Source organism: Acrocarpospora phusangensis (assembly GCF_016862995.1).
Taxonomy (GTDB): Bacteria; Actinomycetota; Actinomycetes; order Streptosporangiales; family Streptosporangiaceae; genus Acrocarpospora; species Acrocarpospora phusangensis.
Genome location: NZ_BOOA01000009.1, coordinates 112,067 through 167,573, shown reverse-complemented (window position 1 = coordinate 167,573; position 55,507 = coordinate 112,067). Strand labels below are relative to the sequence as shown.

56 protein-coding genes (2 of these 56 cut by a window edge) are annotated in these 55,507 nt (G+C 69.8%); 29 read left to right on the top strand and 27 right to left on the bottom strand.

The genetic code is table 11. From position 1 onward, the window contains the following. The 4 genes from Aph01nite_RS08230 to pknB all read left to right on the top strand — a co-directional run. Positions 1-622, top strand: partial view of an FtsW/RodA/SpoVE family cell cycle protein gene (locus tag Aph01nite_RS08230; RefSeq protein WP_204040157.1) — the end only. 728 nt of this gene lie to the left of the window's left edge; the window shows 622 of its 1,350 coding nt (coding positions 729-1,350); its start codon lies beyond the left edge, outside the window; it ends in the stop codon at positions 620-622. Beyond that, a complete protein-coding gene (locus Aph01nite_RS08225; RefSeq protein ID WP_204040156.1) occupies positions 619-2,079 on the top strand; it encodes a peptidoglycan D,D-transpeptidase FtsI family protein in 1,461 nt (486 codons plus the stop codon). The genes Aph01nite_RS08230 and Aph01nite_RS08225 overlap by 4 nt, the downstream gene beginning before the upstream one ends. Beyond that, a complete protein-coding gene (locus tag Aph01nite_RS08220) occupies positions 2,076-3,449 on the top strand; it encodes a serine/threonine-protein kinase (RefSeq protein WP_204040155.1) in 1,374 nt (457 codons plus the stop codon). Before Aph01nite_RS08225 ends, Aph01nite_RS08220 begins: the two co-directional genes overlap by 4 nt. A gap of 64 nt (positions 3,450-3,513) precedes the next feature. Further along, positions 3,514-5,355, top strand: coding sequence for a Stk1 family PASTA domain-containing Ser/Thr kinase (gene pknB, locus Aph01nite_RS08215; protein WP_204040154.1), 1,842 nt, complete (start codon positions 3,514-3,516; stop codon positions 5,353-5,355). Between the two features lie 128 nt (positions 5,356-5,483). On the opposite strand, the gene Aph01nite_RS08210 is transcribed toward pknB, so the two are convergent. From Aph01nite_RS08210 to Aph01nite_RS08200, 3 genes are read right to left on the bottom strand one after another with little or no spacing between them, the layout of a single operon-like run. After that, complete coding sequence (locus Aph01nite_RS08210; RefSeq protein ID WP_204040153.1) at positions 5,484-6,053, bottom strand: anthranilate synthase component II; 570 nt, start codon at positions 6,051-6,053, stop codon at positions 5,484-5,486. Positions 6,054-6,074: 21 nt separating this feature from the next. After that, positions 6,075-6,233, bottom strand: coding sequence for a hypothetical protein (locus tag Aph01nite_RS08205; RefSeq protein WP_204040152.1), 159 nt, complete (start codon positions 6,231-6,233; stop codon positions 6,075-6,077). Positions 6,234-6,245: 12 nt separating this feature from the next. Next, entirely contained in the window at positions 6,246-6,875 is a 630-nt protein-coding gene (locus Aph01nite_RS08200; protein ID WP_239161486.1) for a class E sortase, read from the bottom strand. A gap of 251 nt (positions 6,876-7,126) precedes the next feature. Between Aph01nite_RS08200 and Aph01nite_RS08195 the strand changes: the two genes are divergently transcribed. After that, positions 7,127-7,375: a cell division protein CrgA gene (locus Aph01nite_RS08195; protein ID WP_204040150.1), complete on the top strand. Its 249-nt coding sequence runs from the start codon at positions 7,127-7,129 to the stop codon at positions 7,373-7,375. Positions 7,376-7,445: 70 nt separating this feature from the next. Here the strand turns inward: Aph01nite_RS08195 and Aph01nite_RS08190 are convergent, their stop codons facing one another. Next, positions 7,446-8,327 carry a rhomboid family intramembrane serine protease gene (locus tag Aph01nite_RS08190; protein ID WP_204040149.1) on the bottom strand — a complete coding sequence of 294 codons (882 nt, stop codon included), beginning with the start codon at positions 8,325-8,327 and terminating at the stop codon, positions 7,446-7,448. Between the two features lie 101 nt (positions 8,328-8,428). Next, on the bottom strand, positions 8,429-8,959 hold the full coding sequence (locus Aph01nite_RS08185; RefSeq protein ID WP_204040148.1) for a peptidylprolyl isomerase: 531 nt from the start codon (positions 8,957-8,959) through the stop codon (positions 8,429-8,431). Positions 8,960-9,114: 155 nt separating this feature from the next. Between Aph01nite_RS08185 and Aph01nite_RS08180 the strand changes: the two genes are divergently transcribed. Further along, positions 9,115-9,600: a hypothetical protein gene (locus Aph01nite_RS08180; RefSeq protein ID WP_204040147.1), complete on the top strand. Its 486-nt coding sequence runs from the start codon at positions 9,115-9,117 to the stop codon at positions 9,598-9,600. A gap of 52 nt (positions 9,601-9,652) precedes the next feature. Here the strand turns inward: Aph01nite_RS08180 and Aph01nite_RS08175 are convergent, their stop codons facing one another. Continuing rightward, positions 9,653-10,081 (bottom strand): hypothetical protein, encoded by a 429-nt coding sequence (locus tag Aph01nite_RS08175; RefSeq protein ID WP_204040146.1) that lies wholly within the window; start codon positions 10,079-10,081, stop codon positions 9,653-9,655. A 116-nt stretch (positions 10,082-10,197) separates the two neighbouring features. Between Aph01nite_RS08175 and Aph01nite_RS08170 the strand changes: the two genes are divergently transcribed. From Aph01nite_RS08170 to Aph01nite_RS08155, 4 genes are all read left to right on the top strand, one after another. Then, a complete protein-coding gene (locus tag Aph01nite_RS08170) occupies positions 10,198-10,872 on the top strand; it encodes a response regulator transcription factor (protein WP_204040145.1) in 675 nt (224 codons plus the stop codon). Further along, positions 10,869-12,146, top strand: coding sequence for a sensor histidine kinase (locus Aph01nite_RS08165; RefSeq protein ID WP_239161485.1), 1,278 nt, complete (start codon positions 10,869-10,871; stop codon positions 12,144-12,146). The genes Aph01nite_RS08170 and Aph01nite_RS08165 overlap by 4 nt, the downstream gene beginning before the upstream one ends. An 84-nt stretch (positions 12,147-12,230) precedes the next feature. Next, a complete protein-coding gene (locus Aph01nite_RS08160) occupies positions 12,231-12,650 on the top strand; it encodes a Rieske (2Fe-2S) protein (RefSeq protein WP_204040144.1) in 420 nt (139 codons plus the stop codon). A 54-nt stretch (positions 12,651-12,704) separates the two neighbouring features. Further along, positions 12,705-13,061 (top strand): cupin domain-containing protein, encoded by a 357-nt coding sequence (locus tag Aph01nite_RS08155; protein ID WP_204040143.1) that lies wholly within the window; start codon positions 12,705-12,707, stop codon positions 13,059-13,061. On the opposite strand, the gene Aph01nite_RS08150 is transcribed toward Aph01nite_RS08155, so the two are convergent. The 10 genes from Aph01nite_RS08150 to Aph01nite_RS08105 all read right to left on the bottom strand — a co-directional run bounded on the left by Aph01nite_RS08150 (position 13,058) and on the right by Aph01nite_RS08105 (position 23,814). After that, positions 13,058-13,843 carry a dioxygenase family protein gene (locus Aph01nite_RS08150; protein ID WP_204040142.1) on the bottom strand — a complete coding sequence of 262 codons (786 nt, stop codon included), beginning with the start codon at positions 13,841-13,843 and terminating at the stop codon, positions 13,058-13,060. The two genes, Aph01nite_RS08155 and Aph01nite_RS08150, sit on opposite strands and share 4 nt — an antisense overlap. A gap of 77 nt (positions 13,844-13,920) precedes the next feature. Then, complete coding sequence (locus Aph01nite_RS08145; RefSeq protein WP_204040141.1) at positions 13,921-15,327, bottom strand: sensor histidine kinase; 1,407 nt, start codon at positions 15,325-15,327, stop codon at positions 13,921-13,923. 206 nt (positions 15,328-15,533) lie between these two features. Further along, positions 15,534-17,276 (bottom strand): allophanate hydrolase, encoded by a 1,743-nt coding sequence (atzF, locus tag Aph01nite_RS08140; protein ID WP_204040140.1) that lies wholly within the window; start codon positions 17,274-17,276, stop codon positions 15,534-15,536. A gap of 2 nt (positions 17,277-17,278) precedes the next feature. Continuing rightward, positions 17,279-17,977, bottom strand: coding sequence for a biuret amidohydrolase (biuH, locus tag Aph01nite_RS08135; protein ID WP_204040139.1), 699 nt, complete (start codon positions 17,975-17,977; stop codon positions 17,279-17,281). Then, the gene (locus tag Aph01nite_RS08130; protein ID WP_204040138.1) at positions 17,974-18,492 is read right to left on the bottom strand and encodes a cysteine hydrolase family protein; all 519 of its coding nucleotides are present in this window, start codon (positions 18,490-18,492) and stop codon (positions 17,974-17,976) included. Before Aph01nite_RS08130 ends, biuH begins: the two co-directional genes overlap by 4 nt. Next, positions 18,489-19,622 (bottom strand): BMP family ABC transporter substrate-binding protein, encoded by a 1,134-nt coding sequence (locus Aph01nite_RS08125; RefSeq protein ID WP_204040137.1) that lies wholly within the window; start codon positions 19,620-19,622, stop codon positions 18,489-18,491. Before Aph01nite_RS08125 ends, Aph01nite_RS08130 begins: the two co-directional genes overlap by 4 nt. 8 nt (positions 19,623-19,630) lie before the next feature. Continuing rightward, positions 19,631-20,536 carry an ABC transporter permease gene (locus tag Aph01nite_RS08120; RefSeq protein ID WP_204040136.1) on the bottom strand — a complete coding sequence of 302 codons (906 nt, stop codon included), beginning with the start codon at positions 20,534-20,536 and terminating at the stop codon, positions 19,631-19,633. Next, the gene (locus tag Aph01nite_RS08115) at positions 20,533-21,585 is read right to left on the bottom strand and encodes an ABC transporter permease (RefSeq protein ID WP_204040135.1); all 1,053 of its coding nucleotides are present in this window, start codon (positions 21,583-21,585) and stop codon (positions 20,533-20,535) included. The genes Aph01nite_RS08120 and Aph01nite_RS08115 overlap by 4 nt, the downstream gene beginning before the upstream one ends. After that, positions 21,582-23,099, bottom strand: coding sequence for an ABC transporter ATP-binding protein (locus Aph01nite_RS08110; protein WP_204040134.1), 1,518 nt, complete (start codon positions 23,097-23,099; stop codon positions 21,582-21,584). Before Aph01nite_RS08110 ends, Aph01nite_RS08115 begins: the two co-directional genes overlap by 4 nt. Further along, positions 23,062-23,814: a GntR family transcriptional regulator gene (locus Aph01nite_RS08105; protein ID WP_204040133.1), complete on the bottom strand. Its 753-nt coding sequence runs from the start codon at positions 23,812-23,814 to the stop codon at positions 23,062-23,064. Before Aph01nite_RS08105 ends, Aph01nite_RS08110 begins: the two co-directional genes overlap by 38 nt. A 135-nt stretch (positions 23,815-23,949) precedes the next feature. Between Aph01nite_RS08105 and Aph01nite_RS08100 the strand changes: the two genes are divergently transcribed. From Aph01nite_RS08100 to Aph01nite_RS08080, 5 genes are all read left to right on the top strand, one after another. Beyond that, on the top strand, positions 23,950-24,801 hold the full coding sequence (locus Aph01nite_RS08100; RefSeq protein ID WP_239161484.1) for a DUF72 domain-containing protein: 852 nt from the start codon (positions 23,950-23,952) through the stop codon (positions 24,799-24,801). Between the two features lie 92 nt (positions 24,802-24,893). Next, positions 24,894-25,550: a hypothetical protein gene (locus Aph01nite_RS08095; RefSeq protein WP_204040132.1), complete on the top strand. Its 657-nt coding sequence runs from the start codon at positions 24,894-24,896 to the stop codon at positions 25,548-25,550. Between the two features lie 62 nt (positions 25,551-25,612). Further along, positions 25,613-27,616 (top strand): sensor histidine kinase, encoded by a 2,004-nt coding sequence (locus tag Aph01nite_RS08090; protein ID WP_204040131.1) that lies wholly within the window; start codon positions 25,613-25,615, stop codon positions 27,614-27,616. Then, entirely contained in the window at positions 27,607-28,266 is a 660-nt protein-coding gene (locus Aph01nite_RS08085; protein ID WP_204040130.1) for a response regulator transcription factor, read from the top strand. Before Aph01nite_RS08090 ends, Aph01nite_RS08085 begins: the two co-directional genes overlap by 10 nt. Positions 28,267-28,457: 191 nt before the next feature. Then, complete coding sequence (locus tag Aph01nite_RS08080; RefSeq protein ID WP_204040129.1) at positions 28,458-28,940, top strand: GNAT family N-acetyltransferase; 483 nt, start codon at positions 28,458-28,460, stop codon at positions 28,938-28,940. Between the two features lie 598 nt (positions 28,941-29,538). Here Aph01nite_RS08080 and Aph01nite_RS08075 read toward each other — a convergent pair. Next, a complete protein-coding gene (locus Aph01nite_RS08075; protein ID WP_204040128.1) occupies positions 29,539-29,736 on the bottom strand; it encodes a hypothetical protein in 198 nt (65 codons plus the stop codon). Positions 29,737-29,949: 213 nt separating this feature from the next. On the opposite strand from Aph01nite_RS08075, the gene Aph01nite_RS08070 reads away from it, so the two are divergent. Next, positions 29,950-30,897: a DUF2218 domain-containing protein gene (locus Aph01nite_RS08070; RefSeq protein WP_239161483.1), complete on the top strand. Its 948-nt coding sequence runs from the start codon at positions 29,950-29,952 to the stop codon at positions 30,895-30,897. Between the two features lie 12 nt (positions 30,898-30,909). Here Aph01nite_RS08070 and Aph01nite_RS08065 read toward each other — a convergent pair whose 3' ends face one another. The 5 genes from Aph01nite_RS08065 to Aph01nite_RS08045 form a co-directional block, all read right to left on the bottom strand. Beyond that, a complete protein-coding gene (locus tag Aph01nite_RS08065) occupies positions 30,910-31,314 on the bottom strand; it encodes a hypothetical protein (RefSeq protein WP_204040127.1) in 405 nt (134 codons plus the stop codon). Between the two features lie 217 nt (positions 31,315-31,531). Beyond that, a complete protein-coding gene (locus tag Aph01nite_RS08060) occupies positions 31,532-31,807 on the bottom strand; it encodes a hypothetical protein (protein WP_204040126.1) in 276 nt (91 codons plus the stop codon). A 39-nt stretch (positions 31,808-31,846) separates the two neighbouring features. Next, positions 31,847-33,352: a tripartite tricarboxylate transporter permease gene (locus Aph01nite_RS08055; protein ID WP_204040125.1), complete on the bottom strand. Its 1,506-nt coding sequence runs from the start codon at positions 33,350-33,352 to the stop codon at positions 31,847-31,849. A gap of 1 nt (position 33,353) precedes the next feature. Beyond that, positions 33,354-33,815 carry a tripartite tricarboxylate transporter TctB family protein gene (locus tag Aph01nite_RS08050; RefSeq protein ID WP_204040124.1) on the bottom strand — a complete coding sequence of 154 codons (462 nt, stop codon included), beginning with the start codon at positions 33,813-33,815 and terminating at the stop codon, positions 33,354-33,356. A 1-nt stretch (position 33,816) separates the two neighbouring features. After that, complete coding sequence (locus tag Aph01nite_RS08045) at positions 33,817-34,845, bottom strand: tripartite tricarboxylate transporter substrate-binding protein (protein ID WP_204040123.1); 1,029 nt, start codon at positions 34,843-34,845, stop codon at positions 33,817-33,819. 176 nt (positions 34,846-35,021) lie between these two features. Here Aph01nite_RS08045 and Aph01nite_RS08040 point away from each other — a divergent pair, with 176 nt between their 5' ends. Together Aph01nite_RS08040 and Aph01nite_RS08035 are read left to right on the top strand one after the other, a co-directional pair. Continuing rightward, entirely contained in the window at positions 35,022-35,705 is a 684-nt protein-coding gene (locus tag Aph01nite_RS08040; RefSeq protein ID WP_204040122.1) for a response regulator transcription factor, read from the top strand. A 6-nt stretch (positions 35,706-35,711) separates the two neighbouring features. Beyond that, on the top strand, positions 35,712-37,121 hold the full coding sequence (locus Aph01nite_RS08035) for a sensor histidine kinase (protein ID WP_204040121.1): 1,410 nt from the start codon (positions 35,712-35,714) through the stop codon (positions 37,119-37,121). On the opposite strand, the gene Aph01nite_RS08030 is transcribed toward Aph01nite_RS08035, so the two are convergent. Together Aph01nite_RS08030 and Aph01nite_RS42060 are read right to left on the bottom strand one after the other, a co-directional pair. After that, positions 37,118-38,086: a TAXI family TRAP transporter solute-binding subunit gene (locus Aph01nite_RS08030; protein ID WP_239161482.1), complete on the bottom strand. Its 969-nt coding sequence runs from the start codon at positions 38,084-38,086 to the stop codon at positions 37,118-37,120. The two genes, Aph01nite_RS08035 and Aph01nite_RS08030, sit on opposite strands and share 4 nt — an antisense overlap. An 85-nt stretch (positions 38,087-38,171) precedes the next feature. After that, a complete protein-coding gene (locus Aph01nite_RS42060; RefSeq protein ID WP_275418800.1) occupies positions 38,172-39,926 on the bottom strand; it encodes a cellulase family glycosylhydrolase in 1,755 nt (584 codons plus the stop codon). Between the two features lie 172 nt (positions 39,927-40,098). Between Aph01nite_RS42060 and mdcA the strand changes: the two genes are divergently transcribed. The 9 genes from mdcA (at position 40,099) to xynC (ending at position 49,202) form a co-directional block, all read left to right on the top strand. Then, a complete protein-coding gene (gene mdcA / locus Aph01nite_RS08010; protein WP_204040120.1) occupies positions 40,099-41,751 on the top strand; it encodes a malonate decarboxylase subunit alpha in 1,653 nt (550 codons plus the stop codon). Between the two features lie 229 nt (positions 41,752-41,980). Continuing rightward, positions 41,981-42,859 carry a triphosphoribosyl-dephospho-CoA synthase gene (locus Aph01nite_RS08005; protein WP_204040119.1) on the top strand — a complete coding sequence of 293 codons (879 nt, stop codon included), beginning with the start codon at positions 41,981-41,983 and terminating at the stop codon, positions 42,857-42,859. After that, the gene (locus tag Aph01nite_RS08000; protein WP_204040118.1) at positions 42,847-43,137 is read left to right on the top strand and encodes a malonate decarboxylase subunit delta; all 291 of its coding nucleotides are present in this window, start codon (positions 42,847-42,849) and stop codon (positions 43,135-43,137) included. Before Aph01nite_RS08005 ends, Aph01nite_RS08000 begins: the two co-directional genes overlap by 13 nt. After that, the gene (locus Aph01nite_RS07995) at positions 43,134-44,012 is read left to right on the top strand and encodes a biotin-independent malonate decarboxylase subunit beta (protein ID WP_204040117.1); all 879 of its coding nucleotides are present in this window, start codon (positions 43,134-43,136) and stop codon (positions 44,010-44,012) included. Before Aph01nite_RS08000 ends, Aph01nite_RS07995 begins: the two co-directional genes overlap by 4 nt. Then, positions 44,009-44,815, top strand: coding sequence for a biotin-independent malonate decarboxylase subunit gamma (gene mdcE / locus Aph01nite_RS07990; protein WP_204040116.1), 807 nt, complete (start codon positions 44,009-44,011; stop codon positions 44,813-44,815). Before Aph01nite_RS07995 ends, mdcE begins: the two co-directional genes overlap by 4 nt. After that, positions 44,806-45,432 carry a malonate decarboxylase holo-ACP synthase gene (locus Aph01nite_RS07985; RefSeq protein ID WP_307836768.1) on the top strand — a complete coding sequence of 209 codons (627 nt, stop codon included), beginning with the start codon at positions 44,806-44,808 and terminating at the stop codon, positions 45,430-45,432. Before mdcE ends, Aph01nite_RS07985 begins: the two co-directional genes overlap by 10 nt. A 7-nt stretch (positions 45,433-45,439) precedes the next feature. Next, a complete protein-coding gene (mdcH, locus tag Aph01nite_RS07980; protein ID WP_204040114.1) occupies positions 45,440-46,375 on the top strand; it encodes a malonate decarboxylase subunit epsilon in 936 nt (311 codons plus the stop codon). Between the two features lie 114 nt (positions 46,376-46,489). Next, positions 46,490-46,921, top strand: a complete 432-nt coding sequence (locus Aph01nite_RS07975) for an iron chaperone (protein WP_239161480.1) — start codon at positions 46,490-46,492, stop codon at positions 46,919-46,921. A 583-nt stretch (positions 46,922-47,504) separates the two neighbouring features. After that, positions 47,505-49,202, top strand: coding sequence for a glucuronoarabinoxylan endo-1,4-beta-xylanase XynC (gene xynC / locus Aph01nite_RS07970; RefSeq protein ID WP_275418795.1), 1,698 nt, complete (start codon positions 47,505-47,507; stop codon positions 49,200-49,202). Between the two features lie 422 nt (positions 49,203-49,624). On the opposite strand, the gene Aph01nite_RS07960 is transcribed toward xynC, so the two are convergent. Genes Aph01nite_RS07960 through Aph01nite_RS07950 form a run of 3 tightly spaced genes read right to left on the bottom strand, consistent with a single transcriptional unit; the run spans position 49,625 to position 51,965 of the window. Further along, entirely contained in the window at positions 49,625-50,398 is a 774-nt protein-coding gene (locus Aph01nite_RS07960) for an ABC transporter permease (protein WP_204040113.1), read from the bottom strand. Beyond that, positions 50,395-51,333, bottom strand: coding sequence for an ATP-binding cassette domain-containing protein (locus Aph01nite_RS07955; RefSeq protein WP_204040112.1), 939 nt, complete (start codon positions 51,331-51,333; stop codon positions 50,395-50,397). Before Aph01nite_RS07955 ends, Aph01nite_RS07960 begins: the two co-directional genes overlap by 4 nt. A 23-nt stretch (positions 51,334-51,356) precedes the next feature. Next, positions 51,357-51,965 carry a DUF4097 family beta strand repeat-containing protein gene (locus Aph01nite_RS07950; protein ID WP_204040111.1) on the bottom strand — a complete coding sequence of 203 codons (609 nt, stop codon included), beginning with the start codon at positions 51,963-51,965 and terminating at the stop codon, positions 51,357-51,359. 230 nt (positions 51,966-52,195) lie between these two features. Here Aph01nite_RS07950 and Aph01nite_RS07945 point away from each other — a divergent pair, with 230 nt between their 5' ends. Together Aph01nite_RS07945 and Aph01nite_RS07940 are read left to right on the top strand one after the other, a co-directional pair. Further along, the gene (locus Aph01nite_RS07945) at positions 52,196-52,930 is read left to right on the top strand and encodes a GbsR/MarR family transcriptional regulator (RefSeq protein ID WP_204040110.1); all 735 of its coding nucleotides are present in this window, start codon (positions 52,196-52,198) and stop codon (positions 52,928-52,930) included. A gap of 97 nt (positions 52,931-53,027) precedes the next feature. Beyond that, on the top strand, positions 53,028-55,507 hold the 5' portion of the coding sequence (locus Aph01nite_RS07940) for a DUF4132 domain-containing protein (protein WP_204040109.1). Its footprint extends 808 nt past the window's final position; only the first 2,480 of its 3,288 coding nucleotides appear in the window; its start codon is at positions 53,028-53,030; the stop codon falls past the right edge of the window.

The window sequence follows — 55,507 nt, the reverse complement described above, 5'->3', positions numbered from 1 at the left end:
CGCCACCCAGCGGACCTCCTGGGTGCTGATCGGCATCCTGCTCTTCCTCGGCGGCGCGATCGTGGCCGGGCAGATCTTCGACCACGTCACGGCCCGCTTCGAGGTCTGGCTGGACCCGGCCTCGCCGGAGTTCTACGACCGCGAGCTGGGCGGCAGCTTCCAGCTCATGCAGGGCCTGTTCGGCCTGGGTTCCGGCGGCATCCTGGGCACCGGCCTCGGCGAGGGCCATCCCGAGCTGATCCCGCTCTCGTTCTCCGACTTCATCTTCGCCGCCACCGGCGAGGAGCTGGGCCTGACCGGCCTGATGGCCCTGCTGATGGTGTACGCGCTGATCGTCCAGCGCGGCCTGCGCACCGCGATCGCGGCCAGGGACCCGTTCTCCAAACTCCTCGGGGGCGGCCTGTCCTTCATCCTGGCCTGGCAGGTGTTCATCATCGTGGGCGGGGTGACCCGGCTGATCCCGCTGACCGGACTGGTCACACCGTTCATGTCCGCGGGCGGTTCCGCGCTGCTGGCTAACTGGATTCTTATCGCCCTGCTGGTACGCATGTCAGACGCGGCCCGAAGGCCGCCGCCCCAGGCGATCCAGGACGAGGGAATGACGCAGGTGTTCCAGCGATGAACGGCACCCTGAAGCGCGCCGCCGTGGCCTGTCTGCTCATGTTCGGCCTGCTGATGGTCAACGTGACCTACCTGGGCGCGGTCAAGGCGGAGGACTACCGCGGCGACTCGCGCAACCAGCGCTCCTTCTTCGCCCGCTACAGCGTGGACCGGGGCTGGATCACGGCCGACGACGGCAACACGACGCTGGCCAAGACGGTGGACACCGGCGGCGACTACCGCTTCGAGCGGCAGTACCCGGACGGCAAGATGTACGCCCACGTTCTGGGCTTCTTCGCGCCGGAGAGCTCCCGCGGCGTCGAGCTGTCGGCCGGCAAGTACCTCGACGGCAGTCACCCGGATCTGCTGGTCCGCCGGGCGATCGAGTTCATCAGCAACGAGCCCCCGAAGGGCGCCAGCGTCGATCTGACGATCGTCCCCCGGGCGCAGAAGGTCGCGTACGACGCGCTGCGGGCCAGCGGCAAGCGCGGCGCGGTGGTGGCGATGAACCCGAAGACGGGCGCCGTCCAGGTGATGGTGTCGGTGCCGACGTACGACCCGAACGTGCTGGTGGAGCCGAACAAGGCCAAGGTCGCGACGGCGTTCAACAAGATGGTCGCCGACGAGCAGGATCCGCTGCTGAACCGGGCGGTGGACAAGACCTACCCGCCGGGTTCGACGTTCAAGGTGGTGACGGCGGCGGCGTTCCTGGAGGACGACCCGAGCCGGACCCCGGAGACGCAGGTGGACGCGCCGCAGGTGCTGGACCTGCCGCAGACCACGGTGGGCCTGCCCAACTACGGCGGCGCCGCCTGCGGCGGCGGCCAGGTCTCGCTGCGGTACGCGCTGGAGCGCTCGTGCAACACCCCCTTCGCCAAGTTCGGCATGGAGCTGGGCTGGGACAAGATGCGTGAGCAGGCCGCCAAGTTCGGCGCCGGCGAGCCCTTGCCGTTCACTCTCCCGGTGGCCAAGAGCGACATCGGCCCGGAGGAGGAGCTGGCGGCCCTCGCCCAGCTCTCCATCGGCCAGCGCAACAACCAGATGACGCCGCTGCAGATGCTCCTGGTCGCGGCCGGCATCGCCAACGGCGGCGAGGTCATGACGCCCTACCTGGTGCACAAGATCGTCGACCCGGACGACGGCGTCATGGACGAGACGCAGCCGAAGCCGATGTCGGAGGCGGTCAGCGCGGAGACGGCCGCCAAGCTGAAGGACATGATGGTGTCGGTCGTGCAGGCCGGCACCGGCACCGGCGCGCAGATCCCGAACGTGAGCGTGGCCGGCAAGACCGGCACCGCGGAGGCGGGTGACGCGCCCGCGCCGCACGCCTGGTTCATCGGCTTCGCCCCGGCCGACGACCCCGAGGTCGCGATCTGCGTGTTCATCGAGGCCGGCAGCGCCGGCACCGGCGCCACCGGCGGCGGCACGGCCGCTCCGCTGGCGCGGGACGTGATGCAGGCGGTGCTGCAGGCGAAATGAGCCATCCCCTGCTCGGTAATCGTTACCGGCTCACCGCCCGTATCGCCGCCGGGGGGATGGGCGAGGTGTGGCGTGCCACCGACGAGCTGCTCCACCGCGAGGTCGCGGTGAAGCTGCTGCGGGCGCACGTGGCCGCCGACCCCGCGTTCCGGGAGCGGTTCCGGAGCGAGGCCAGGTTCACGGCCGGGCTCACCGACGCGGCGATCGCCCAGGTCTTCGACTACGGCGAGGAGGACGACACCGCGTACCTGGTGATGGAGCTGGTGCACGGGGAGCCGCTGTCGGCGATCCTGGCCAGGAACGGGCGGCTGAGCGCGGAGGTCACGCTGGACGTGATCGCGCAGGCCGCGCGCGGGCTGAACGTGGCGCACCGGGCGGGCATCATCCACCGGGACATCAAGCCGGGCAACCTGCTGATCACCGACTCCGGCATGGTGAAGATCACCGACTTCGGCATCGCCAGGGCGCTGGAGGCGGCCCCGGTGACGCAGACCGGCACGGTGCTCGGCACCGCCCAGTACGTGAGCCCCGAGCAGGCCTCCGGCACCACGCTCACCCCGGCCACGGACATCTACTCGCTGGGCGTGGTGGCGTACGAGTGCCTGGCCGGGCGGCCGCCGTTCACGGCCGAGACGCAGGTGGCCATCGCGCTGCACCATCTGAACGACCCGCCGCCGCCGTTGCCGGAGAACGTGCCGCCGCCGCTGCGCGCCCTGGTGGCGGCCATGCTCGCGAAGGATCCGGCGATGCGGCCGGCCAGCGCCCGGGAGCTCGGCGACCGGGCGCTCGTGCTGCGTGACTCGCTCGCGGGAGGAGTCCCCAGCGGAGCGTTGAGCACGCTCACCGACCCGTCGGGCTTCCCGGTGACGGGTGGCATCACCCGGGTGGGGGCGCCTCCGTCCGGCGGTCCGGGCACGCGTACGTCGGTGGCATTGCCCACGCCGCCCGCTCCGCCCCTCCCGTCCCCCGCGCCACGCCGATCGCCGTTGCTCGCTCTGGTCATCGCCGGCGTCGCGGCGACCCTGGCTCTGGGCACGTTCGTCATCATGGAATTGCGCGATTCCGGCGTACCAACAAATGAGGGCAAACCTACGCAGGTCATACCGGTTTCGCAGGTGCCGACGCCGAAGAAATCGCCCTCTCCAAAGCCGTCGAAGCCAACGCCATCGGTGCCGTCGGCCCGTCCGACACCGTCCCCGTCGGCTACCGTTAGCACGACGGCGACTCCATCGCCAAGTCCGTCGCCGTCTCCGTCCCCGACTCCCACCCCGACCCCGACGCCGAGCGAGACTCTGACGCCAAGTGAGACTCCACCAACCCCCTCAATTACCCCAAGCGCCTCAACCATCTCCGAAGAGGAGACGTCATGACGTACGGGGTCGATGATGGACATCGGCGGCACCCCAAGATGAACGGCAAGGGACAGTGCAGGAAATGACTCAGCCACGGCTACTCGGCGGTCGATACGAACTCGACGGCGTCGTCGGGCGTGGCGGCATGGCCGAGGTCTATCGAGCCCGGGACATCCGGCTGGACCGCATCGTCGCGATCAAGACGCTCCGCTCGGATCTGGCCAGGGACCACACGTTCCAGGCCCGCTTCCGGCGCGAGGCTCAGTCGGCCGCGTCCCTGAACCACCCGGCGGTCGTCGCGGTGTACGACACCGGCGAGGACATGACGGACGGGACGCCCGTGCCGTACATCGTGATGGAGTATGTCGACGGGCGGACGCTGCGCGACCTGCTGCGCGCCGACCGGCGGCTGATGCCGGAGCGGGCGGCGGAGCTGGTGGACGGCATCCTGCGGGCGCTGGACTACAGCCACCGCGGCGGGATCGTGCACCGGGACATCAAACCGGCGAACATCATGGTGACCCGCAACGGCGAGGTCAAGGTGATGGACTTCGGCATCGCCCGGGCCATGGCCGACTCGGCCGCCACCATGACCCAGACCGCGCAGGTGATCGGCACCGCGCAGTACCTGTCGCCCGAGCAGGCGCGCGGCGAGCGGGTGGACGCGCGCAGCGACATCTACTCGACCGGCTGCGTGCTGTACGAGCTGCTGACCGGCCAGCCCCCCTTCACCGGGGACTCGCCGGTGGCGATCGCCTACCAGCACGTGCGGGAGGACCCGATCCCGCCGTCCCGGATCGATCAGGACATCCCCCGCTGGTGCGACGCGATCGTGCTGAAGGCGATGGCCAAGGACCCGGTGCAGCGCTACCAGAGCGCCGCCGAGATGCGGGCCGACCTGCAGCGCGCCGTCCAGGGCATGCCGATGGACCCGCAGACCATGGCGCTGGCCAACAACTACGGCCAGTACGCGGGCGCCGACCGCACCCGGGCCATGACGACCACGTCGGGCCCGCCCACCCAGGGCACCCGCCACATCCAGCCGTACGAGTACGGGCCGGAGGAGCGCGGCAGCCGCAGCGACCGGCACCGGCAGCAGAGCGGCAACACGGCGCTCAAGACGGCGGCCTGGATCCTCATCCCGCTGCTGATCATCGCCGCGTTCATCGGCGTGGGCTACATGTTCCTCAGCTCGCCCAACCAGCCGCCCGCGGCCGACCAGGTCGAGATCCCGATCGTGGAGGGCCAGAGCCAGGCGGAGGCGGAGGCGGCGCTCACCAGCGCGGGCTTCAAGGTCACCCCCGAGCAGGTGTTCAGCAGCGACGTCAAGAAGGGCCGCGCGATCACCACCGACCCCGTGCCGGGCACCAAGCTGGCCAAGGGCGAGACGGTGGTCCTGAAGGTCTCCAAGGGCGTCGAGACGGTGCTGGTGCCGGACGTGACCGGGAAGACGCAGGAGGAGGCCACGGCCACGCTCCAGGAGGCCGGCTTCTCGGTGACGATCGGGTACAAGAACGCCCCCTCGGCCGAACAGGGCAAGGTCATCGAGACCAAGCCGGCCGCGGGCGCGGAGGCGCCCAAGGAGAGCAAGATCCGGATCATCCTGCCGGTCGAGATGGTGGACCTGCCGAGCGTGGTGGGCCTGACCGTGGAGGACGCCAGGGCGACGCTGGAGGGCGCGCAGTTCAAGGTGAAGGTCGTGGAGCAGCCGAGCGACGCGGTGGTGGCCGGTCAGGTCATCGACCAGACGCCGGCGGCGGGGAGCAAGCACCCGCCGGGCCGCACGATCACGCTGATCGTGTCCAGCGGGCCGTCCCAGGAGTTCCCGAGCGACACCCCGACCGACGACCCGACCGACGACTTCCCGCCGACCGACATCCCGGGCGACGGCGAGGTCGACATCGGCGACAACCCGAACGGCTGATCGAAGGGCTCTCCCTCCGGGGAGGGCCCTTCCTCATGCCGGGGACAGGCACAAAAAGAGAGGGCTTCCGCCACTCGGGGGCAATGGCGGAAACCCTCATCCAGATGTCGTCTCCCGGTCGTGTCGTGTTACACGATTTGAGCGAGCCAGTTTCCGAATAGTTGATGGCCGTGTTCGGACAGCACCGACTCGGGATGGAACTGCACGCCTTCGATGGGGGCGGTCCGGTGGCGCAGACCCATGATGACCCCGTCCGCCGTGGTCGCGGTCACGTCCAGCTCGATCGGGACGGTGCCGGGCTCGACGGCCAGCGAGTGGTAGCGCGTCATCGTGACCGGCGTGGGCACGCCCGCGAACACCCCGCGCCCGTCGTGCCTGATCCTGCTGGTACGCCCATGCATCAGCTCCGGCGCCCGGCCCACCTTGGCCCCGTACGCGATGGCGATGGCCTGGTGCCCGAGGCAGACACCCAGCAGCGGCAGACGGCGCGCGGCGCAGTGGCGCACGAGCGGCACACTGACCCCGGCGTCCTCGGGCGCACCGGGGCCGGGCGAGATGAGCACGCCGTCGAACCCGTCCGCGTCGCCGACGGCGACCTGGTCGCGGGGGCGCACGTCGCAGTCGGCCCCCAGCTCGCGCAGGTACTGCACGATCGTGTGCACGAAGCTGTCGTGGTTGTCCACGACGAGAACGCGCATCACACGACTCCTTACGGCGCCTTATGGTCCTACGGTCACCCGGTCCAGCGGGACGAGGGGTTCCGCCCAGGGGAACACGACATACCAGAGTAGGGCGGTCAGGACACCGAGCAGGACCAGGGTGGCGCCCAGCTTGAGGGCGACGCCGCCGGGGAGCCTGCGCCAGATGAAGCCGTACATGTGGGTCTCCGGTCAGGTGCGGCGTTCGTGGGTGCGGTCGAGCACGCCGTACACGATGAGGCGTTGCCGGGCGGAGTATTCGGGGTGGCAGGTGGAGAGGGTGAGGAGGGCGTGCCTGGCGCGTTTGCCGGGCTGTTCCGGCACGGGTTCGATCACGTCCAGCTGGGTCGGGTAGACGATCTTGCTGCTGGTGACGCGGTAGGTGTAGCGGGCCTGCCGCGCGTCGATGATCACTTCGTCGCCGGGCCGGAGCTCGCCGATGCGGTTGAAGGGCGCGGAGTACGTGGTCCGGTGGCCGGACACCACGAAGTTCCCGATCTCGCCGGGCAGGGCGGTGCCGGGATAGTGGCCGGGCCCCTGGCGCAGGTGTTCCGCGTCGACGCCCTCGACGATGGCGTACTTGTAGTCCACTCCCAGCTTGGGGATGCGGATCATGGCCAGTGCTCGGCCGAGTTCGATGCTGTCCAGTTTGCCGTCCCCGCGCACGGGGCTGGTGGCCTCCTGCGCGAGCTGCTGTTGCAGCAGCACCTGGTGCCGTTCGGTGTAGGCGCCCGTGCCCCACAGCAGGTACGCACAGAACAGCAGCATGATCGAGCCGAGGGTGATGCTGAGCTCACCGAAGGTCCGGAGCACCGCCCGCACCGCACACCCCCTCATGTGACGATGCCCCAAGGTAAGCCGCGGCACGGCCGCGAACCGGGCCGCCGTGCCCGGTGTTGGCGGATCGTTTGCATTTCATCCGGCGGGATCGTTTGCCCGTGAACAGGATCGAACCAGCTCGGAATGGCTGTCCGGACGACTGGGGACTATTCTTACTCCGGACTTCGCTCGCCAGCGACTACGCTTACAGACAAACCCGCAAGACAGCGCGGGTGACCACCAGGAGAACTCCCGTGCCCAAGTCCAACGTACGCAAGAAGGCCGTTTACACGCCGCCGCAGAAGACCTCCACGGTCAAGGTCAGCCCGCGCTGGCTCGCGCCGGTCATGGTGGCGTCGTGGATCATCGGCATCGGCTGGATCGCCGCGTATTACATCGTCGGCGCGGAAGGCCCGGTGTTCGGGGTCCTGCACAACTGGAACCTGCTGATCGGGTTCGCCCTGATCATCTTCGGCGTGGTGCTGTCCACGAAGTGGCGCTAGCCCCTCAGGGTGTTCCGGGCTGCGACTTTCCACAGGCTTTATCCACAGCCTGGGGAAACAGCCCGGAACCCTAGCCGAACCCGCGCTGGATCTCCGCGATCAGCGCGTACGGGTCGCCCAGCACCACGGTGAGCACCAGCGCGACCAGGACCGCCGCCGCACCGGCGAGCTGGATCACGGTGCGGTTCCGCTCCGGTGCGTACGCGAAGATGGCCGCCACCAGGGTGCCGACGACGAGCCCGCCCAGGTGGCCCTGCCAGCTGATGCCCGCGATGGTGAACGTGAGCACCACGTTGATGCCGATCAGCCAGATCACGCCGCGGGCGTCGTACCCGAGGCGGCGGGAGACCACGAACAGGGCGCCGAACAGGCCGTAGATCGCGCCGGACGCGCCCACCGACGGGTAGACGCTGAACAGGAAGACGGCCACCGAGCCGCCCAGCGCCGACAGCAGGTAGAGCGCGGCGAAGCGCAGATGCCCGAGACGGCGTTCCAGTTCGGGGCCGATCGCCCAGAGCGCCCACATGTTGAAGAGGATGTGGGTGATCGCGAACGCGCCCCTCGGCGGCATGTGCAGGAACGCGCCCGTGATCAGCCGCCACCACTCGCCGTTCTCGATGTCCCCCGGGGAGGTGTTGTAGGCCGCCACGAACGGGTTCCCCAGGACGATCTCCCCGAAGTACGCGACCACGTTGACGACCAGCAGCGTCCAGGTCACCCGCGGCACGCTCACCGCGCCCCCGCCGAACAGGGCCTTCGCCTGCCGGACGGTCTTGTTCCCCTCGCGCACGCACTCGACGCACTGGAAGCCGACGGCGGCGTCGCGCATGCAGTCGGGGCAGATCGGGCGGTCACAGCGCTGGCAGCGGACGTAGGTCTCTCGTTCGGGGTGCCGGTAGCAGGTGGGGACCGCTTCCGCACCCGGTTGCATCGAGGGTGGCTGGGTGGTCATGGGGTCCTTCCGAAGGGGTCTATCCACAGACTGCCACATGAAGACGCCGCCCCGGCCGCGAGATCAGCGGCCGGGGCGGCGTCGGGCGTGAACCGCCGGGCTCAGGAGCGCTCGATGGTCACCTCTTCGAGCACGACGTCCTTGAGCGGCCGGTCGCGGCTGTCGGTCTCGGTGGTGGCGATGGAGTCGACCACCTCGGTGCCCTCGATCACCTCACCGAAGATCGTGTGCCCCTGGTTGAGGTGCGGGGTGAGGCCGACCGTGATGAAGAACTGCGAGCCGTTGGTGCCCCGGCCCATGCGCTTGCCGGCGTTGGCCATGGCCAGCAGGTACTTGCGGTTGAAGATGTTCTCGGTGTGGATCTCGTCGTCGAAGTCGTAGCCCGGCCCTCCGACGCCCAGGCCGAGCGGGTCGCCGCCCTGGATCATGAATCCGCTGATGACCCGGTGGAAGATCGTTCCGTCGTACAGGCGGTCGGTGGTCTTGGCGCCGGTCTCCGGGTGGGTCCACTCCCGGGTGCCCTCGGCGAGCTCGACGAAGTTGCGCACCGTCTTCGGCGCCTGGTTCGGGAAGAGCTTGACGCGGATCGTGCCATGGTTGGTGCGCAGATTCGCGATGAGGTTCTCAGCCATGCGAGGCCGCCCCCCTTACGTCGGTGATTGTTCCGGTCTCGGTGTTCATTCTCCGATGACAGGGTATCGAGGCTCCCGCCGGAGGCCGTCCATGATTGAGGGCTATCGCTGCGGGAAGGGGACGCAACGGGGCCCCAATCACCGGGGAGGTTTCCGTGTCCCTGAATCTCAGAAGACGCCGCGTCGAAATGGTGCTACCGCAGACGTGGCAGGGCCGCATGAAGGCCCAGGCCATACGAGCCGCCGACCGTGCCGGCCCGATGGCCAGCAGTGCCCGCGAGAACGCCTATGCCAGAATCCAGGATGCCCGCGTCTGGGCAGCACCCAAGCTAAAGCATGCCGCCCGCTCAGTCGAGTACCAACTCGCGCCGCGCGTGAGCATGATGCTGGAGGAGGCGTCGCGGCGGGTGGATCCCACGCCGATGCAGATGAGGACCCGGTCCAGTTGGCCGACCATGGTGCTTTTCGGCGGGATGGCGCTGGGCGCGATCGGTTTCATGATGTATCGCAGGAACGCCCAGCACTGGGCGGAAGTGATGAGGACCAGCGCGGACGAGGTCAAGGCGAAGGCCGAGGAAGCGACCGAGTCCATGAAGCCGCAGGGTTCCCGCAAGGACGGGGTCAGCGGCAAGAAGCCGTAGCTCTCACCCCAGACGCGGCCGATCACCCGGACGGGCGATCGGCCGCGTCTTCTCATTCGGCGGGCGGGACGGCGGGAACGGCGGGGACGGCGCAGCTCATGGCGTACGTCACCGCGCCCTCCGGAGGTGCGGGCAGGGTCTCGTCGCCCTGGCCCGTCCCGTACGCGACCACGCCGGCCTCGGTCGCCATCGTGAAACGAGGTCCTTCCAGACCCTCGGGGGCCCCGGGGACCTCGGTCAGCTTGGCGGGTTCCGCCGGGGCCGCGTCGGGGTGAGCAGGGATGGCCGGGATCGCCGGTACGGCGTCCACCTCCTCGCCGTTGACGTAGACCCGGCCGTCCTTGAGCTGGAGGGCCACGGTCACACCGGCGCACTCCGGGGGTTCGGGGGCCGGGTCCTGGGTGGCGTTGGCCGCGCCGGTGAGGGTCATGGTGAGGGCGAGCGCCAGGGCGCCGGCGGCGAACAGGCGTGTGCGGGGCATGCGAGCTCCTTCGGATCGAGTGGGTCCACAGTCGCGGGCCGTACCTGAAGTGGGGCTTAAGGCGGCTGAAATGATCTTCAGGCTGCCTTTAGGTGGGTTCGGGCAGGCTGGGGCGCATGCGCGTGCTGTTGGTGGAAGACGAGCGGCGGCTGGCCGACCTGGTGAGGAGCGGCCTGGCCGAGGAGGGGTTCGCCGTCGACATCGCCCACGACGGCGTGGAGGGGCTCTGGCTGGCCGGGGAGAACGCCTACGACGCGATCGTCCTGGACGTCATGCTGCCGCGCCTCAACGGGTACGCGGTCTGCCGGCGGCTCCGCGAAGCGGAGAACTGGACGCCGATCATGATGCTGACCGCCAAGGACGGCGTCTACGACGAGGCCGAGGCCCTCGACACCGGCGCCGACGACTTCCTCTCCAAACCCTTCTCGTACGTCGTGCTCCTGGCCCGGCTCCGGGCCCTGATCCGGCGCGGTGGCCGGGAACGCCCCACCGCCCTGACCGTCGGCGACCTGGTGGTGGACCCGGCCAGCCTCACCTGCCGCCGGGGCGGGACCACGATCCCGCTCACCCCGAAGGAGTTCGCGGTGCTGCACGCGCTGGCCCGGCGGCCCGGCGAGGTCGTCTCCAAGGCGGACCTGCTCGCCCAGGCCTGGGACTTCGCCTACGACGGCGATCCCAGCATCATCGAGGTGTACGTGAGCGCGCTCCGCCGCAAGATCGACGCGCCCTTCGGGCGGACCAGCCTGACCACGGTCAGGGGGGCCGGATACCGGCTGGAGGCAGGGCGGTGAAGACGCTGGTGGCGGGGTGGTCGTTGCGGGTCAGGGCGACCGTGGTGGCGACGCTGGTGGTCGCGGTGGCGCTGGGGGCCGCGGCGGCCGTGCTGACCGGGGTGCTGCGCGGGAGCCTGGTGCGCAGCGCGACCGACGCGGCGTCGACGCGGCTGACCAGCGCGGCGGGGCTGCTGGCGGTGCCCGCCGTCCCGGCGTTTCCGGTGGCGTCCGCGAGCCTGGGGGTCTCGTACGGCCCGGAGGCGAGCCTCAGCGCGGTGCTCGATCCCGACGTGCGGGTGGCGCAGCCGGGGGCGGTCGGTCAGGGCTGGTCGCAGGCGCAGGAGGGTTATGTGACCCTCGCGGAGACGGTGGCCACGAGCAACGGGCCGCTGGTGGTCCACACGCGGGCCTCGCTGGCGCCGGCCGACCAGGCGCTCGCCGCCCTGCGCACGCTGCTGATCTTCGGCATTCCCGCGCTGCTGATCCTGGTGGCACTGCTGACCTGGCTGTTCATGAGCAAGGCGCTGGTGCCCGTGTCCGGGATCACCGCCAAGCTGGCCGACATCACGGCCCGCGACCTGCACCAGCGTGTGCCGGTGTCGGACACCCGCGACGAGATCGCCGCCCTGGCCCGTACGGTCAACGCCACGCTGGACCGGCTGGAGACGGCGGTCGGGCGGCACAAACGGTTCGTCGCGGATGCCGCGCACGAGCTGCGGAGCCCGATCGCCACCTTACGGACCCGGCTTGAGCTGGGGGAACGTACCGCGCCCGAGCTGGCCAGGGAGTCGCTCACCGATGTGGCGCGGCTTCAGACGCTCGCCGCCGACCTGCTCCTGCTGGCCCGCCTGGACGCGGGTGAGCCCTTACGCACGGAGGAGGTCGATCTGGGCCAGCTCGCCACCGAGGAGGCCCTCCGCTTCCACCCCCAGATCCCGATATTTCTGGATATTTCATCGGATGTGGTGGTCGAGGGGTCGCCCGCGCACCTCACCCGCGTGGTCACGAACCTGCTCGGCAACGCCCTCCGCCACGCCGAATCCAAGATCACCGTACGCGTCACGCCCGACGCCACCCTCGACGTCATCGACGACGGCCCCGGCATCCCGCCCGAGCACCGCGAATCCGTCTTCGACCGGTTCACCCGGCTCGACGAGGCCCGCGACCGCGACGCCGGCGGCGCCGGCCTCGGCCTGGCCATCGCCCGCGACATCGCCGTCGCCCACGGCGGCACCCTCACGGTCGCCGACACCCCGGAAACCTGCCTGCGCCTGAGCCTCAAACCCCGATGAACCACTTGAGCCACTTTGAACCAGATCATCCCGGCGTCCGTTCACCGGTACGGAGGCATCCTCGTGTGACCAGAAAGGCAATCCATGGAAGAACCGGGAACTTCCCGCCGCAGGTTCATCTTCCGCGGGCTAGCCGGCGGCATCACGGCCGCCCTCACCTCAGCCGTCGCCCTGGTGCGACCGGCTGACGCCGACACCGAAGCCGCCCAGGGGGCCTTCCTGGCCAAGACCAAGAACATCCCGCTCCGCGGCGGCAAGATCGTCAAAGTGAAGAGCACCCGTTACGTGGTGACCCAGCCGAGCAAGGGCGTCTACCGCTGCTTCACCGCCAAGTGCACCCACCAGGGCTGCACGGTGGCGAGCGTCAGCGGGCGCACGATCAACTGCCCCTGCCACGGCAGCAAGTTCTCCATCAGCGACGGCCGCGCCGTCCAGGGTCCCGCCACCAAGGCGCTCACCAAGAAGAGGATCACCGTCAAGAAGGGCTCCATCCGCCTGGCCTGACAGAAGCGCCTTCGCCGGGTACGCCCGGGAGCCTGCTTGCTACCGTGATCCCCCGTGACTGTCTACACAGGCAACGCGGCGGTGGACTCGGCGGACAATCGGGGCTGGCTCCTGGGCCACTTCATGCCCTCCGACGACGTACGGCACAGCGAGGACGTCGAGATCAAATGGGGGCTGCACCCCGCGGGCGAGGGCCGCGCGCAGTGGGTGACCGGCGAGCACCGCACCGCCCTGCTCTTCCTGATCAGCGGCAGGTTCCGGCTGGAGTTCCCCGACCAGACCGTGGAGCTGAGCCGCCAGGGCGACTACGTGGTCTGGGGCAAGAACGTCGACCATTCCTGGTACGCCGAGGAGGACTCCGTCGTGGTGACCGTACGGTGGCCGTCCGTGCCCGGGTACGCGGTGCCCTAGACGCGTACGTCCAGTTTGGCCGTGTAGCCGTTGCCCGCGTCGCCGGTGACCGTGGCGAGCTGGGCCTCGTAGCCGTCGCGGAAGACGCTGTCGTCGTCCAGGGAGAGGCCCGGCAGGTTGGCGGCGCTCTGCTCGTAACCGGGGGCCGCGTACGCCTCGGCGCACGCCTGCTCGGGGAAGGCCAGCTGGGTGACCTTGACGCCGTCGGAGGCGCTGACGGCCTCCTGGAGGTTCGCGTACACCTGGAAGTGCAGGTGCGGCCAGCGTCCCGCGTACGCGCCGGGGAAGATCGTGGTGAACCGGACCAGGCCGTCCGGGCCGGCCTCCTGGACGCCGCGCAGGTAGTTCTCCTCGGTGACGCCGTCGGAGTACATCGAGTATCTGCCCTCGCGGTCGCAGTGCCACAGGTATATGGCCGCGCCCGCGTACGCGGATCCGCCGTCGAGGACGGTGAACTCGACGGTCAGCGGGATGCCTTCCGCCACTCCCGCCGACGAACCGAAGCTGGACCGGATGTCCTGCCGGACGACCCCGCTCTGGGTCAGCGCGTCGGGGCCGTTGGAGCCGTCCCCGGGGAAGGGCCCGGCCGTCTCGTCGGGAATCTCCTCCTGCCCGCCCGCCGATCCCGTCGATCCCGCCGACACTCCGGTCCCGCTCTGCGTCTCCGGCTGGGTGCAGCCCACGGCGCCCACCAGCACCGCGCCCCCGACCAGCCCGAGCATCCCTCGTCTGCCCACCAACCGCGACAGGTCGAACGCCAGCCCTCGGTCGTGATCGTGCATGTGGTCCTCCTCTGTTCGGTTAGGACCACCTTCCACCTTTCATCTGAGAATCCGATGACAAGGACGGCAGATTCCCGTTAGGTGGCGCCTTTGCCGAGATCCGGGATCGTCCAGTTCCGCCGGGTGGGGCCCCTGCGTCCGCCGGCTCCCGCGCTTGGGGATCGGGTCTGCGCGCCTACGGGCGCGCACTCGTACACCGGGAGGCTCAGGACGAAACGGGCGCCTCGCTCGCTGTCCTGGATGGTCAGGGTGCCCTGGTGGGCTTCGGCGATCTCGCGCGCGATGGGCAGGCCCAGGCCGGTGCCGCCGGAATCGCGTTCGCGGGAGGCCGCCAGCCGGGTGAAGCGCTCGAAGACCATCTCGCGCTGCTCCGGCGCTATGCCGGCACCGTCGTCGAGCACCTCCATGATCGCCGTGCACCCCTCGCTGCGCACGCTGACGGTGATCCGCGAGTTCGCGTGCCGTTCCGCGTTGTCGAGCAGGTTCACCAGGACCCGTGTGATCCGGAGCCGGTCGCATTCGACGTAGACGTTCCGCCGCAGGTTCTTGACCAGTTCCACCCGGTAGGTCCGGCGGTCCACCTCGGCGGCCACCAGCATGCTCAGATCGGTCGGATTGCGGCTGAGCGGGGCGCGGGCGTCCAGCCGGGCCAGGGTCAGCAGGTCGGTCACTATCGCCTGGAGCCGGTCCACGCCGGCGAGCACCGACGTGGCCATCTTCGGCCAGTCGGTGTCCTGGGGGTACATGAGGGCCTGGTCCAGCTGGACCCGCATGGCGGAGATCGGGCTGCGCAGGTCGTGGGAGGCGTCGGAGGTGAAACGCCGGAGCTGCTGGTAGGCGCCTTCCAGGCGGTCGAGGGTGTCGTTGACGGTCTCGGCCAGGAACTTGATCTCTCCGTACTTCCGGGGTACGGGGACGCGGCGGTCCAGGCGGCTGGCCGTTATCTCGGCCAGCTCCGCCTGCATGGCGTTGACCGGGGCCACGACCTTGGTCAGGTCGCGGAAGACCCAGCCGGTGATGCCCGCGGTGACCAGGACGGAGACGCCGATGGCCAGGAGCAGGGCGGTGGCGTCGCCGTACCAGGGGATGACCGGGACCGCCACGTAGAGGGGCCAGATACCGTCCGGCTGGTAGACCTTGTACGACACGACGGTGCTGCACCCGACCAGCCCCCGAGGGGGACACAGCACCTGGGCGGAGCGTACGTCGCCGTTGCCGGACAGGAACGTGGCCATGGGGGGCTTGCCGAGGAGTTGCTGCGTGGAGGCGACCACGTTCCCGCGCGCGTCCAGGACCTGGATGGCCTCCACCTGGCTGTCCGGCAGCAGCGACGGGAGGGGACCTTCCCTGATCAGGGGAACCACCCGGTTCCAGGCTTCGGTGGCCCGCGCCTCCACGCGGTCGGTGTCCTTGCCGGCCACGTACAGCAGGAAGAGGAAGCTCACGGCGATGCAGACGAACAGGACGACCGTGCCGGTCGCCACCGTTCTTCGCGCCCGGAAAGACGAACGGTTCCAGTTCAACATCTGGGTCCCCCAACCGTGATGTCTCTCACCCCCTACGAGTCAAAGAACCTCGAAGTCTGGCCATAACGTCCCGTCCCAAGGCAAAGTTTCGGGTGCGCCATCCATGCCGATAGTGATCTGACCTGGCAGAACATGCATACAACATACTGCACGTAGCCAAATCATTACCTCTCCGGCGGACCTCCCCGGCTGTTCAGATAGGCGGGCCAGCTGCCGAATTCGGTGATGTCCTTGGCGTCGGCCGCCGCGTACGACTCGCAGAGGAATCCGTGTACCAGACGTCCGTCGGACAGCTCGATCGTGCCGAGGCCGAGTGGAGCCGGGATCTGGACGAGGAGCCGCCCGAGGGCCTCCGGGGTGAGGTGGTGGAGCTCCACCTCGACGGACTCGCCGCCGGTCACGCGCATCATGCCGGGCCGGTCGCCGAGGTCGTAGAGGCGGTAGGCGCGAGCCGTCCCGGACAGGCCCTGGCAGCGCGCCCCCAGGGCGGCCAGCTGGGGATGGAGCGGCTGCCCGGTCCGATGAGCCCCCACGACCGCCAGCACGACCGGCTCCGGGGCCCGCGTCGTCACCTCCTCCAGGGACTGCCGGAGCGCGCCGGTCATCCCGTCGGGGTTCCGTTCCGCCTGCCGCCTGTGGAAGGCGTCGGCCAGGTGGGCGATCAGCCCGTCGGACCCGGACGGCCCGAGCAAGGTGAGCCCGTGCGGCCTTCCCTCCCCGGTCATTCCCGCCGGTACGGCCACCGCCGCCAGATCGAGCAGATTCGCGAACGTCGTGTAGTGCCCGAGCATCGAGTTGAGCCGGATCGGGTCGGCCGTCATCTCCGCGACCGTGACCGTGGCCGGTACCGACGGCACTGCCAGCACGTCGATGTCCGCCCAGGTCGCGGTCGTCTCCGCCCGCAGCTCGGCCAGCCGCGCGAGGCCACGGAACACCTCCACGCCGGTGATCTCCCCGCCGCGCGACAGCACCTCCCGGGTGATCGGATGCACCTCCCCCGGACGGCTGAGCACGAAGTCCCCGACCCCGGCGAGGCGTTCCGCCAGCCAGGGCCCCTCGTACAGCAGGCGGCCCGCCGCGAGGAACGGCGCGAAGTCGACGGCGACGATCTCGTGCCCCAGCCCGGCCAGCGCGGCCACCGTCTCGTCGAAGGCCGACCGCGCCGCCTCGTCGCCGAAGAACTCCAGCTGCGCGGGCACCCCGACCCGGAGCCGCCCGGCCGGCCCGCCGAGCGCGAGACCGTCGGCCATGATCCCGGCGGTGGTGACGGCGTCGGGCACGGACAGGGCGAACACGCTGGCGCAGTCGAGCGAGGCGCAGGCCGGGACCAGGCCCGTCGTCGGCACCGCCCCCCGGGACGGTTTCAGGCCGACCACGCCGGTGAGCGCGGCGGGCACCCGGCCGGACCCCGCCGTGTCGGTGCCGACGGCGAAGCTGACCAGCCCGGCGCTGACCGCCACCGCCGACCCGGAGCTGGAACCGCCGGAGATCAGCCCGGGGACCAGCGGCGACTCCGGCACGCCGTACGGGCTGCGGATGCCGGACAGGCCGGTGGCGAACTGGTCCAGGTTGGTCTTGCCGATCAGCAGGGCGCCCGCCGCGAGCAGCCGTTCCACCAGCGGAGCGGTACGGGACGCCACGTACGCGTACCCGGGGCAGGCGGCCGTGGTGGGCAGGCCGGCCACGTCGATGTTGTCCTTGACCGCGAACGGCACGCCGTACAGCGGGCCGGGGCGGATCTCGGCGAGCACGTCCCCGATCGGGCGCAGGGTGATCCACACGCCGTCGTCGCCGCGTTCCCCGATCCGGCGGAACACCTCGGCGACCACGTCGGCGGGGGTGTACGCCCCCGCCGCGTAGCCGCGGGCGAGCGCCGCGATCTGCAGGCTCTTCACCTCAGGCGTCACCGTCACCCCGTCTGCACGGAACGCAGGGAACGCAGGAGCGCGGAGGACGGCGCGATCGCGCCGAAGACGCCGCCCTGCATGGTCACCATCTTCAGGGCGGCCTCGTAGTTGCCCTTGTCGGTGGCGCCGGTGCAATCGGTCAGCAGCAGGCACTCGTAGCCCCGGTCGTTGGCCTCCCGCATGGTGGTGTGCACGCACACGTCGGTGGTGATCCCGGTCAGGATCAGGTGGGTGATCCCGCGCGTACGCAGCAGCAGGTCCAGGTCGGTGGCGTAGAAGGCGCCCTTGCCGGGTTTGTCGATGATCGGCTCGCCGTCCAGGGGCGCGACCTCGGGCACGATCTCCCAGCCGGGCTCGCCGCGAACCAGGATGCGCCCGCACGGGCCCGAGTCGCCGATGCCCGCGCCGATGCGCTTCGACCGCCAGAGTTTGTTGGGCGGGCAGTCGGACAGGTCCGGCCGGTGGCCCTCCCGGGTGTGGATGATCAGCATCCCGCGCTCCCTGGCCGCCGCCAGGACGACGGCCGTGGGCTCCAGGCCGGCCCGGGTGAGCGAGAGGTCGTAGCCCATCATGTCGACGTATCCGCCGGGTCCGCAGAAGTCGACCTGCCAGTCGATGCAGATGATCGCCGTGGTGGCGGGGTCGAGCCCGCCGTCGAAGGGCCAGGCGTAAGGCTCAGCGCTTATTGCCGGAAATTTCATGATCGCTCCATAAGTGTGGCGACAGCCGTACGGGTGCCCACCGCGCCGAAGATGCCGCCGGACATCTCGATCGTCGACAGGGCTCCCTGGCGCAGGTCCGGGGAGGCGGCGGTGCAGGCGTCCTCGACCAGCAGGCACTCGTAGCCCCGGTCGTTGGCGGCCCGCATCGTGGAGTGCACGCCCAGCTCCAGGCAGCAGCCCGCCAGCAGCAGCAGGTCCCGGCCCTCGGCCCGGAGCACCGAGTCCAGGTCGCTGCCGTGGAAGCCGTCCCAGCCCGCCGCGCGCACGGTCCGGTCGGCCCGTACGGGCGGGGCCTGCGCGGGCGGCACGACCGGCCGGTACGGCGGGCGCACCCGTACCGACACGACCAGCCCGCCGGCCGCCCGCACCTGCTCGGCCAGGGTCTCGACCTCCCGATCCGGGCCGGCCGGCCGCGGGCAGGCCACCGCCAGCAGCGCGAGCCGTACCGGATCGACGTGGCCGTGCCAGGGCCAGGGGTAGGGGCTGGTGCTCATGCCTTCGGCAGGGTTCCGACGACGCCGTCGACGAAGTAGTCGATCTTCTCGATGGTGGTGTAGTCAGGCACCGTGCCCTCGGGGATGCGGATCTTGCCTTCCTGGTCCTTGATCGGCCCGGCGAAGGGTGAGCCGGTCTTCAGCAGCTCGCGGGCCTTGTCGATCTCGGACTTGGTCGCCTCGTCCACCATCGGGCCGTACGGGGACTGGACGAAGGGGTTCTCGCCGGTCTTGTAGCCGACCCGGAAGTTGGCGTTGTACTTGGAGCCGGTGAAGCCGCCGCCGAGGGTGGTCTTCACGATGTCGGTGTAGAGCGGGCCCCAGTTCCACTGCGAGCCGGTCAGCCAGCCCTTGGGCGCGATCGCGGAGGCGTCGGCGTGGTAGCCGACCGTGAACTTGCCGGCCGCCTCGGTCGCCTTGATCACGGTGGCGGTGCAGTCCTGGTGCTGGGTGATGACGTCCACGCCCTGCTTGAGCAGGTTGGCGGCGGCCTCGGCCTGCTTCGCCGGGTCACACCAGGAGGAGGTGCTGACCGCGTAGGTCTTCACCGCCGGGTTGACCGACTGGGCGCCGAGCTCGAAAGCGTTGATGTTGTCGATGGTCTGGGTGATCGGGAACGCGTAGACGTAGCCGAGCTTGCCGGACTTGGTGGCCTTGCCCGCGGCGATGCCGGCCAGGTAGACCGGCTCGTACACGGTGCCGAAGAACGTGCCCGCGTTGGCCGGGACGGCGGTGGTGATCAGGTTGCCCTGCTGCACGACGGCGACGTCGGGGTGCTCCGCGGCGACTTTGAGCGCCGCGTCGAGGTGACCGTACGAGGTGGCGAAGATGATTCTGGCGCCCTTGGCGATCATCGAGTTCATCACCCGGGCGGCGTTGTCGTCCTCGGGCACGTTCTCCGCGGTGATCACCTCCAGGTTCGGGAAGGCCTTGGCCACCTCCTGGCTGCCCTGGTAGGCGGCCTGGTTGTAGCCGTAGTCGTCCTTGGGCCCGACGAAGATGAACCCGACGGCGGCCGAGTCCTTGCCCGGCGCGGCGGTGCCGCCCGAGGTGGTCGTGGCGGTGCCGGTGGTGTTCGCGGAACAGGCGACGAGGGGGAGCAGTAAGGCCAGAAGCAGGGGTTTCCGCATGGTCTCTCCTAGGTGAAGACGCGGCGCAGTTCTTCGGGGGCGGCGCGGAGGGTGCGCCGGCCGAGGATCGCCAGGATCGCGAGGGTGATCAGGAAGGGCAGCGCGTCGAGGGCGAACTGGTTGAGCGAGATCCCTCGGGCCTGCAGCGCCGGGGCGAGTGCCAGCGCCGCACCGAACAGGTACGACCCCGCCATCACCCACAGGGGACGCCAGGCGGCGAAGATGACCAGGGACACGGCGATGAAGCCCCGCCCGGCGGTCATGCCCTCGAACCAGGCGTGCGCGTACGCGGTGGCGAGTTGTGCTCCCCCGATTCCGGCCAGCGCGCCGCCCGCCACGACGGCGGCGCCCCTGATGAGTCCCGGCCGGTAGCCGTGGACGTGTAGCACGTCGGCGCGTTCCCCGGCGGTCCGCAGCAGCAGCCCACCCCGGGTGGACCGCAGCCACCACCACAGCAGCGGCGCCGCCAGGAACGACAGGTAGGTCACCGGGTCGTGCTGGAACAGGATCTCGCCGAGCAGCGGCACGTCGCTGAGGAGCGGCACGGCCACCGGGTCGAACCCGGGCGCCGCCCGGCCCACGTAGGCCGCACCGAACAGCGAGGTGAGGCCCAGGCCGAGGAACATCACCGTCAGTCCGGTGGCGAACTGGTCGGACCGCCGCCAGACCACCATGACGGCGTGGACCAGGGCGAGCAGGCCGCCCGCGACGGCCCCGGCGGCCAGGCCGGCCCAGGGGCTGCCGGTCTCGGCCGCGATCGCGTACCCGGCCAGCGCGCCGACGAGCATGGAGCCCTCGGTGCCCAGGTTGACGACGCCGGCGCGCTCGGCCAGCGTCTCCCCCAGCGCGGCGAACATGATCGCCGTCCCGCCGCGTACGGCTCCGGTGAGAACATCCACGACCAGGTCACTCATGAGGAGCTCCTCTTGGCGGTCCAGCCGAGCACGGCGAGCAGGATCAAGGCCATCAACACGTTCACGGTGGCGGCGGGCAGGCCGCTGTCGAGCTGCAGGCTGTCGCCGCCGACGGTGATCGCGGCGAGCATGAAGGCGGCCGCCACGGCCGGCAGCGGGTTGTGCCGGGCCAGCCAGGCCGCCAGGAAGGCGATGTAGCCGATGTTCGTGGTCAGCCCCGGCCGGAGCTTGAACTCGACGCCGGCCAGGTGGATCACGCCGGCCAGCCCGGCCAGCGCCCCGCCCAGCAGCATGGCCGTGAGCAGCAGCCGGCCCACCCGCAGCCCGGCCCGGCGGGCCGCCTCCGGGTTGCCGCCGGTGACCGCGAGCCGGAAGCCGAACGCGGTGTGCCGCAGCGTGAACCAGACCGCCACGGCGGCCAGCAGGGCCAGGATGATCCCGGCGTGCACCGCCGTACCGGACAGCAGGGGCAGGCGCTGCTCGATGCTGAGCGGCGGGGTGGCGGGCTGGCCCGAACCCTGGGCGTCCTTCCAGGGCTCGTAGATGAGGTAGAGCATCACGTCGAGCGCGACGTAGTTGAGCAGCAGGGTGGTGACGGCCTCGTTGACGCCCACGGTCACCCGGAGCATGACCGCCAGCCCGGCCCACAGCGCGCCGCCCAGCGCGCCCGCGACCAGCATGAGCGGCAGCGCCGCCGGGCCGGACACGACGAGCCCGACGCCGGCCCCGGCCACCGCCCCGATGATCACCTGGCCCTCGCCGCCGACGTTGGCCAGGCCCGCGCGGGCGGGCAAAACCACCGCCATGGCGGCCAGCACAAGCGGCGCGGCCTTCATCACGATCTGCTCGATGCTGAACCCGCTGGTCATCGAGACCACCATGTCCACGAGCGTCGTGACGGGGTTGGCGCCCTTGGCGATCAGCAGCACGCTGAAGATCGCGATCGCGCCCGCCAGGGCGCCGGTCCAGCGCCCGGCCGCCGCGAGGTACCCGGGCTTGGGGGAGACCAGCGGCGAGGCGACCGGGGTGGGGGTGAGCTGGGTGGTCATCGTGCGCCTCCGAGCATGAGCCGGCCGATCTCCTGGCGGTCGGCGCCGAGCGCGGGAACGATCCCGGCCAGGTGACCGGCGTGCATCACCGCGATCCGGTCGCTGATCGAGATCAGCTCGTCCAGGTCCTCGGAGACGACGAGCACGGCGGCGCCCGCGTTGCGCCGCTCCAGGAGCAGCTCCTGGGTGCGCCGGGTGGTGGCGATGTCCAGCCCCCGGCTCGGGTACGCGGCGACCACCAGCACGCTGTCGCCCCGGCCGAGCGCCCGGGTGAGCATGACCCGCTGCACGTTGCCGCCGGACAGCTCGGCCACCCGGCGGTGCCCGGGAGCCATCTGGAGGCCGACCCTTTCCTCCAGGTCTGTGGTGATCTTCCGTACCGAGGGCCAGTCCACGTTGGCGCGGCGGCGGGGGATCTCGGGCAGGCCGAGCGCCACGTGCTCGACGATGGTCAGGCCGGGGACGACCGCGTCGGCCAGCGGGTCCTCGGGCACGTCGCAGACGCCCTGGCCGAGGGCCTGCCGGGGGCCGGTCACCGGCGTGCCGGCAACGGTCACCGTGCCCTTGGAGACCGGGCGCAGGCCGCAGGCCACCTCGCACAGCTCCCGCTGGCCGCTGCCGGCCACCCCGGCGATCCCGACCAGCTCGCCGGGGCGTACCTGGAGGGTGACGTCGCTGAGCCGGAGCACGCCGCTCTCGCCGTACGCGCTGACGCCGGTCATGACCAGCACGGGCGCGGCGCCCTCCGGCGGCGCGGGCCGCTCCGCGGGCAGGCCCGGTACGGCCCTGCCGACCATGGCCTCGACGAGCTCCGCGTCGGTGAACCCGCCGGGGTCCACGCCGTTGAGGATCACCCGGCCGCCGCGCAGCACGGTGACCCGGTCGGCGATCGCGCGCACCTCGTTGAGCTTGTGGGTGACGATCACCACGCCGTACCCGGACTCACGGAGGCGTTCGACCACGCCGAACAGCGCGGTCACCTCCTGGGGCGCCAGGACGCTGGTCGGCTCGTCGAGGATGACGATGCGCGACCCGGTCATCAGCACCTTGAGGATCTCGGCGCGCTGCCGTTCGCCGATCGACAGATGCGAGACCCGCGCGTACGGATCGACGGCCAGGCCGTGCTCCGCCGCCGCCTCGGCGATCACGCGGGGTCTGACGCCGCGCACCGCCAGGGCGATGTTCTCGGTCACGCTCAGCGCCGGGACCAGCCGCAGGTCCTGGAAGACCATGCCGATCCCGAGGGAGCGGGCCTGGGCCGGGGAGGTGACGGCGACCTGGGCGCCGTCCACGGAGATCGCGCCCGCGTCGGGACGGTGCACGCCGTAGACGAGCTTGAGGAGGGTGCTCTTGCCCGCGCCGTTCTCGCCGACGAGCGCGTGCACCTCGCCGGGGCGCACGTCGAAGTCGACCGAGTCGTTCGCGAGCACGTCGCCGAACCGGCGGGTCAGGCCCCGGACGGCAAGTAGTGGAATATCAGTCTTTGCCCCGGTTCGCGGGTCGGTCAAAGTCATGGCGCCTGCCTCGGTTGAGGGCCATCTGAGTGATCGCGCGAGCGGCGCGCCGCTCCACGACGTCCATGGACTCCCCCACGTGGCGGCGCATCGCGGTCAGCGCCTCGGCGTGCCGGCCGGCCAGGACCTCCTCGGCGATCTCCAGGTGCTGGAGGATCGTCAGGGTGATGCGGTCCGCGGTGAGGAAGTCGTACATGCGCACCGCCCGGATCCGCGCGTTGACCGCGGCCAGGGTGCTCGTGAGCGCCGCGTTCCCCGACGCGCGGCTCATCGTGACGTGGAAGTCCTCGTCCATCAGGACGAACTGCGGATCGGGCTCCGGCTGGTCGTCCCGCAGGGCCCGCCACTGGTCACGCAGTGGCTCCAGGATCGCCGGGTCGTGACCCCGGACGTCCGGGTCGAGCGCACGGCTGATGCCGCGCAGTTCGAGGGTGATGCGCAGTTCGTACAGATCTCTGAGGTCGGACAGGTCGGGCTGGGCGACGTAGTAACCGCCGTCCTGGCCGCGTTCCACCAGGCCGTCGGCGAGGAGCCGGACGAGCGCCTCCCGCACCGGGGTACGGGAGACCCCCAGCGCGGCGGCCACGCGTTCCTCCACCAGGCGGGCCCGGATGGGGAACTCGCCGATCATCAGCCGGCGGCGCAGCTCACCGTAGACCTGGTCCCGCCGCAGCTTGACGCCTGGATCCCGCTCTGTATACAGGCCTGTATCCACGAACTGGACGCTAAAGACGCCCTATTTCCCGACAAGTCGGCTTACGTTAATTCCGGGTAGCCAACCCCTCACCGGCTCGCCCACCACTCCGTGGCCCACCGTGTGGCCCACCGTCTCCTTCGGTAGCGTCGGACCATGCGCCTGTTCGTGGGATGTGCGATGTGGAGTCACGCGCCGTGGCAGGGGCGTTATCTTCCCCATCCGCTCGCGCCCAAGGAGCGGCTGAAGGCGTACGCGACCTGGTGTGACGCCGTGGAGGGCAACACGACGTTCTACGCGGTGCCGTCGAAGGCCACGGTGGCGTCGTGGGCGGAGCAGACCGGGCCGGACTTCCGGTTCATCCTGAAGTTGCCCAAGACGATCACGCATGAGCGGCGGCTGGGCGATGTGGACGGGGAGGTGCGGTCCTTCCTGGAGGCGGTCGAACCGCTGGGTCCCCGGGCCCACACGCTCTGGATTCAGCTGCCGGGCTCGTTCGCGCCCACCGATCTGGGCGTCCTGGCGCGTTTCCTCCACTCCCTGCCCCGATCCCACCGGTACGCCGTCGAAGTCCGCCACCGCGCCTTCTTCGAGGATCCGCGCGCGGAACGGCTCCTCGAGAACGTGCTCACCGCCGCCGACGCGGAATGGATCCCGTTCGACACCACGGCCTTCTTCCGGAGCCCGCCCACGAGCAACGCCGAACGGGAGACCTGGACCAGAAAACCCCGTCTGCCGCGCCGGACGCGGGCCCTCACCGCGTTCCCGATCGTGCGCTACCTCGGCAGGGACGACTCCGCCCGTACGGTGGAGGGCTGGCGGCCGTGGCTCGACCCCGTCACCGCCTGGCTCCGCGAAGGCCGCTCCCCGACGGTCTTCATCCACACCCCCGACAACGCGGAGGCCCTGCTTCTCGCCCGCCGTTTCCACGACGACGTACGGGCCCGCCTGCCGGAACTCGACCCGCTCCCGGACCCCATGCCGGCCGAGCCCCCGACCCTGTTCTGAGTAGCCGACAAGGCAGGCCTTCGGGAGGCACGGACGGACCCACCGGGCTGGCACCGATGTGGGAGCGGGCGGATCTTCCTACTGTTCGAGGCATGACGACCAGATCCCCCGGCCTGTACGCGGCCTTCGTCTTGTTCGCCGTCGGCATGGTGCTCCGCACCGTGTTCGCGTTCTGGCATCCCAGCCTCGCCATGCTGGACTTCGAGAACCTCTCGCCCATGCGCGAGGAATGGTGGGCGATGCACTTCTTCGCGGGCGCGCCCGGAGCCCTCCTCACCTTCACCGCGTTCCCCGTGCTCGCCTACGCGCTGTGCCGCGAACGCGGTTCCGTGCTCGCGGCCGTGGGCGGCGCCGTCACGGTCACCGGCATCGTCTTCTTCGCGCAGGGCATCGCCGCCGAAGGAGTCACGTACGGATATGTGCTGAACACGGCCGCTCTGCCGGGTGAGCAGGGCGAGCAACTGCTGAGGTACATCACCGACCACGCCGAGCTCTCCCAGATCGGCATCTTCGGCGGCCTGACCGTCACCTCGGCCGGCATCGTCGCCCTCCTGGCCGCGCTCTGGCTCGCCCGCGCGGTTCCCCGCTGGCTGCTGGTGACGCCCGTGCTCGGCCTCGTCGGAGATCTGGTGCTGCCCCTCCAGCTCTTCAGCCTCGAACTGGCCCTGTTCGACCTGCTCACCCAGGGTGTGCCCGTGGTGGCCATCGCCGTCCTCGCCCTGCGTGCGACCGCGCGCGTCCCGAGTTAGTGCTCGCGACTCCGTGCTGGCTCGGATATTCCGCGCTGGCGGCATCGTCCTACGATCTGGGCATGAACCGCCCGCTTTACGCCGGTATGGCCGCCTGGGCTGCCGTCGGGCTCTCCGTAGCGGTAAGTGCGGGTGATCTCTGGCTTGCGATGCCGCTCCACCTCCCGGCCACCGTCGATCCCTGGCTGCACGCGCTCGGCGTGCTCGCACGCCTGGCGCCGGTGGTGGCCGGGGCGCTGATCGTGCTGCGCCGCGCGCACAACCGGGTCGGCTGGACCCTGCTGGTCTGCGGGACCCTGGTCATCGCCCTGGAGTTCTGCCGGATGGCGGCGGTGGCGCTGGTGGAGTTCCTGCCCGGCCCGGTGCCGCCCGCGGCGTACGCGCTGGCGGCGGTCCCGCAGGCGTTCTTCGGGCTCGTCTACGCCTGGCCGGTGGCGATCGTTCTGCTCTTCCCGGACGGGCGGCTCTCCGGCTCGGTGGACCGGTGGTGTTTCCGGGGCGTTCTCGGGGCCTGCCTGGTGCTGGGGGTCGCCGGGCTGGCGGGTTCTCCGCTGACGCCGGCGCCGTACGAGGGGCGGGCGAACGTCTTTCACGTGGGGTGGTTCGCACCATACCGGGAGGGGGTCTTCGCGGCCGGGTGGCTCGTGCTGTGGGTGCTCCTGGTGGCGAACGTGGTGCTCGTCATCCGGCGGCTGCGCCGGGCGACGGGCGAGCGGCGGCTGCAACTGCTGTGGCTCACCGTCGCCGCGGTCCTTCCGCCGGTCTCCCTCGTCGGGTGCGTCCTGGCCCTGACCGGCAGTCTCAACATGCGGTACGTCGACATCGCCGTGTCGGCCGCCCAACTGCTCGTCGTGGCGGCCGTCATCGTCGCCGTCACCAAACACGGTCTGTACGGCATCGAACGTCTCATCAACCGCACACTCGTCTACGTCTCGCTGACCCTGCTGGTCGCCGCCGTCTACCTCGCCGTCACGGTCGGCGGCGGCCTGCTCGCGGGCGCCGGCTCGTCCTGGGGGACCGCGCTCGCCACCACGGCCGCCGCGGTGGTCTTCTTCCAGGCGCGTACGGCCACGCAGAAGATCATCGACCGTCGTTTCGCCTCCCGGAGGTACGCGGCCGTGAACGCGATGCGCGAGTACACGGCGCGGCTGCACCGCGGCGACGCCGAACTGGGCGACATCGTGCCGCTGCTCGCGCAGGTCCTCGGCGACGCGTCGCTGCGCGCGTACTTCCCGAGCGAGGCGGGCTGGCGCACGATCGACGACCGACCGGCGGAGCCGGACCCCGGACTGGCGCACGCCCCGGTGCGCTTCGCCGGAGCGCAGGTCGCGCTCATCGGGCACGCGGTGGCCCTCAGCTACGAGCCGGAGCTGGTCAGAAGCGTGCTCGGGGAAGCCGCGGGGACGCTGGCCATGGCCCGCCTGCAGTTGCAGGTCAAGCACCAGCTCGACGAGGTGAAGGCGTCCAGGGAACGCATCGTGCAGGCCGGCTACCAGGAGCGCCGGCGGCTCGAACGCGACCTGCACGACGGGGCCCAGCAGCGGCTCGTCGCGCTCGGCATCTCGCTGCGCCGACTCCAGCACGCGTTGCCGCCCGGCGCGCGCGTCATCGCACCGGCACTGGACACCGCGGTGCGGCAGGTCGGCGAGGCGATCGGTGATCTGCGGGCGATCGCGGCCGGGATCCGGCCCGCCCGGCTGGACGACGGGCTCCGGGCCGCGCTCGACGACCTCACCCAGAACAGTCCCATTCCGGTGGAGGTGAACGTCCCGGATGGTCGTATCGCGCCGGAGTTGGAGGCGGCGGCCTACTTCATCGTCTGCGAGGCGGTGACCAACGCGGTGAAACACGCGGCACCGTCGCGAGTGATCGTACGGGGTGCGCTCGACGGGGCGACTTTGAAGATGTCCGTCGTCGACGACGGGCGAGGGGGTGCGGTGGCCGACGACAAGGGCGGCGGATTGTCCGGCATGGCCGATCGGGCGCGGGCCCACGGCGGCACCCTCGTGGTCAGAAGCCGGCCCGGTTCGGGCACGACAGTGGAGGTGGTTCTGCCATGCGGATAGTCATCGCGGAGGACGCGGCTCTGCTTCGGGAAGGTCTGGCCGGTCTGCTGACCGATCGCGGTCACGAGGTGGTCGGGCGGTGCGGGGACGCGGACACCCTGCTCAGCCTGGTGGTCGAGCATGAACCGGACGTGGTGGTGACCGATATCCGGATGCCGCCGGGCTATTCGGACGAGGGGGCCAGGGCGGCGGTTCATATCCGCAGGCATCATCCGCGCATCGGGATACTCGTGCTCTCCCAGCATGTGGAGACCCAGTTCGCCGTGGAGCTCGTCTCCAGCAGCGAAGGGTTCGGGTATCTGCTCAAGGACCGGGTGCTCGAAGTGGATCAGTTCCTGGACGCGCTGGCTCGGGTGGCGGCGGGCGGCAGTGTTCTCGATCCCACGGTGGTGAGCGCGCTGCTGCGCCGCGCGACGGTGGCGAATCCCCTCGACGTGTTGACCGATCGGGAACGGACGGTGCTGGAGCTGATGGCGGAGGGACGCTCCAACGCGGCCATCGCGGGTCAGTTGTGGCTGGGTGAACGGACGGTCGAGAGTCATATCGGGTCCATCTTCAGCAAGCTCGGACTGCCGGGATCGGCGCAGGATCATCGCCGGGTGCGCGCGGTGGTGACCTATCTGAACGCGATGCGCGTGGGGAACGGCTGAGCTACTTCCGGCCGGGAAAATGCGTCGACAGGGGGAGCGGGCTGGGGGTTAGCATGCGGGCTATGGAGTGCTTCGCCGCTGGGCGTACCCGTCGTTAAGGGCTGACTCGCCGCCGCATAGGCCGTGAGCGGGTCGTCGTATGCCCTTTTTCGACCAGGTACGAACCCACCAGCCTTGAAAGGCGCACTTCCATGCATATCCGTACGTTCGTTCAGCATGACCTGGAACGGCTCGTCGAACTGACCATCGAGACGTTCGGCCCGTTCTACGAGGACTACTTCCGGCCCCTGGTCGGTGAAGTGATCTTCGCCAACCAGCACGGCGACTGGCGCGACGACTACCGCCGGCAGGTCCCCGAGTTCCACGACCCCGGCCGGCACAAGTACGTCGCGGTCGCCGAGATCGACGGCGCCATCGGCGGCTACGTCGCCTGGAGCGTCGATCCGGCCCGCAAGAACGGAACCATCACGCTCGTCGCCGTCTCCGCCGAACACCGCCGCCACCGCACCGGTACCGCGCTCTGCGAACACGCCTTCGCCGAAATGCGCGCCCTCGGCGCCGAGGTCGTCGAAATCGGCACCGGCGCCGACCCCTTCCACGCCCCCGCCCGAGCCCTGTACGAAAGCCTCGGCTGCATCCAGCTTCCGATAGCCGTCTACTACCAGCAGCTCTGATCGATCTCGATTTCTCGGCCGGGACGGCTCACGTATCCGTTCCGGCCGAGAACGGGCGGATTGGCCTGTCTCCGGGGGCGCTCAGCCCTGTCCCCGTCTCCAGCGACGGCCAAACTTCCCGCCCGGCTCCGATCCGCCTGGGCTGCCGGCCTTACCAAAAGCAGGGTCCGCCGGCCCGGCGGCACGTCCCTGCCGTGAACCCCCGGAGGCCAGGGCATCCAGCCGGCAGAGCGGCATCTTCGCGCTCGCGCCGGCTGAGACCAAAAGTCGATTCCCTCAATGAGGATTCATGAAATCCCAGCCGGCGGGTATTCACGATCAGCGTTTCGAAAACGGACGCAAACAGCCGCACATAGCTTGCGTCGTCTCCCCTCCAAATCCCTGCCACCGTCCCTGGACTGCCTCCCAAAGCCAAGCCAACGATGGGTGCGTACTGGAAGCGTCAGGCGAATCCAGGAGGAGACGCTCAATGGAGAGAAAACGACTGTCACTGCTGTGCGCCGCTCTCTTCGGAACCGCAACCCTCGTAATGCCGCAGATATCCGAAGCCTCAGCCAGCCAAAGTCGAACAAACGACACCATCAGCGCCTCAACCACGTCAACGGCCGAAAAGCCCCTGCTGAAGACCCCTCCCAAGCCCGGCCACGGCCACGGCGGCCACGGACATGGCCATGGCGGTCACGGACACGGCCACGGCCACGGCCATGGACACGGCCACGGACACGGGCACGGCCATGGACACGGGCACGGCCACGGCCACGGCCACGGGCACGGGCACGGCCACGGCCATGGACACGGCCACCATTAGGCCTGCCGAACCGATCGGTTTAGCGGCCACTGGCAGAACTGGACCGGCCGCCGTCACCTGCGCGAACTCGGTGGCTGGTCCATTCTGCCGGTGCTCTCAGCGAGACGCCCGGGTGGCCCGCATGACAACCCGGAGACGACGACGGAACAGAATGCCGAAGGTCGAAGTTCTTTGACGCTATAGCCGAGTTGAAGGACATCAATGCCCACCTCCACAGCGCACGTCCCCACGACCCGCCCTGAGCGCTACATCAAGCAGCTGACCTCCCACATGTCCCACAAGACGACCACGGACCTCGCCAGTGACGGCAGAGGCGTGATCACCCTCAGCGCGGGAACCTGCGTACTCACCCCCGCCCGCGACCACCTCGACATGATCGCCACAGCCGCGGACCCCGGCGCTCTGGCCCAGGTGCAGGACGTCATCACCCGCCACCTGCTCCGCTTCGCCACCCAGGAGCAGCTCGACGTCGACTGGACTCCCCCGATCGCCGGAGACGAGGTGGAGATCACCCACCCCGCCGTCACCGACTACCTGATCACCCACTGCACCCAGCCCGACGCCCTGCTCCGCGACCTGGTCAACGAGACACGCGAGGCCACCGGCACCTGGGCCGGCATGCAGATCGCCCATGACGAGGGCGCGCTTCTCACCATGCTGGCCCGCATGGTCGGCGCCCGCCGAGCCGTGGAGATCGGCGTCTTCACCGGCTACTCGTCCATCTGCATCGCCCGCGGCCTGGCCGACGGCGGCCGCCTCCTCGCCTGCGACGTCAGCGACGAGTGGACCTCCATCGCCGCCCGCTACTGGGACCGCGCCGGCGTGGCCGACCGCATCGACCTCAAGATCGGCCCGGCCCTCGACACCATCCGGGCCCTCCCCGCCACCCCCGACATCGACTTCGCCTTCATCGACGCGGACAAGGAGAGCTACCCCGACTACTACGAGGAGATCGTCAAGCGCCTGCGCCCCGGCGGCCTGGTCGTCCTGGACAACGTGTTCCTCGGCGGCCGCGTACTCGACCCGGCCTTCCAGGACGAGCGGCACGTCGCCATGCGGAGCCTGAACGACCTCATCGTCACCGACGACCGCGTCGAATCCGTCATGCTGCCCGTCCGCGACGGCGTCACCGTCGTCCGCAAACGGTGATCGACTGACCGGTCAGGGCCCCGGGTAGAAGGGGGGATACTCGTCGCAGGTCGCCCGGCTCAGCTTCAGCACCGACGAGACCTTGTCGTTGAACTTGTACTGGGGCGCCCCCAGGTCGGGCACCACTTCCCCCGGCCGGATGCAGTACCGGCGGTCGCGGAGATCGGCGTCGTCGAACAGCACCCACGCCACGACGGTGAAGTTCTCCACCGAACTCGCCTCGTCGTTGTCCGAGTAGTCGAAGTCGTAGTCGCTCTTCGAGAAGAGCCTGGTCCAGCCTTCGTACCAGGCGTCGTCATACAGCCGGAGGGCCACCGAGGGGTACGGCTCCCCATCGTCGGCCTGAACGGGAGCCGCCGACCCCAACCCGACCAGGCCCGCGAGGGCCACGCATAACAGTGCCTTGGTGCTTCTCATCTTTGTCCTCTCCTCCGAAATCGATGAGAGCGACGATGACAGCCACCTCTTGTGAATCTCTAGGAGCCGACTTGGGATGGCAATCTGCACGAACCCTCACATAGGCATCACACCTTCCCTGGAGTGATTCTGCTTTACTTCGCCTCATGGCCGACCGCCGCACCAGAAAGCGCGCCCTAGGCCTGAACAGTAAACACAGAATTTCCCGGGAAAGCACCTAGGGCCGCTGCCAGGTTTTGAACGGCGGCACGGGCGAATCCATGAACTCTTTGAGCTGCTTCACCCTGCCCACACAGTCCGGGCAGACATGTTCCTCAACCGATCGGGCGGCGGCCTCCGGGGTCGGCTCCCGCTGACCACCAGACAACGTCATGCCAAGCGGAAGATTGGTCTCAGGATCCATCAGAACCGTCATCACACTCCCCGGAGCGAAACCGAAGGTCCGCTTACACAGGTAGCACCTGCCGATGGTCGTGATCTGCTCATCTGCCATAGGACGCCCCTCCTCCTCGCACCGTACAACCTGCGGACGCTACTCCTCCTCGGTGAAGACGGTTTCGCGGCGTTTGCGGATTGCGGGGAGGACGGTGAGGACGAGGGCGGCGATGGTGAGGGTTAGGAGGATGGCGGAGATTGGGCGGGTTATGAACGTGGTGGGGTCGCCGCGGGAGATGATGAGGGCGCGGCGGAGGTTCTCTTCGACCAGGGGGCCGAGGACGAAGCCGAGGAGGAGGGGGGCCGGTTCGCAGCCGCATTTGATGAGGATGTAGCCGAGGATGCCGAAGAAGACGATCGCGTAGACGTCGAAGGCGTTGAAGCCGAGGGAGTACGTGCCGATCGCCGCGAACAGGATGATCATCGGGAAGAGGATCTGGTACGGGATGCGCAGCATGCGTACCCACAACCCGATGAGCGGCAGGTTGAGCAGCAGGAGCAGGACGTTGCCGATCCACATCGAGGCGATCAGGCCCCAGAAGAGCGCCGGTTCGTCGGTGAGGACGTTCGGCCCGGGGGTGATGCCGTGGACGATGAACGCGCCGACCATCAGCGCCATGACCGGGTGGGCGGGCAGGCCCAGGGTGAGCAGGGGGATGAACGAGGTCTGGGCGGCGGCGTTGTTCGCCGACTCGGGGCCGGCGACGCCCTCGATCGCGCCGTGCCCGAACTCGTCTCCCCGCTTCGAGATCCGCTTCTCCACGGCGTACGAGGTGAACGAGGCCAGCACGTGGCCCCCGCCGGGCAGGACGCCGAGGGCGGCGCCGATGCCGGTGCCCCGCAGGATGGGGGCGACGATGCGGCGACGGTCCTCGCGGGTGGGCCAGAGGTTCTTCACCCTGCTGACGACCGTCGTACGGGTCTGCTCGTTCTCGAGGTTGCGCAGGATCTCGGCCACGCCGAACATGCCGACGGCGACCGAGACGAAGTCGATGCCGCCGTACAGTTCGCGCTGGTCGAAGACGAAGCGGGGGGTGCCGGTGTAGATGTCCTGGCCGACCGTGCCGAACAGGACGCCCAGTGCGATCATCGCCAGGGCTTTGAGTGGGGCGCCGCGGGCGAGGGCGATGGAGACGATCAGGCCGAGCAGGACCAGCGAGAAGTATTCGGCCGGGCCGAAGCGCAGGGCGACGCGGGCCAGTGGTGGGGCGGCGACGGCCAGGGCGACGGTGGCGACCGTGCCGGCGATGAAGGAGCCGACGGCGGCGGTGGCGAGGGCCGCGCCCGCCCGGCCTTGGCGGGCCATCTCGTGGCCGTCCAGTGCGGTGACGGCCGCCGACGACTCGCCGGGCAGGTTGATGAGGATGGCGGTCGTGGAGCCGCCGTACTGGGCGCCGTAGTAGATGCCGGCGAGCATGATCAGCGCCGTCACCGGCTCGAAGCTGAACGTGATCGGCAGCAGCATCGCCACCGTCGCCGTCGGCCCGATGCCGGGCAGCACGCCGACCGCCGTGCCGAGCAGCACCCCGACGAAGCAGTAGAGCACGTTCTGGAGCAGGAGGGCGGTGGAGAAGCCCAGCGCGAGGTTGTCGAGGAGGTCCATGTCAGAACCCCAGCCAGGGACCCCAGAGGGGGATGCGCAGCTGGAGTCCCACGACGAAGATGAGCGTGCTGGCGAGAGTCAGCCCGGCGGTCACGGCCACGGCCACGAGCGGGCGTACGCGGGAACTGGCCAGCGTGGTGAGCAGGGCGGTCACCGCCGACGTGGGGACGAACCCGAGGCCGCGGACGGTGAATCCGAAGAACAGCACCGCGAGCACGATGACGGCGACCGCACGCCACGGGACCGGCCCGAACGCAACCACCTCTCCGGCGACGAGTCCCTTGACGACGATCGCCAGGCCCAGGGCCGCCACGATCGCACCGGCCAGCAGCGGGAAGGCGCCGGGGCCCATCCGCAGCGGGGTGCCCAGCTCGTAGCCGAGCGACCCCGCCACGAACGCGCCACCGATCAGGACGAAGATTCCCCCGGCGATGAGGTCGGGGAAGGATCGGCGGCGTTCCACCTCAGGAGGCCTTGACCCCAGCGTCGGCGATGACCTTCGCCCAGGTGCCGAGCTGCTCCTCCAGCTTGGCGCGGTGTGCCTGTGAGGTGGCGCTCTCGGCCGGGACCGGCGCGGTCCCGAGTTTGGCCATCTGGTCGATGACCTTCTGGTCGGCCAGGGCCGTCTTCAGCGCCTCGGACAGCTTCTGGACGACGTCCGGTGGTGTGCCGGCCGGGACGTACAGGCCGTGCCAGACGCTGACCTGGAGCTGGGGCAGTCCGGCCTCGGTCGTGGTGGGCAGGTCGGGCAGGCTCTTGACCCGCTCCGGCGTGGTGACCGCGTACGCCTTGACCTCGCCCGCGGCGATCTGGCCGCTGGTGTTGGTCGTCTGGTCGCACATGAAGTCCACCTGGCCGCCGACCAGGTCGGTCAGCGCGGGGCCCGTCCCCTCGTACGGAACCTCCTGGAGTTTGACGCCGGCCGCGGTCTGGAACAGCAGGCCGCACAGGTGGGAGGCGGCGCCGATGCCGGCGTTGGCCAGCGTGACCTTGTCGGCGTTCGCCTTCACGTGCGCCACCAGGTCCGCGAGCGTCGCGGGCGCGAAGTCCTTGCGGGCGACGATCGTCATGGGCACCTCGGTGACGAGCCCGACCATCTCGAAGTCCTCAAGCGGCTTGTAGCCCAGGTTCTGGTACAGGGCGGGCGCGGTCGACATGCCGATGTGGTGCATGAGCACCGTGTATCCGTCGGCTTCGGCCCGCGCGACCTCGCCGGCGCCGACCGTGCCGCCCGCGCCCTCGACGTTCTGGACGACGATCTGGCCGCCGAGCTTGGCCGCCATCGGCTCGGCGATCATGCGGGTGACGGTGTCGGTCGGTCCGCCCGCGCTGAACGGCACGACGAAGGTGATGTTCCGGTCCGGGTAACCGGCGGTGGGACCCGCGCCGGCCGTCTCCCCGCCGGTGGCGCCCCCGTTGCCGGCGGAACAAGCGGCGACGAGCGAAACGACGCCGATCGCGGCGAGCATCCGGTACCTGCTGGTCGTTCTCATGTCGCGGCCTCCTCGGCAGCGTCCGCGCACTCGTCGGTGAGTGCGCGGCCCCAGTTTCGGCTCGCGAGGGCGCGAATGGTGTCAGAGGAATCCCAAGGAATGCGCCCGATGTCAGAGAAATCCCAAGAATTCAGGAACTGACCCTTATGCCGATCCGGGACGTAAAATCCGCAGATATGCGGATCACCATCATTGAGGATGACGACCGCGTGGCGCGGGGCCTGGTGACCGTCCTGACGCAAGCCGGTTTCGAGGTCCACCGCATCGCCACCGCGGCGGAAGCCGTGCGCGCCTCCCCCTCCGACGTGGTCCTCGTCGACCTGGGACTGCCCGACGGCGACGGGCTCGACGTGATCCGCAGGCTGCGGGACCGCCCGGCGACCGCCGTCATCGCCGTGACCGCGCGTTCGGAGGAGCATGAGCGGGTACGCGGCTTACGTGCCGGCGCCGACGACTACATCGTGAAACCGTTCGGCGTTCCGGAGCTGCTGGCCCGGATCGACGCAGTGCTGCGGCGTACGCGGGCGGCTCGTGCCCTGAGCCATCCGGACGAACCGCTCGTCCTCGGGCCGATGCGGATCGTGCTCGGTACCCGGGAGGTCACCGTCGGCGGGACGCCCGTGACGCTGACCCGCAAAGAGTTCGAGCTGCTCCTGCTGCTGGCCCGGCGGGCGCCGAACGTGGTGAGCCGTGACGTCATCCTCGACCAGATCTGGGGTGCGACCTGGGAGTCGTCCAGCCGTACGTTGGACACCCATATCGCGGCGTTGCGGCACAAGCTGGGGCAGGACGTGGTCATCCGTACGATCCACGGGGTCGGCTATCGGCTCCTGGCCGACCAGCCGGAGCTGATCGGCTGACGTGCCGTGCACCGCCGCCTGCTCGTCGTCCTGGTGCCCCTCGCGGTGCTGCTCGTGGCCGCGCTCGGCATGCCGCTCAGCGTCACCGTGGCCGAGCGGGAGATGCAGGAGACCTACGTCGACCGGCTCAACGACGTCGGCCGCTTCGCGCCGCTGGCCGAGACCGCGCTCTCGACCGGCCGGACCGAGGCCCTCGACCAGGAACTCGTGCACTACCAGGAGCTGTACGGCATTCCGGTCGCCGTGATCGACACGTCGGGCAAGGTGCTGCTCGGGCCCGCCGGCGCGTACCAGGAGGCGGCGCGGGCCGAGCCGGCGCTGCCCAGGATCGTGACCGCCGCGCTGGCCGGGGCGCGGTCGGAACCGTCCGGGGAGTGGGCGCCGTGGGACGACTCGGCGCTCGTGGTCGCGGAGCCGGTGGGCCGGGACAGCGAGGTCGTCGGCGCGGTCGTGACGATCTCCGACCTGTCGAAGACCCGCCACCGCATCCTCGTCCGGTGGGCCCAGCTCGCCGGGCTCGGCCTGCTGCCGTTGATCGCCCTGGTGGCCGTGGCCTGGCCGGTGTCGGCGTGGGTGCTGCGACCGGTACGGGAGCTGGACGCGGCGAGCTCCCGCATCTCCCAGGGCGACCTCACGATCCGCGCGGACGCCGAGGCCGGCCCGGCCGAACTGCGGCGGCTGGCGGAGTCGTTCAACACCATGATGGACGCGGTCGAGAACGCCGTGCAGCGGCAGCGCGCGTTCGTCTCCGACGCGTCGCACCAGCTGCGCAACCCGCTGACCAGCCTCCGGCTCGCGGTGGAGAGCATGGAGCCGCACCTGCGCCCGACCGGCGACGCGCGGCAGGTGTACGACGTCGCCGTCGACGAACTGAAGGCCATGCAGCGCATGCTCAACTCGCTCCAGGCCAGCGCCCGGATGGAGAGCATCAGGACGGCGTCCCCGGTGGATCTCGACGCGGTGCTGGCGACCCGGGTGGACCGATGGCGCGCGCTGACGGCGACGGCGGGCCAGACACTGACGGTCGACGTGCCGCCGGGCCTGCGCCTGCTGGAGCCGCCGGGCGGCCTGGGCAGCATCCTGGACGAGCTGATCAGCAACGCGTTACGGCTCTCGGACGCGCGGGCGGTGGAGGTCACCGCCCACGTCGTCCCTGGCAGAGACGTGGTCGCGATCGCCGTACGCGACGACGGCCAGGGGATCGACGCCTCCGAGCGGGCCCAGGCGCTGCAACGGTTCTGGCGCTCGCCGCGGCACCAGAACGTGCCCGGAACCGGCCTGGGACTCGCGATCTGCGCCGACCTGGTCGGAGCGGCCGGAGGCGAACTGCGGCTGGAGGACGGCCTGCCACGTCCGGACGGATCCGGCCGCGGATTCGCCGCGGTGGTCGCCCTGCCGTCCGCGCCGCCGGTCTAGCGCTTGCGGTCCCGGAACCAGGCGACCGCGCCCGGATGGAGCGGAATCGACGCAGTTGAGATCCCCGTACGCACGTTGATCTGCCATGCCTCGGGAATGGCCTCGGCGTCGTCGCGGCTGGCGGAGGTGATCGTGCCGGTGTGCGTGAAAATCGTGTCGGTGATGGCGAAGACCAGGTCCTCGGGCAGGTCGTTGCGTACCAGGAAGACATTCGGCACGGCCACGGTACAGACGGCGGGAACGCCCGCGTAGGCGGTCGCGGGGATCATGGCCGGGGTGTAGGGACCGGGGTACGCCGAGAAGAGCGCGTCCGCCTGCGCGTCCAGCGGGATCAGCCGGATCGCGTGCCGCTGCGCCAACTCCGTGATCGCGGGCGTCGGGACGCCGGTCAGCGAGAACATCGCGTCGATCTCGCCGTCGCGGAGCGCCGCCGCCGACTCGGCCTGGCTGAGGTACCGGCCGTCGGCCTTCACCCGGCCGAGTTCCAGAACCCGCAGCGACGTGAACTCGGTGCCCGAGTCGCGGGCGCCGAGGGAAATGCGCTTGCCCTCCAGATCGCCGAACTCGTCGATCGCCGACCCGGCCATGACCACGAGATGCAGGTGACTGTCGTAGAGCCGGCAGATCGCCGAGAGCCCCTCGGGCGCGCTGCCGTCGGTCGTGATCAGCGCGTCCAGGCTGGTCAGCCCGAGGTGCACCTCGCCGGCGCGCAGCATCCGGATGTTGTCGGTGGACGCCCCGCTCGGCACGGTGCTCACCGTGACCCCCGGCACCTGCTGGGAGATGTGCTCGGCCAGCGCACCGCCGATGCGCCGGTAGACCGCCCCCGCCGGACCGGTGGCCAGCCGCAGGTGAACCGTGTCGACCTCGGGCTGTGGAGAACACCCGACGAGCAGCCCACCGGCGGCCAGAAGCACCGCCCGCCGGCTGAGCCGTGGCATCGACGTCCCATCAACGCGCCGCATCCTCGCCACCCTCCGGCAAGGTCTCATCGGCGTCAATCCCGACTGTGAGGGCGCACCCGCGGACGGATGCGCCCTCAGGATTCGATCAGAAGTCGTCGGCGGTACGGATCCGGTCACGGACCCAGACGCCGGCCTCCTTCAACCTGCTCGTCCCCGCGAAGGGCCCGTTCGGGCAGGTCCCGGTCGTGAAGACCGCACCCGTACGGAAATCGTCGGAGTAGTTCCAGTTCACCCAGCTGATCTTCTTCTGCGCCATCAGATCGATGTACTGCTGCGACCTGCTGAAATTGTTGGCCCCGTCTCCGGAGGCCAGCTGCGTGCCGAACTCGCTCACGAACATGGGCAGCAGGTCCGCCGCCCGGGACAGCGCGTTCAGGTACGCGGTGCCGTGCGAGGCCGCGTAGAAGTGGAACGTGTACATGATGTTCGTCCCGCTGACCGGGTTGGCCCGGATGGTGTCGGTCTGGTCGCCGGGACCGGAGACGCCGAGCGAGGACCAGTTGGGCGTGCCGACCAGGATCGGGGCGTCCGGGTCGTTCTGGCGGATCACCGGGATGAGCTGGTTGGCGTAGTTGCGGATGACCGACCAGGTGACGGCGTCGCCGTTCGGCTCGTTGGCGATCTCGTAGAGCACGTTCTTCTTGGCGTTGTGCCGCTGCGCGATCTCGGTGAAGAACGTCCTGGCCCGGCTGAGGTTGTAGTTCGGGTCGCCAGGGGTGAGCATGTGCCAGTCCACCAGGGCGTACATGCCGCGCGCGGTGGCCATCTCGATCAGGTTGTGCACCCGGTCGGTGAACATCCGGGGGTTGGTCTCGTAGCCGCCCTCCTGGATGTACATGGAGATGCGGAGGATGTCGGCCTTCCAGTCGCCGGCCAGGGCGTCCAGCGAGGCGTTGTTGAGGCACTGGTTGAACCACTGGATGCCGTGGCTGCTCATGCCGCGCAGCTGGATCTGCTTGCCGCTCTCGTTGCACAGCCGCGTGCCGCACACCCGGAGCTGCCCGTTGACCGCCGCCGGGGTTCCCCCGCTTCCGGTCTGTACGGTCACCGCCGTGCTGGCCGCGGACCGGTTGCCGGCGGCGTCCCTGGCGCGGACGGTGTAGGTGTAGGAGGTCGCGGCGGTAAGCCCGGTGTCGGTGTGGCCGGTCCCGGTGACCGTGGCCACCTGGGTGCCGCCCCGGTAGACCTCGTAGCCGGTGACGCCGACGTTGTCGGTGGACGCGTTCCAGGCCAGCGACACGCTGGTGGCGGTCGTCCCCGTCGAGCGCAGGTTGCCGGGCACGCTGGGCGCGGTGGTGTCGCCGCCTCCGGCCGGGGTGCCGTAGACGTCGAACTCCCACAGCGAGTAGCCCCACTGGGTGCCGCGGGCGGTGCCGTACATGCGGATGTAGCGGCCGGTGCCGGAGACGGTCAGGTCGTCGATGGCGCCGTCGGCCGAGCTGGTGGAGTAGATGCCGGTCCAGGCGCCGCCGTCGGGGGAGATCTCGATCCGGTAGGCGGATCCGTACGCGACCTCCCAGTTCAGGCGCACGCGGGAGACCGCGTACGTGCCGCCGAGGTCGATCCGGATCCACTGCGGGTCGCTGCCTTCGGCGGAGGCCCACCGGCTGCCGGTGTTGCCGTCCACGGCCAGGCCGGGTTCGAAGCCGGCCCCCTCGATCGACGACGACGTGGCGGGTTTTCCTCGGGAGATGAGCTGGACGGGTGCGGCGCTCGCCTCGGACGTACCGACGATGGCCGGGACGGCGAACGTGAGGAGTGTCACGGCGGCCGCCACGAGCGAGCGGCGGCGTCTGGGGCGGGCTTGCGTGGGAGGCGGTAAGTGCTCCGCACGTGGCATGGGCGCTCCTGACGGTCGAGGACATCATTAGGAAGGTTTCCTAATGATTGACGGGGAGCGTAAAGGACCGTTAACCGATACGCAAGGCCCAGCTTTCTTTGGCACCCCTTGAGTTCCCTTTCGCCCTATTCGAGGCATTAGCCCTGGTTAGTACGCGATTGGGGGGCAAGCCATGGGATTCGCGAACGCGCTTCCCCGGGACTGGACCAAGCGGCGAACCGCGAAACGCGAACGGCTGGAAGCGGTCCGACCCCACGTCTCCGGCCGGGTCGTGAACCCCGCGCGGATGCGCGACACCCTGCAGGCGCTGCTGCGTCCCGGGGACCGGGTGGCGCTGGAAGGCGACAACCAGAAGCAGGCGGACTTCCTGGCCGAGGCGCTCGCCGGCTGCGATCCGGACGTGGTGCACGACCTGCACCTGCTGATCTCCTCCATCAGCCTGCCGGAGCACCTCGACGTGTTCGAGCGTGGCGTCGCCCGCCGTCTCGACTTCGCGTACGCGGGTCCGCAGAGCGTGCGAATGGCCCAGCTGCTCGCCGACGGCAAGGTCGAGGTCGGGGCGATCCACACCTACGTCGAGTTGTACGCGCGGATGTTCGTCGACCTCATCCCCGGCGTGGCCCTGCTCTGCGCCGAACAGGCCGACCGGGACGGCAACCTGTACACCGGCGCGAGCACCGAGGACACGCCCACCATCGCCGAGGCCGTGGCCTTCTCCGACGGCGTCACCGTCGTCCAGGTCAACGAGATCGTGGACCGCGTCCCCCGCGTGGACATTCCGGGCGACTGGGTGGATCTGGTCGTGGAGAGTCCGCGGCCGTTCGCGCTGGAGCCGCTGTTCACCCGCGATCCGCGGCATATCGGGCAGGTGGAGATCCTGATGGCGATGATGACGCTGCGCGGGATCTACGAACGCCACGAGGTGACCACGCTCAACCACGGCATCGGCTTCGACACCGCGGCCATCGAACTGCTCCTCCCCACGTACGGCGCCGAGCTGGGCCTGCGCGGGAAGATCTGCAAGCACTGGACGCTCAATCCGCATCCCACGCTCATTCCGGCCATCGAGAGCGGGTGGGTGGAGTCGGTGCACTGTTTCGGCGGAGAACCCGGCATGGACCGTTATGTCGCGGCTCGTCCTGACGTGTTCTTCACCGGGCGGGACGGTTCGCTTCGGTCGAACCGGGTGTTGTGCCAGTTGGCGGGGCAGTACGCCGTGGATCTGTTCATCGGGTCGTCTCTGCAGATCGACGCGGACGCCAACTCGTCGACGGTCACCGAGGGGCGGCTGAGTGGGTTCGGGGGCGCGCCCAACATGGGTCATGATCCGCACGGCCGGCGGCATCCGTCGCCGACGTGGCTGGGGTTGCTGACCGGTGAGGCGCCGATTCGGCGGGGGCGCAAGCTTGTCGTGCAGGTCACGCAGACGTTCCGTACCGGGGGGACTCCGGCGTTCGTGGAGACGCTCGACGCGGTCCCGGTGGGTCAGGACGCGGGCATGCCCATTCCGCCGATCATGATTTATGGGGATGACGTCAGTCATGTGGTGACCGAGGAGGGTGTGGCGTACCTGTACAAGGCTTCGGGACCCGCTGAGCGGCGTGACGCGGTGGCGGCGATCGCGGGGGCGACGCCGATCGGGCGGCGGAGTGATGACCGGCGGGTGGAGGTGTTGCGCCGGGACGGCCTGGTCGCGCTGCCGGAGGATCTCAAGGTCGATGTGCGGAGAGCCAGGCGTTCTCTGCTGGCGGCGCGCAGCATCGAAGATCTCGTGGCCTGGTCCGGGGGCCTCTACGAGCCACCGGCCCGCTTCCGGAGCTGGTGATGATCGCCAAAAGGCTCCTCGCCCGAAGGCGGACATCGGCCGGGCACCCCGACACGGCGGTGCGGGCATTCCGCGGTAAGGCAACTGCCGGGCCTCCCACCGGAGGGCAGACGTCAGACGGGTTCGCCGACGCGGGTGTGCGCGCAATTCGCAGCAAAGCTACTGCCGAGCGACACCTGGGCAGGCTCGCCGATGGGACCGTGTGCGCGCTCCGCCGCGAGGTAGGGCGATGATTGCGGCCGGGCTTCCCGCTGGCGGGAGAACGTCGGACGGGATCGCCGACGTGGCGGTGCGGGCGCTTCGTGGTGAGGCCTGGCTGACGCCGAAGCCCGGGCTGGTGGACTGTCGTGGTGGTGGATCGCATGACGACATGGATCTGCCCCTTCTGCTGGCTTCCGCGGAGTCGCTGCGGTCCACGTTTCGGAGGATCGCCGAGGTCGCGGGTCGGTCGGCCGTGGGTGTTTCGCTTCGGGAGGAGTTGGGACGGCTCGGGCGTGCCGGAGATCGGGCGATGCTGCGGGTTACCGGGGGCGTCAACACTCATCGTGGGGCGTTGTGGGCCGTCGGTCTGCTCGTCGCCGCTGTCGCGGGAGGTGCCGGCGATGAACGGGAGGCCGCCCGCGCCGCCGCCCGGCTGGCGGTTCTGCCCGATCTGCGGATCCCGGTGGGCGACTCCCATGGGCGGCAGGTCTGGCTGCGGTATGGGGTGGCTGGGGCTCGCGGCGAGGCCGAAGCCGCGTTTCCGCACGTCATCGAGGTCGCGTTGCCGCGACTGCGCCGAGCCCGAGCGGACGGGCTCGGCGAAGCGGTGGCCCGGGTGGACGCGTTGCTGGAGGTGATGAGCCTTCTGGCTGACACCTGTGTGCTGCATCGTGGCGGCCACGAAGGTCTCCGTGCTGTACGCCGCGGCGCGGGGCGCGTCCTGGCCGAGGGCGGTTCGGGTACCGGGTCTGGCCTGGCCGCGCTCGCGGAACTGGACGAACTGCTAAGAAGGCGGCGGCTGTCTCCCGGTGGAAGCGCCGATCTGCTGGCCGCCGCGCTCTTCCTCGACATGGTGCCGTGGGGCTCTCCCCGCGCCGGACCGGAGGTGTTCGCATGCAGACGCTGAACTTCGAGTTCCCGGCGGACCGGCCGGCGGCCGGGCGTACCCATGTCGGCGTGGTCGGCTCGGGGGATCTGGAGATCCTGATGACGCCCGGCGATGGTGCGGCGCGGGTGCGGGTGCGTACCAGTGTCGATGGGTTCGACATCGTGTGGCGGACGGTGCTGGAGCGGTTCTTCGCCCGCCATCCTGTCGCCGGGAGTTTCGAGCTCAACGACTTCGGGGCCACGCCTGGTGTGGTGACCCTGCGCCTGCGGCAGGCCATCGAGGGGAGCACGGGATGACGCTCACCGAGAGCTGGGCGGCGATGCTCAGCCGTACCAGTTTTATCGAGTTGGACGCCCGGGAGCGGGCGGGGGCGCTGCTTGATGACGGGACAGCCCGGGAGTTGTGTGGGCCTTTCGACCGGATCGAGTCGCCGTGGCTGGAGCCGCAAGGGGTTGTTCCGCAGTCCGATGACGGGGTTGTCGTGGTCAAGGGACGCCTCGGGGGGCAGCCCGCGGTTGTGGTCGGGATCGAGCAGGCTTTTCAGGGGGGCGGCATCGGTGAGGTGCCCGGCGTGAAGATCGCGACGGCGTTGTCCCTCGCTGCTCAGGACAACCGCGAAGGGACGCCGACCGCCGCGGTTCTGCTGCTGGAGACAGGTGGGGTACGCCTTCAGGAGGCCAATCTGGGTTTGGCCACGGTCGCTGAAGTGTGTGCGGCCGTGCTGGAGCTTCGGGCGCTTCAGCCTGTCGTCGGGGTCGTCGCGGGGGCGCTGGGGTGTTTCGGCGGTATGACCATCGCGGCTGGACTGTGTACGAAGCTGATCATGACGGAGGAAGGGAGGCTTGGGCTCAACGGGCCTGAGGTGATCGAGTCGGAGGCGGGTGTGGCCGAGTTCGACGCCTCCGATCATGCGCTGGTGTGGTCGATCGATGGGGGGAGACAGCGGGTGAGGACCGGGCTGGCGGATGCGCTGGTCCTCGATGACGTCTCCGCGCTGCGGTCGGCGGTGATCGACGCCGTACGTGGAGGGGTGCCTGACGAGCATCGGTCGCAGCGGCTTCGTGAGTTGCGGGCGTGCCTTGAAAGCGTCGATCCGGGGCGGGTGGTTGAGGCGTCGGAGGTGGCGGGTGGGTGGGCGAAAGCCGTACCGCGGAAGGGAGGGGCGGGATGACCCGGGGGCTGAACTGGACGCGGGCGCTCGCCGATGCGTCCGTCGACGATCGTGTGGCGTCCGTCATCACTGCGGATTGCACGTTGGGTGGGGATGTGGCCCGGCTTGTGGCTGTTGTGCCGGATCCGCGAAGCCCGTACAGGCGGGCGCGTAATGGGGAGGTCGGCCTGCGGGAAGGGCTCGCCATCGCGGAGGCGGTCACCGGGGTCGTCGCCGAGGACGCGCACCTGCCGGACGGCCGTCGCCGCCCGATCGTCGCCGTCGTCGACCTGCCCAGCCAGGCGTACGGACGCCTCGAAGAAGTCCTCGGCATCCATCACGCACTGGCCGCCGCCGTGGACGCCTACGCCCGCGCTCGTACCGCCGGGCATCCCGTGATCACGCTCATCGTCGGGACCGCCCTCTCCGGTGGGCTGCTGGCCCACGGCCTCCAGGCGAACCAGATCCTGGCACTCAACGACCCCGGCGTGGTCATCCACGCCATGCACAAAAAGGCCGCCGCGAAGGTGACCCTGCGAACCGTCGACGAACTCGACCAACTGGCCAAACGCATCCCGCCGCTGTCGTACGACGTCGCCGACTGGGCGAAACTCGGCCTGTGCGACGAACTCCTCGACGTGGAGAACGCCGACGCCCCGACCGAACCCGACATCCAGACGGCGAAACAAGCCCTCACCGCCGCCATCGCCCGAGCCCGCAAAGCCCCCCGCGACCTCCGCGGCCGCCTCACCTCCCCAGGCGCCCAACGAACCCGGACAGCCTCCCGCCGCATCCACGACGCCCTCGTTACCCAATGGAAATGACCCCGCACCCCCACGACCTCGTGCAGCCTAGGCCGGGCACGGCCCTCGGTGCCGCGCCTCCCGGCTGGGTCGCCGTGTCGCTGGCGGCCTGTCCCTGGGTCGTCGTCCGGCGGGCGCCTCATCCGCCTGGTCTTGTCCCTGTCGGGGTGCGCGGCATCAGTCGCGGGCAGCGTTACGCCGGGTTCGTTCCCGCCGCTGCGGTGGTCCGTGGTGTACCGCCCGAAGAACTGAGGGGACGCCGTCCCCGCCACTCCCGTCTGGCGGCCACGATGTCCGCCGTGGCCGCGCTTCTGGACGGTGAAGCTGTCTGGGGCCCGACCGGTAGCGTCGGATTCGAGTTGGCCACCGGCCATCCGGTCACGCGCCCGGGAAGCGATCTGGACCTGGTGATCCGGGCGCCGCGAAGAATGTCGCCGGCTTTCGCCAAGCATCTGCTGGACGCATTCTCCGCTCTCCCCAGCACGGTCGACTGTCAACTGGACACCCCGTGTGGCGGGATCAGTCTCGCCGAGTGGGCCGGCATCGGTGGGCCTCTCCTGACCCGCACCGGTGGCGTCGTCCTCGCCCGTACCAGCCACGGTCCCAAACTGGTGGACGATCCTTGGTCCCCGGAATGAGGACCTCATGGGCTCCGGCGTGAGGGTCGCCCTCCTTTACCCCGGTCAAGGCACTCAGCGGCCCGGGATGCTGCACGAGCTGCCCGATCACCCCGCCGTCGCCGCGACCCTCGCCGAGGCCGACCGCATTCTTCCCGGCTCAGCCGAGCAGGACAGCGCCCACGCTCTGACATCGACCGTCACCACGCAGGTCGCCCTCTGCATCGCCGGTGTCGCCGCGACTCGGGCCCTCGCCGCCGAAGGGGCCACCCCCGACGCCGTCGCCGGCCACTCCATCGGAGCCTTCCCCGCCGCCGTAGCCGCCGGAGCCCTGACCTTCGCCGAAGCCCTCGCCGCCGTACACCTCCGCGCCCAACTGATGCGTGATACTTACCCGTCCGGATACGGCATGGCCGCCGTACTCGGCTTGAGCGTCCCCCAAGTCCGCCGGCTCATCGCGTCGACCACGACCGACGACGCTCCCGCTTATCTAGCCGTCATCGACACCGACCAGCAGGTCGTGGTCGCCGGAGCCATCCACGCGCTGGAACGCCTGTCCACCGCAGCGGCCCAGGCCGGTGCCCGCCGGGTCCAACGCCTCAACATCGCCGTCCCCTCCCACTGCCCCCTCCTCGGCAACGTCGCCGACGCCATGGCCGCCCATCTGGCGAATATCCCCAAACGCCCCCTGACCGCTCCCTACCTCAGCGACTCCACCGCCCGCCTCCTCCACGACGCCGCCGCCGTCCACGACGACCTCGCCCGCAGCATCGCCCGCACCGTACGGTGGCGCGACATCACCGCCGTCCTCGGCGAACTCGGCACCACGCTGTTCATCCAGGCCCCACCCGGCCACGTCCTCGCCCGGATCGCCCAAGCGGCGCACCCTCACGCCCGCGTCATCACCCTGACCGACACCCCCGTCACCGACGCGGCGATCCTCAGCGCCCGGGCCAGGACATAGCCCGACTTCCACGAGGGCCACACCGGAGAACCGATCAGGATCGGAGAAGCCCCAGCCGCAGCCGCTCCCTAGCATGGGAATTACCAGGCAAAACGCGCAGACGGAGGATCCGAAATGACGACCAAGCCCTTCACCGATGAAGAGCGCGCCGCGATGAAGGAACGCGCCCAGGAGGTCAAGAAGGCTAATCGCCGTGGCTCCCGCGCAACCAACGCCGACGCGGAGAACGACGTCCTCGCAAAGATCGCCGAGATGCCCGAACCCGACCGCGAAATGGCCGAACGCCTTCACGCCATCATCAAGACCAACGCCCCCACGCTCGCCCCCAAGCTCTGGTACGGAATGCCCGCCTACGCCAAAGACGGCAAGGTCGTCTGCTTCTTCCAAAGCGCGGAGAAGTTCAAGTCCAGGTACGCCACGCTCGGCTTCAACGACTCCGCCAACCTCGACGAAGACACCATGTGGCCGACCGCCTTCGCTCTGGCGGACCTGAGCCCCGCCGCCGAGGAAAGGATCGCCGCGCTCGTACAGAAGGCGGTGAGCTGAGGCTGGACGGACCGACAATCGACGCAACCGGGCCCCGACCTCGTGACCGCCGTGCACGAACTGCGCGACAAACACGAGCACATCCACGTGATCGGAAGCCTCAACCTGGTCCAGACCCTCCTGCACGAGCGCCTCTTCGACCGCCTCAACCTGACGCGAAGACCGCGGCGTCGACTCGGACCGAGCCCACATCGGTGACGCTCTTCATCTGATCAGCGTCGCCATGCGCGCACCGCCGCGTGGGCGCCTTTTCGCACATCACGGCCCGCCTTCGAAGGCGAAGCCGCTGGTTCGTGACCTGAAATGTTCACGGATCGGCGAGGCGTTCGCGCAGTTGGCCTGCTCGTCATGCTGGCTCGTGCTTGACCCCTGTCGAGGGGCGGAACCACACTCCGCCGGAGAGTTCCCTTCCGCGCGGGCCTGTGAGCGGTCCGCATCCCACCACACTCGCTCTCAGGCCGGTGCGAGGAAATGTTAGCGCAACCAGTAAGGCGCGGATTGAGGTCAAGAAAGTTAACGGTCCAGCGCAAAGTGGCTTGCCCGACGGGACGTGGATCGGTGCCAACAGCCAGGAGGAGGAGACGTGACGCAAGATCAGAATGAGTCCGGGGGCGGCGAGCGGAGATTGCTGAGCCGGAGAAACGTCCTGACGACGATGGGGGCCCTGCCGGTTCTCACGGCTGCGGCCTCGGTCGTGGGGGCCTCGGAAGCCGTGGCTGCGACGGCGGTCATCGATCCGGCGGCGCAGCGGCAGACGATTCGGGGCTTCGGCGGCATGGCCCATGCGGCTTGGATCGGGGATCTGACGGCCGCCCAGCGGGATACGGCGTTCGGTACCGGCGAGGGCCGGCTGGGATTTTCGGTGCTGCGGATCCCCGTCCTCGAGAACCAGGCGGACTGGAGTCGTGATCTGGCGACGGCCAGGCGCGCGGTCGAACTCGGGGCGACCGTCATCGCGTCGCCGTGGAATCCTCCGGCGAGCATGGTCGAGACCTTCGTCCGCGGCAGCCAGACCAACGCGAGACGCCTCAGGTACAACGCGTACGGCGCCTACGCCCAACACCTGAACAACTTCACCACCCACATGCGGAACAACGGGGTCAACCTGTACGGCATATCCGTGCAGAACGAGCCTGATTACGCGCAGGACTGGACGTGGTGGACTCCCGCAGAGATGGTCAGGTTCCTGCGGGAGAACGCCGGCTCGATCAGTACCCGGGTCATCGCGCCCGAGTCGTTCCAGTACCTGAAGAACATGTCGGACCCGATCCTCAACGACTCCGCGGCGCTCGCCAACGTGGACATCCTCGGCGCTCATCTGTACGGGACGTCGTACGCGAACTTCCCCTATCCCCTGTTCAAGCAGAGGGGTGCGGGCAAAGAGCTGTGGATGACGGAGGTCTACTACCCCAACAGCAGCGACTCGGCGGACCTCTGGCCGCAGGCGCTCGATGTGGGGGAGCACATCCACCGCGCCATGGTGGACGCCGAGTTTCAGGCGTACATCTGGTGGTATATCCGGCGCAGCTACGGCCCCATGCGGGAGGACGGCCAGGTCAGCAAGCGCGGCGCCATGATGGCGCACTTCGCCAGGTTCGTGCGGCCCGGATATGTACGGATCGACGCGACGGCGAATCCCGCGTCGAACGTCTACGTGTCGGCGTACAGGAGTGGGAGCACGGTCGTCATCGTCGCCATCAACAAGGGGACATCCGCGGTGAGCCAGCAGTTCACCCTGAGTGGCAGCACCGCATCCAGCGCCTCGTCCTGGCTGACCGACGCGAGCAGGAACGTCGCACCCCAGGGATCGACCAGCATGTCGAACGGCTCCCTCACGGCCACGCTTCCCGCCCGGAGCGTGACCACCTTCGTGACCAGCCTGGGCGGTAACCCGTCGCCCAGCCCGTCGCCTACGCCGCCGATCACGCCGTCGCCCAGCCCGTCGCCCAGCGGCAGCCCCGGGACGGGGCCGCGACTCGCGTACACGATGAACGCCTGGAACAACGGTTTCACCGCCAACATCAACATCACCAACACCGGAACCTCGACGATCAACGGCTGGACGCTGGTCTTCGCCCTGCCCTCGGGTCAGTCCCTCACCTCAGGCTGGAACGCCACCTACACGACCTCCGGCGCCCAGATAACCGCCCGCAACGTCGGCCACAACGGCACACTCGCCCCCGGAGCCACAATCGAGATCGGCTTCCAGGCCACCCACACCGGCAACACCGCCGAACCAACCGCCTTCACCCTCAACGGCATCCCCTGCACCGTCGTCTGACCGACAAGCGACCGGTGTGGCTCCCACCCACCCACCCTGTACCGCTGCGCGGCGGCCGCACCCTGGTCCGACCGGCGAAGGGGACAGGTGTGGCCTCCCACCCTGTACCGCTGCGCGGCAGCCCCCACCTCGATCCGACCGGCAAAGGCACAGGTGTGGCTTCCCACCCTGTACCGCTGCGCGGCAACCCACACCCTGGTCCGACCGGCAAAGGCACAGGTGTGGCCTCCCACCCTGTACCGCTGCGCGGCGGCCGCACCCTGGTCCGACCGGAAAGAACAGGGCGGCTTCCCGCCCGCCCGGCGGCCCGCACCTGGGTTGGACCGACAAAGAACAAGTGCGGCCCCTCCGCATCGGAGGGGCCGCACCATCGTCGACCTGGCCCGCTGTTATCCGCGAGAGCCATGGATTGCGCTCCCCACTCAGGAGCGGTTGAAGAGCTTCTTCGCCCAGAGGTAGGACAGAACGCCGATCCCCACACACCAGGCCACGGCGATGGCGGCGCTGTTGCCGATCGGCTGGCCCATGAGCAGTCCGCGTACCGTCTCCATGACCGGGGTGAAGGGCTGGTATTCGGCGAACCAGCGCAGAACGGTGGGCATGGAGTCGGTCGGAACGAAGCCACTGCCGAGAAAGGGCAGCAGGATCAAGGGCATCGGTGCGTTGCTGGCGGCCTCGACGTTCGGCGACCTGACGCCGAGTGCCACCGAGAGCCAGGTCATGGCCAGGGCGAACAGGGCCATGACTCCGGCCGCCGCGAGCCACTCCACAGGCGTCGCGTTCGGCCGGAACCCGATGGCGAGCGCGACGCCGAGGACCACGAGCATGCAGAGGAACTGCTGGATCACGCTGCCGACGACATGCCCGGCCAGGATCGCCCCCCGGGCGATGCGCATCGTACGGAACCGGGCGACGATGCCTTCGGTCATGTCCATCGCGACGGACACGGCGGTGCCGGTGGCCGCGGAGACGACGGCCATGAGCAGGATGCCGGGGGTCACGTAGTCGACGTAGGCGTCGCGTCCGCCGCCCAGACCCGCGCCGAGGGTGCCGCCGAGGACGTACACGAAAAGGAGCAGGAAGATGACCGGCATGCCGATCAGGACGACGGTCATGGACGGGTAGCGGATCATTCTCTTGAGCTGCCGGCGCACCATGGTGGAGGAGTCGCGGGCGGCGAGGGTCAGGGTGCTCATCGGGTGGTCTCCTTCTGCTGGCCGGTGAGGGTGAGGAACACGTCGTCGAGGTCGGGGGTGTGGACGGACATCTCGTCGATCCGGATGGCGCGCTCGTCCAGGGTGTTGAGCAGTTCGCGGATGGCCTGGACGCTGCCGTCGCTCGGCACCTGGAGGGTGAGGGTCTCGGCGTCGGGGATCCCGGTGCCGAGCGTGGACCCGGCCGCGTCGAGAAGGTCGGTGTCGGCGAAGCGGAGCAGGATGTGGCCGCCCGGGATGAGCCGTTTGAGCTCCTCCGCGGTGCCTTCGGCGATCAGTCTGCCGTGGTCGAGCAGCGCGATCCGGTCGGCGAGTTCGTCGGCCTCCTCCAGGTACTGGGTGGTGAGGAAGATGGTGACGCCGTCCCGTACGAGTTCGCGGACCATCTGCCACATGCCGCGGCGGCTGCGCGGGTCGAGGCCGGTGGTGGGCTCGTCCAGGAAGATCAGTCGCGGGTCGCCGACGAGCGTCATGGCGAGGTCGAGCCGGCGCTGCATGCCGCCGGAGTAGGTTCCGGCGGGCTTCTTCGCGGCCTCGGCCAGGTCGAAGCGTTCGAGCAGTTCGGCGGCGCGCCGCCGGCCGTCCCGGCGGGACAGGTGGCGGAGGTCGCCCATGAGCAGCAGGTTCTCCTCGCCGGTGAGCAGTTTGTCGACGGCCGAGTACTGCCCGGTGACGCCGATCGCGTCCCGGACGTCGTCGGCCTGCCGGCGCAGGTCGAAGCCGGAGACCCTGGCCTCGCCGCCGTCGGCGCGGATCAGCGTGGACAGGATCTGGACGGTGGTGGTCTTGCCTGCCCCGTTGGGTCCGAGCAGGGAGAAGATCGTTCCTTCGGGGATGGCGAGGTCGACGCCGTCCAGCACGACCTTGTCGCCGTACGACTTGCGTAGTCCGTTCGCCGCGATGGCCAGGTTGCTCATGATTCCTCTTTCCGGTCAGGGAGTCAGCGGACGACGATGTCGCCGTAGGAGGTGGTGGCGCGGATGTCGACGGCGTTGACAGGCCCGTCGAACTTCTTCCGGTGGTCGTGCAGGGTGCCGTAGGTGGTGGTCGCCCGCAGACCGGCGGAGACGCCCTCGGCGACCCCGACTTCGATCTGCCCGGCGCTGGTCGACAGCTCGAAGACACCGCTGATCGCCTCCGCGACGTGGATGTCGCCCTGCGCGGTGTCGGCGCTGACCGGGCCGTCCGCCTGGCCGAGCGAGATGTCGCCCTTGGCGGTGTGGACCTTGGCGCCGCCGAGCCGTCCCTCGGCGTGGAAGTCGGCGGCCATACCACGGCCGTCGATCGCCGACCCGGCCGGCAGTTCGACGGCGATCTCGACCGAGCCGCACCGGCCCAGGCGGGGCGCCTTGGGGGCCTTCACCTTCAGGACGCCGCCGACGAGTTCGACCGCGGTCTGCGCGGCGGCCTTGACGTCGTGGCCGTTGGCGGCGTCGCTCGGGCGGACGTTCACGACGGTCTCGGCGCGGTCGCCCGCGATGATCCGGACACGGCCCGCCGGGACGTACAGCTCGGCGGTGATCGGCTGGGGGGTGGCGAACTTCTGCATGACTGCCTCCGTGGCACTCGTTGTTTCCGACATTCGAAAGGCTATGTTGCGTTCACGATTCCATCAACAGTCTTGTTGCGTTAGACAACCATCTCTGCACGTCAAAGCAGCATAATTGTTGCAATGGAGTTGTAGATTAATGCAATGCAATGATGGCAGAAGTTGCAATGAGATGAAGGTGAAGGGCATACTCGGCAACGTCGGAGCCATCGAGTGAAGGGTGCGGCCGGATGCCGGGAGGAAGGCTCAGTCAGCAGGATCGTCAGCAGATCGCCGTGGGGCTCGCCGACGGGCTCGCCTACGCGGAGATCGCCCGGCGGCTGGACCGTCCCACGTCCACCGTCACCCGCGAGGTCATGCGCAACGGAGGTCCCACCGCCTACCGCGCCGAGATGGCGCACCGGGCCACCGAACGACGTTCCCACCGCCGTAAGAGGTCGCCCGCCACGACTCCGGCGGCGGCTCCCGACGCGTACGGCCGGGACGCCGAGGCCGTCCGGGACTTCGAGGAGACGCTCACGACCTCCTTCATCGCGTCGGGCCTGCCCAGGATGATGTCCCGGATCCTGACCTGCCTGTACGTCACCGACAGCGGTGGCCTGACCGCCGCCGAACTCGTTCAGCGTCTCCAGGTCAGCCCGGCGTCCATCTCCAAGTCCATCGCCTTCCTCGAAAGCCAGGAACTCGTCCGCCGCGAACGCCAGGACAACCGCCGCGAGCGCTACGTCGTCGACCACGACCTCTGGTACCAGTCCATGATCGCCAGCATCCGGGCCAACGAGCGCCTGGTCGAGGTCGCCCGCGAGGGCGTGGAGGTACTCGGCCGCTCAACCCCCGCCGGGGAGCGACTGGAGTCCGTCGCCCGCTTCCTGGCCCACGTGAGCGAGGATTTCGTCCGCTCCGCCCAGCAGTGGCGCGCGGTCCTGTACGCCGACCACGAGAAGTCGCACGGAGCCGACTCCTAGCCCGCGACAAATGCTGTTTTGTCGGTCATTCGCGCAATACTCGCCGCTGACGATCACGAGGATGAGCGTCGGCGAGATACAGCGTGGAGGTATCGGCATGACCGCAGATCGGATGCTGACCCATGTCGGCGGCGTCGACGTCGAGGATGAGGACCGGCTGACGATGCCGGCCGCGTGGCTGCGCGCTCTCCATCCGCGGCGCGGCGGCGCGAAGGTCGCCGTGAAACGGCCGGACGCGGACGCGCCCAAGCAACTCGCCGCGAAGGTGGACGAGCATCGGCAGCTGATCGTCGACTCGCTGGCGAAGTGCGCCGACCCGGAGTTCGCCTCGGCTGGCACGGCGTACCTGGCCGGGGACTCGGGCGCCACGCCGCTGGGCGCCGCCGTGGTCGCCAAGATCCTGGCCGCGTCCATTCCCTGGGACCATCGGGTGCTCTTCGCCGAAGCCTGGCTGGCCGAACGTGGCCTGGTCTTCGCGGCGGTGGCCGTGACCGAGGTGGCCTCACTGACGTTCGAGAGCAACGGGCACGATCGGCCGGTCCGGCGGCTGGCCGACAGCGAGTCCGCGCACCACTGGTACAACTGGTACGGGCTGGACATCGCCGCCCGGGTCCGCGCCGGCCTCGCGGGCGCGTCGGACGCCGAGTACGCCGAGGTCGTCGCGGCACTGGCGGTCAGCAGGGAAGGCGGACTCCGCCACCGGGTGGCGGCCTCCTCCATGGTGCCGGCCGAGCTCGACTGGGTTTCGGCCGACTGCGCCGACGTGGACCACGTCAATCCGGGTCTCGCCTTCGCCCTGGTTCCCGCGATCAGCACGCCGGAGCACGCGGCGATCATCGCGAGACACGTGCGGGGTCACTCCGTGATGAACTCCCTCGCGCTGCCCGGCACGATCGTCGACGGCATGGGGGTCGAGGCCGTGCCGGTGCTGGCCGGATGGTTCGACGACCTCTACGACACCGACAGCCAGCGGCGGCTGCTGGGCGTGCTCGCCGAACTGCCGTCCGACGCGGCGATGCGGGCGCTTCTCGACCGGATCGACCACAAGTTCGCCCAGCCGGCCGTCCTGCGCGCGGCGGCCCGCTTCCCGCGCCGGGCGATGCGGATGATGGCCGCCACCGGGGGCAAGGTCGCGGACCTGCTGCTGCGCGCCCACGTGCTGGCCCATCCCGGCCTGGTGGCCGAGGTGCTCGCGAACATCGACGACACGGCCGCCGCCGAGCGGATCAACAAGATCGCAGCCGCCGCGACCGTCGCCACCGCTCCGCTGGAGGCTCTGCCCGGGGTGCTGGTCAGCCCGCCGTGGACCCGCCCGCGTAAAGCCCGCAAGCCGGTCGTCGTGAACGACCTGGTCTGTGCCGACGAGCATGCCGTGGTGTGGGCGCCGGGCGAGCGCGACAACTGGCGTCTGGCCAAGCCGGGACAGAGTTCATGGGACGAGCGCGGCTGGTCCCACAGCTGGAAGCAGATCGCCGACAAGATCGACGCCGGCCAGAAGGGCCACTGGTACGACGAGATCTCCCTGTTCGTCGCCGGGCCCGAGGACCTGGCCGCACCGCTGATCGGGAAGTGGCGCCCGTCCGACCATTGGGGCGCCTCCGAATGGATGCCGAGGGTGGTCGCCCGGTTCGAACTGGCGGCGCTGCCCCTGGTGCTGGAGAGCGCCCGGCGCAACCCCGGCACGATCGCCTCGGCGCTCCTCCCGTTCGCCGGCCCGGAGGTCGCCGTGCTGATGGCCGAGTGGCTGGCCCGGCTGAAGTCGGTACGGGCCACCGCGCTGGCGTGGCTGGCACGCCACCCCGAGGCCGCTGCCAGGGCGCTGATCCCGGCGGCCCTGGGCAAACCGGGCATGGCCCGGAGGCAGGCCGAGCAGGCGCTGGCGGCGCTGGCCGCGGGCGGCGGCCGTGACGTCGTGGTGCGGGCCGCCGCGGGTTACGGCCCCGTCGCCGAGACCGCGGTCGCCGACCTGCTCTCGGCCGACCCGCTCGACGCGCTGCCCGCCAAGATCCCCGCGCTGCCCGAGTGGACCGAGGTCGCGATCCTGACGCCGATCCACCTGCGCGGCGACACGGCCCCGCTGCCGGCCGAGTCGGTCCGCCATCTCATGACCATGCTGGCGATCTCCCGGCCCGGTGATCCGTACCTCGGGCTCGCGCTGGTCAAGGAGGCCTGCGACAGCCGCAGCCTCGCGGACTTCAGCTGGGCGCTGTTCCAGCGCTGGCAGGCGGCCGGCTACCCGTCCAAGGAGAGCTGGATCATGGACGCGCTGGGGTTGCTCGGCGACGACGAGACCGTACGGCGGCTGACGCCGCTGATCAGGGTTTGGCCTGGTGAGGGCGGGCACACGCGGGCGGTCGCGGGTCTGGACCTGCTGGCCGCCATCGGCTCCGAGGTCGCGCTGATGAACCTGCACGGCATCGCCGAGAAGGTCAAGTTCAGCGGGCTCAAGAACCGGGCCAGGCAGAAGATGGACGAGGTGGCCGCGGAGCTGGGCCTGACGCCGCAGGAGCTGGCCGACCGGCTGGTGCCCGACTTCGGGCTGTCCGCCGACGGCAGCCTGACCCTCGACTACGGCCG

Excerpts from the sequence above, each read along its gene's own strand:
- Aph01nite_RS08225 (WP_204040156.1), top strand. The coding sequence starts at position 619 with ATGAACGGCACCCTGAAGCGCGCCGCCGTGGCCTGTCTGCTCATGTTC.
- Aph01nite_RS08220 (WP_204040155.1), top strand. The coding sequence starts at position 2,076 with ATGAGCCATCCCCTGCTCGGTAATCGTTACCGGCTCACCGCCCGTATC.
- pknB (WP_204040154.1), top strand. The coding sequence starts at position 3,514 with ATGACTCAGCCACGGCTACTCGGCGGTCGATACGAACTCGACGGCGTC.
- Aph01nite_RS08210 (WP_204040153.1), bottom strand. The coding sequence starts at position 6,053 with ATGCGCGTTCTCGTCGTGGACAACCACGACAGCTTCGTGCACACGATC.
- Aph01nite_RS08205 (WP_204040152.1), bottom strand. The coding sequence starts at position 6,233 with ATGTACGGCTTCATCTGGCGCAGGCTCCCCGGCGGCGTCGCCCTCAAG.
- Aph01nite_RS08190 (WP_204040149.1), bottom strand. The coding sequence starts at position 8,327 with ATGACCACCCAGCCACCCTCGATGCAACCGGGTGCGGAAGCGGTCCCC.
- Aph01nite_RS08185 (WP_204040148.1), bottom strand. The coding sequence starts at position 8,959 with ATGGCTGAGAACCTCATCGCGAATCTGCGCACCAACCATGGCACGATC.
- Aph01nite_RS08175 (WP_204040146.1), bottom strand. The coding sequence starts at position 10,081 with ATGCCCCGCACACGCCTGTTCGCCGCCGGCGCCCTGGCGCTCGCCCTC.
- Aph01nite_RS08170 (WP_204040145.1), top strand. The coding sequence starts at position 10,198 with ATGCGCGTGCTGTTGGTGGAAGACGAGCGGCGGCTGGCCGACCTGGTG.
- Aph01nite_RS08160 (WP_204040144.1), top strand. The coding sequence starts at position 12,231 with ATGGAAGAACCGGGAACTTCCCGCCGCAGGTTCATCTTCCGCGGGCTA.
- Aph01nite_RS08150 (WP_204040142.1), bottom strand. The coding sequence starts at position 13,843 with ATGCACGATCACGACCGAGGGCTGGCGTTCGACCTGTCGCGGTTGGTG.
- biuH (WP_204040139.1), bottom strand. The coding sequence starts at position 17,977 with ATGAAATTTCCGGCAATAAGCGCTGAGCCTTACGCCTGGCCCTTCGAC.
- Aph01nite_RS08130 (WP_204040138.1), bottom strand. The coding sequence starts at position 18,492 with ATGAGCACCAGCCCCTACCCCTGGCCCTGGCACGGCCACGTCGATCCG.
- Aph01nite_RS08125 (WP_204040137.1), bottom strand. The coding sequence starts at position 19,622 with ATGCGGAAACCCCTGCTTCTGGCCTTACTGCTCCCCCTCGTCGCCTGT.
- Aph01nite_RS08120 (WP_204040136.1), bottom strand. The coding sequence starts at position 20,536 with ATGAGTGACCTGGTCGTGGATGTTCTCACCGGAGCCGTACGCGGCGGG.
- Aph01nite_RS08115 (WP_204040135.1), bottom strand. The coding sequence starts at position 21,585 with ATGACCACCCAGCTCACCCCCACCCCGGTCGCCTCGCCGCTGGTCTCC.
- Aph01nite_RS08110 (WP_204040134.1), bottom strand. The coding sequence starts at position 23,099 with ATGACTTTGACCGACCCGCGAACCGGGGCAAAGACTGATATTCCACTA.
- Aph01nite_RS08100 (WP_239161484.1), top strand. The coding sequence starts at position 23,950 with ATGCGCCTGTTCGTGGGATGTGCGATGTGGAGTCACGCGCCGTGGCAG.
- Aph01nite_RS08095 (WP_204040132.1), top strand. The coding sequence starts at position 24,894 with ATGACGACCAGATCCCCCGGCCTGTACGCGGCCTTCGTCTTGTTCGCC.
- Aph01nite_RS08090 (WP_204040131.1), top strand. The coding sequence starts at position 25,613 with ATGAACCGCCCGCTTTACGCCGGTATGGCCGCCTGGGCTGCCGTCGGG.
- Aph01nite_RS08085 (WP_204040130.1), top strand. The coding sequence starts at position 27,607 with ATGCGGATAGTCATCGCGGAGGACGCGGCTCTGCTTCGGGAAGGTCTG.
- Aph01nite_RS08080 (WP_204040129.1), top strand. The coding sequence starts at position 28,458 with ATGCATATCCGTACGTTCGTTCAGCATGACCTGGAACGGCTCGTCGAA.
- Aph01nite_RS08070 (WP_239161483.1), top strand. The coding sequence starts at position 29,950 with ATGCCCACCTCCACAGCGCACGTCCCCACGACCCGCCCTGAGCGCTAC.
- Aph01nite_RS08065 (WP_204040127.1), bottom strand. The coding sequence starts at position 31,314 with ATGAGAAGCACCAAGGCACTGTTATGCGTGGCCCTCGCGGGCCTGGTC.
- Aph01nite_RS08060 (WP_204040126.1), bottom strand. The coding sequence starts at position 31,807 with ATGGCAGATGAGCAGATCACGACCATCGGCAGGTGCTACCTGTGTAAG.
- Aph01nite_RS08055 (WP_204040125.1), bottom strand. The coding sequence starts at position 33,352 with ATGGACCTCCTCGACAACCTCGCGCTGGGCTTCTCCACCGCCCTCCTG.
- Aph01nite_RS08045 (WP_204040123.1), bottom strand. The coding sequence starts at position 34,845 with ATGAGAACGACCAGCAGGTACCGGATGCTCGCCGCGATCGGCGTCGTT.
- Aph01nite_RS08040 (WP_204040122.1), top strand. The coding sequence starts at position 35,022 with ATGCGGATCACCATCATTGAGGATGACGACCGCGTGGCGCGGGGCCTG.
- Aph01nite_RS08030 (WP_239161482.1), bottom strand. The coding sequence starts at position 38,086 with ATGCGGCGCGTTGATGGGACGTCGATGCCACGGCTCAGCCGGCGGGCG.
- Aph01nite_RS42060 (WP_275418800.1), bottom strand. The coding sequence starts at position 39,926 with ATGCCACGTGCGGAGCACTTACCGCCTCCCACGCAAGCCCGCCCCAGA.
- mdcA (WP_204040120.1), top strand. The coding sequence starts at position 40,099 with ATGGGATTCGCGAACGCGCTTCCCCGGGACTGGACCAAGCGGCGAACC.
- Aph01nite_RS08005 (WP_204040119.1), top strand. The coding sequence starts at position 41,981 with ATGATTGCGGCCGGGCTTCCCGCTGGCGGGAGAACGTCGGACGGGATC.
- Aph01nite_RS08000 (WP_204040118.1), top strand. The coding sequence starts at position 42,847 with ATGCAGACGCTGAACTTCGAGTTCCCGGCGGACCGGCCGGCGGCCGGG.
- Aph01nite_RS07995 (WP_204040117.1), top strand. The coding sequence starts at position 43,134 with ATGACGCTCACCGAGAGCTGGGCGGCGATGCTCAGCCGTACCAGTTTT.
- mdcE (WP_204040116.1), top strand. The coding sequence starts at position 44,009 with ATGACCCGGGGGCTGAACTGGACGCGGGCGCTCGCCGATGCGTCCGTC.
- Aph01nite_RS07985 (WP_307836768.1), top strand. The coding sequence starts at position 44,806 with ATGGAAATGACCCCGCACCCCCACGACCTCGTGCAGCCTAGGCCGGGC.
- mdcH (WP_204040114.1), top strand. The coding sequence starts at position 45,440 with ATGGGCTCCGGCGTGAGGGTCGCCCTCCTTTACCCCGGTCAAGGCACT.
- Aph01nite_RS07975 (WP_239161480.1), top strand. The coding sequence starts at position 46,490 with ATGACGACCAAGCCCTTCACCGATGAAGAGCGCGCCGCGATGAAGGAA.
- Aph01nite_RS07960 (WP_204040113.1), bottom strand. The coding sequence starts at position 50,398 with ATGAGCACCCTGACCCTCGCCGCCCGCGACTCCTCCACCATGGTGCGC.
- Aph01nite_RS07955 (WP_204040112.1), bottom strand. The coding sequence starts at position 51,333 with ATGAGCAACCTGGCCATCGCGGCGAACGGACTACGCAAGTCGTACGGC.
- Aph01nite_RS07950 (WP_204040111.1), bottom strand. The coding sequence starts at position 51,965 with ATGCAGAAGTTCGCCACCCCCCAGCCGATCACCGCCGAGCTGTACGTC.
- Aph01nite_RS07945 (WP_204040110.1), top strand. The coding sequence starts at position 52,196 with ATGCCGGGAGGAAGGCTCAGTCAGCAGGATCGTCAGCAGATCGCCGTG.